This is a genomic window from Desulfurella multipotens (assembly GCF_900101285.1).
GTDB lineage: Bacteria > Campylobacterota_A > Desulfurellia > Desulfurellales > Desulfurellaceae > Desulfurella > Desulfurella acetivorans.
Window position 1 is genome coordinate 115,343 of record NZ_FMYU01000001.1, and the last position, 57,671, is coordinate 173,013.

Sequence of the window (57,671 nt, forward strand, 5' to 3'; positions counted from 1 at the left end):
AATTTTCTTTAATTACTTTTAATCATTTTTAATCTTTTTTAGCATTCTGTTGCACCATATTGAGTTTTATGCTTAATTCCGCCATATCAACATTCTTTAAAAATGTATTACACCAAAGCTTAAAAACTGTTAAAATGGTACAATTAATCAATTGGAGGTATGCTAATGATATAATTTGTTTGATCGTTAAATTTTTAGTTTTTCTTTTTAAAAATTATATAATTATATCAATAATGCTTCTGTATTACGTTGACAGATTACAGTTTTAAATATACAGCTAACAAAGATATGCACACAAAAAAATTTGGCTCCTCCGGAGGGACTCGAACCCCCGACCCGCTGGTTAACAGCCAGCTGCTCTACCGACTGAGCTACAGAGGAGCAACACTTTTGTATAATATTACAATAAATTTTTTTTGTCAAGTATTAAAAAACTTGACATTGAATTCCTAATAATTTATTTTCAAAATAACACGGTGCTTTTCAAATAGGAGGCTATATATGAAATTTGTGTATTTTTTTGGTAATGGGTTTGCAGAAGGAAATGGTTCAATGAAAGACATTTTAGGAGGAAAAGGCGCAGGATTGGCTGAAATGGCTCTTGCTAAAATCCCCGTGCCACCAGGTTTTACAATCAGCGCAGAAGTGTGTGATTATTACTACAAAAACAACAAAACATACCCTCCTAACTTAAAAGAAGAAGTAGAACAAAATCTAAAACGCTTAGAAGAAGCAACGGGTAAAAAATTTGGCGACAAAAACAATCCTCTTCTTGTATCTGTGCGATCTGGCGCAAAAATTTCCATGCCTGGCATGATGGACACAATACTCAATTTGGGTTTAAATGACGAAACTGTTATTGGATTAGCTAAATCTACAAACAATGAGCGTTTTGCGCTTGATTCATACAGAAGATTCATACAAATGTTTGGCGATGTAGCTGTTGGCATAGATAAAGAATTATTTGAAGACAAAATTAAAGAAATAAAGAAAAAAGAAAATGTAAAATTTGACCACGAAATAAGCATTGAAGGCTTAAAATGGCTAATTAAAGAGTACAAAAAAATTTATGATTTAGCCGGCAAATCGTTCCCGCAAGACCCATTCAAACAGCTTTGGATAGCAATAGATGCAGTATTTAACTCATGGATGAACAAAAGAGCCATTGACTACAGGCGCATAAACAAAATTAAAGACAGTGATTTGCTTGGTACCGCAGTAAGCATTGTAAGCATGGTTTTTGGCAATATGGGAGACGACAGCGGCACTGGGGTTGCGTTTACAAGAGACCCATCAACTGGAGAAAAAAAACGATACGGCGAATTTTTGGTAAATGCGCAGGGCGAAGATGTGGTTGCAGGTATTAGAAACCCCTACCCACTTGAACAATTAAAGCAAATCTCGCAAGAAGCCTACGATGAGCTGTTAAAAATATTTGATATACTTGAAGCGCATTACAAAGATATGCAGGATGTAGAATTTACTGTTGAGCGAAAAAAATTATACATGTTGCAAACACGTTCTGCCAAAAGAACAGCAAAAGCAGCTGTTAAGGTTGCAAAAGATATGGTAGAAGAAGGCTTAATTACTAAAGAAGAAGCCATCTCAAGAATCAGCACAGACCAAATAGATCAGCTTTTACATCCTTCATTTGATGAAAAAGCAAAAAAATCAGCCAAACTTATAGCAAAAGGCCTTGGTGCATCACCTGGCGCGGCTTCTGGCAAAGTGGTATTTAGCGCACAAAAAGCTGAAGAAATTGGACAAAGCGAACCGGTAATCCTGGTTAGACACGAAACAAGCGCAGAAGATGTTGCAGGTATGGCTGCTTCAGTTGGTATTTTGACTGCACAGGGGGGCAGGACATCGCATGCAGCGGTTGTCGCACGTGGTATGGGCAAAAGCGCAGTGGTTGGCTGCGAAGAAATTTCTATTGATTACAAAAATTTGCAATTTAGCGCAAATGGCACTGTTGTTAAAGAATTAGACACAATAAGTATTGACGGCTCAACAGGCGAAGTCTTTTTGGGCGAGGTCAAGACCATAAAGCCATCTGGTTTAGATAAAGACCTATCACAAATTTTGCAATGGGCAGATGAGGTAAGCAGGATGTATGTTAGAGCAAATGCAGATACACCTCAAGATGCTAAGGTCGCGCTCGAATTTGGAGCAAAAGGCATTGGACTTTGCAGAACGGAACACATGTTTTTTGCACCCGATAGGATAAACACTGTAAGAGAAATGATAGTTTCAAAAGATACACAAACTAGACAAAAAGCTTTAGATAAATTAATGCCAATGCAAAAAGAAGATTTTAAAGCTCTTTTTCGAACCATGAAAGGACTTGAAGTTACAATAAGACTTATTGACCCGCCCTTGCATGAATTTTTACCACAAACCGATAGCGCCATAGAAGAAGTGGCAAGAAATCTCAATATATCTGTAGATGAATTAAAAGATACTATTAAAAACTTGCACGAATTTAACCCAATGCTTGGTCACCGTGGCTGCAGATTAACCATAACTTATCCAGAAATTGCTATAATGCAAACAAAAGCAATTATCCTAGCGGCGCTTGAGCTAAAGCAAGAAGGCATTGAGTGCATACCAGAAATTATGATACCATTGGTAGGTATAGATGAAGAAATAAAGTACCTTAAAAACATTATAAAGCAAACAGCAGATGAGCTTATACATCAGAAAAATACATCGCTTACTTACCTGGTGGGTACAATGATAGAAATACCAAGAGCCTGTACTGTTGCAGATGAAATTGCAAAAGAAGCTGATTTTTTTTCATTTGGCACAAACGATTTAACACAAATGACATTTGGCTTTAGTCGCGATGATGCAGGCAGGTTTTTGTTTGATTATTTAGCAAAAGGCATACTAAAAGAAGATCCATTTAAAACAATAGATACAAAAGGCGTTGGAACACTAATGAAAATGGCTGTAGAAAAGGGTAAGATTGCAAACAAAAGCTTAAGACTTGGCATTTGCGGAGAACACGGAGGCGACCCAGAATCTATTGAGTTTGTTCATTCAATTGGACTTGATTATGTAAGCTGTTCACCATACAGAGTACCGGTTGCAAGATTAGCCTGTGCACAGGCTACAATAAATAAAAAAGCCGACAAAGACTAAATAAATTTTGAAGATTTTAGTTTTAATACAAGGAGGCTTAAAAATACAAATGCAAAAGGCAACAAAAGGTAAAAAAGCATTTTGATATTTATAAAGTTTAATATATAGCCAAATATAAGCGGTGTAAGCGTACCAATGATATTAACAGTAGAAAAAAAGTAACTATTTGCTATGTTTCTTTGAGAAACATCAAAACCTCTTGATAAACTAATAAGGGATAAAACAAATGTAAAACCGTGTGGAAAACCAAGTATAAACAGCGAAACCGCAAAAATAAAAGGAGAATTTGAAATAATCATCAAAAAAATACCACCAATTGTTAAAATACCCGAAAATATCATATCGTGAAAAATCTTTTCTGGAGGTTTTATAACTAAATATAGCCTGCCTAAAAATGAAGATGTAAAAAATAAACTAAAGTAAAGATTTATAGTTGAGATATCCAAACCAAACTCATCTTTTGCATAAATTCCTCCAAAAGCAATTAATGTTGCAAAAGGTATATTGTAAATCAATATACTAATTATTGCACCCAAAAAGTAAGGGTTTTTTATAACCATTACTTTTTCTGCTTCCGCTTTTGACTCATCAGGAAATTGAATAAAAAAAGACATCAAAAAAGCAATAAAAGGAAAAATTGCAAATATCAAAAATGATTCCCTTAAATTTACAAATTTCAACAAAAAAGACTCTATAATAGGACCTATAATCAAAGAAGTACTAAGTGTTATTGTGTATATAGCTATAATTCGCTCTCTTTTTAACCTATCTTCACAAAGGCCTGCTGCTGTAATAATATTAGGCATTAATGCACCTAGTGAAAAGCCTGCAATGCTAACTAGAAACCATATATTTACGCTATTTGAATAGTAAAACATTATAAAGCTTGCAAAATATAAAAAAGCAGAAAATACAAAAAATTTTTTTCTCGATGAGCTTTTTAGTTTAGCGTTTAAAAAAGCACTAACTAAAAATGGAAATACACCAAAAAGCGAACTCAAAATACCAATTTGCCAGGTAGTGAAATTTAGATAGTATTTTCCAAGTAAAGGTACCATCGTAAAAAGCATATTATTGCTTGCCCTTAGGGCAAATGTCATTGAGATTATTATAAGAACAATAAAAATAAGATTAATCTTTTTTTTCATAAAAATATTTTATATCAAAATTAACTTTTTTCAAACATTTAGTATAAATTTTTTGCAAAACAATACGTTATCGAAAAGTAGAATTAAAAAACTATAAAAAACCTATATTGGTGGACAGTAGGGGATTCGAACCCCCGACCTCATGCGTGCGAAGCATGCGCTCTCCCAACTGAGCTAACCGCCCCTGACATTATCATTATTGTGTTTAATTTGATGAAATTGTCAAGTTTTGTTGTTTTGGCTTTACAAAAAATAAGAGCAAGGCACCGCTTATTGCAATTATTGAATTTATGCCAAATGCTATATTAAAACCAAAATTATCTATTAAAAAACCAATTAAAATTGGCGCAATAGAGGCCCCTACCATAACCATGGTATAGCTTACTGCAATGTTTGCATTCATTGATTTACCACCTACTTCTGCAGCTAATGCATGCCTTACAGGTATAGATACACTCGTTGCAAAACCAAGAAGAAAAAGTAAAATCAGATTTGGAAAAAATAAAAATAAAATCAAAAATACAGCCATAAGCGTATAACTTGCAAAAATTACTTCTTTTCTACCAAATTTATCGGATAATTTGCCACCAATAGGTTGAGCAATAATGCCTGCAAGAAGCATGACACTAGCCATGAGGTTTGCATCTAGAATATTCTGGCCTTTATTGTAAAAGTAAGCAGGCAAAAATGCAGAAATGCCTCTTGAAAAAAATGGCGAAACCATAGCCACAAAACCCACAATTAACAATTCTTTTGAAAAAACATGCTTTAAAACTATATCGAGAGGTTTTTCTTCTTGTTTACAAAGCATTAAGATAATTACCATCAAAAAACCTGGTATGGCAACCAAAAGAAATGCTTTCAAGCCAAATTTTGAAAGCAAATAACCCATGCTTACTGGTGCCAGAAAAAATCCAATAGCTCCACCAATACCATTTACACCAAGCGCCATACCTTTCTGATTTTTAAATACATTTGCAAGCAAACCCATACCTTGCGGATGATATATACTAAGTCCCACCCCAATAAGTAATGCTGCCAAAACCATAAGTAAAAAAGAGTTAGAAAAATAAAAAAGGATAAATGATAAACTTAATATCAAAAAACCCAATTTTAAAGCTAAAACACGTTTAGCTTTTTTTTCTGCTAAATATGCAATATATGTTTGCAAAATTGCACTAACCACATAAGGGGTGCTAACAAGCACACCGCTTTGAATATAGCTTAGATGATAAGCAAATTTTAATATAGGTATAGCTGGAGGAATTAAAAGTGAATACCAATCGTTTACTAAATGCGACAGTGTAATTAAAGTTAGTGTCTTAATAGGTTTTGCCATTTATTTGTTGACTCTTTCTACATATTCTCCAGTACGTGTATCTATTCTTATTATATCACCTTCCTTAATAAAAAAAGGGACCTGTATGGTTGCATTCGTCTCTAAAACAGCAGGCTTTGTGCCAGTTGCTGCAGTATCGCCTTTAAAACCTGGTTCAGTTTCTATAACCTTCAATTCAACAAAATTTGGCAAAGATATACCAATTGGTAAGTTTTTGTAAAGTAATACAAAAACATCTTTGTTTTCCTGCAAAAACTTGGCTTCTTCTTCAATTACATCTTTTGGTATAACATATTCTTCATAGTTTGAATTATCCATAAAATGATAACCGTGTTCATCCTGGTACAAATACTGCATGGGTTTTTCTTCAACATCTGCTTTTGGTATTTTAACACCGGATTTAAAAGTTTTTTCAACAACGTTTAAAGTTTTCAAGTTCTTCAGTTTTACCCTTACAAACGCCTGACCTTTACCTGGCTTAATGTGCTCGTAACTTATAATCTCATATGGCTCATTATCTATCTCAACTTTAGAGCCTTTTTTAAATTCACTAGTGCTTAACATCAACTCCTCCTAATTAAATAATTTCCATAAATGGTGCATAACCTAATATTTCAACATCATTTTCTTTTACCAAGATAGTTTGTTCAATTCTAACTCCGTATTTTCCAGGTATATATATGCCTGGTTCAATGGTAAAAACCATATTTGGCACAATTAGCGTTTCGCTTGTAGAATCAATATAAGGTAACTCGTGTATATCAAGACCTACGCCATGTCCTGTAGAATGTATAAAATATTTATCAAGACCATATTTAGCAAGTTCATCTCTAACTCTTTTATCAATGTCTTTGGCACGTGTCCTGTTTGGTGCAATAAATTCTCTTGCAAAAGTTTGTGCATAAAACACAGCGTTGTAAAAATTCCTTTCTTCGTCTGTACGCTTTCCAACCAAAAAAGTGTATGTACAATCACTATTGTAGCCATCAACACAAGCACCAAAATCTATCATCAAAAAATCCCCATCTTCAATTTTCTTATCCGTTGGTCTGTGGTGGGGAAAGGAAGTATTTACGCCACTTGCAACAATTGTCTCAAAAGCAGTTTTTTGAGCTCCAAATCTAGCCATCTGATAATCAAGCTCGTCTTTAAGTTCTTTCTCACTAACACCTATTTTAATCATTGGGTAAACTTTTGTAAAGGCATTTCGAGCGACTATTGCAGCCCGTTTTATTGCATTTATCTCATTTTGTTCTTTTATCATTCTAATTTGCTTGGAAACATCAGTGGCATCTTTTATTTCAAAGTTTTTGAGTAACGTTTGGTAACTAAAAGCACTTGTGCTTTTTAAATCAAGTGCGATGGAGTGAATCTTGTTTTCAATTAAAAACTCTTCAAGTCTTTTAATACCTTGAGTAATTTGGATAACGTCAGCTTTTGGTTTTTTGTTAACAATGTAATCGTAAGAAAGTTTATTTGCAAATATAAATGCTTTTTTGTCAATAATTAATAAAATACCATCCCCATCAACACCCGTAAAATAAAGTACATCTGATTTATCAAACGAAATGAAACAATCCGCACCAAGCTCGTTTAATTTGTTATTAATTTTCTCAATTCTTGTCATAACATCTCCTTTACTGTGGCATTTCTTGTTTTTTTTGCTTCATAGAGCATCTTGTCTGCACGTTCAATTAATGTTTCAATTGTATCTTCCTGTCTAAATTGGGCAACCCCCAAACTTACTGTTATATAAAACTCTTTATCCTTATACTTAAATTTTAATTTTTCTGTTGCTGTTCTGATTTTTTCAGCAAAAAGATAAGCTTGATCCAGATTAGCTTCTGGCACAATTATCAAGAATTCTTCTCCGCCATATCTTGTTACAATATCAGATCCACGAGATAAAGATTTAATTGTGTTTGCAAAAACTTCTAATACCTTATCCCCTACCTGATGGCCGTATGTGTTGTTAATTTGACTAAATTTATCCAAATCACACATTATAATTGATAAATTTTTCCTGTACCGCCTGGCTTTTTCTATTTCATGCTCAAGAAAATGCCACAAACCTCTTCTGTTATAAACTTTCGTCAACGGATCAATAATTAAATTTTCCTGAGCTTCTTTTAATTTTTCTTGCAATTGTTGAATTGTATTTTTTGATTTTTCAATTATCTCGCTGAGTTGTTTAATTTTATTATTCATGGATATTGTGCTTTCTTTGATTTTTAAGGCTATGCCGATAAGTTTTTTACTCATTTCATCAACATCAATATTTTCAAGCCCAACAAGACTATCTATCTGATCAATATGTGTTTGAAATTCATCGCCATAGTTACTGATATCCTTTGTAAGTGTATTCATAACATACGTTAGTGCTTTTACTGCTTGTTTTAGTTTTTCTTGAAGTTGATTGAAATACTCTTCTTCAAGTTTTTCTTTTTTTTCAATTAATTTTTTTAAATTTTCTCTAACCGAAATTGTACTCAAAAGTGCACTATTAAAATACAATTCTTTCTTTAGTGCCAAAAGTTCCTGTTTATATTCAACAGCTTTATCAGATTCAACTGCAATATCCAGCGTAGAAAATATTATCTCCGCTAATTCTTTGTATACCGAATCTTTTGTATCTTTGGCAGAAAATATAAGATTTTTCAGTATTGTGTTAATATTTTCAAGAACACTCAATGTGATTTCTGTTTTTAATAATTCTTTTATATTCAAAAAACTTTCCTGCCAGTGTTTTGAAGAGTCATAATCTTTAGCAATTTGAGATAAAGCATTAATAATTGATTTAATTAAATAATCATTTTGCTTTTTTTTATTATCAATAAAATCACCATATTTTATAGAAAAATTTACTATATTTTCTCTCATTTTATTCATGCTATTTTCATCTTTTATGCTTTTTATCATATCAATGTATTTTTCGATTGTTTCGTTTATATTTGGATCATCTGTTTTTAATAACCTTAAAGCATGAGTTGCTATATTTTTTAAACTATCTATATAAGATAAATTATTTTCTTTTTTAAAAAACACCTTTTAAACCTTCATTGACACTTCAAATAAATAATGCTATCATTATATTACTTTTTTTAGGCGTTTTTGCAAGAAAAATGAGGATAGAATATATTGACAGAATGATACCGCCGATATATCTAAATTTTATAATATTGTTTATAAGGATAATATCTACAGTTGCTGCTGTGTTTTGGTGTATATATAATTCTAGAACAAACGATACAATCTATTATGTTTTTTTAGGTCTTATTTATATTTATATACTTTTTTATATTATAAGAATAACTATTGATAGCAAGTATTGTCATTTATTTTGTTTTTTAACATTTTTTGTAGACCAATTTGTAATAACATATTTTATGTATAATACAGGTGGTATTCATAGTGTATTTTACAGTGGATATTTTGTTATTATATCTATTGCTTCAATACTTCTTGGGCTTTCGTATGGGCTTTTTCTTGCTCTTGTTGCGGGTATATTTATACTGTATCTAGGTATAACTATGTCATTCAATGCATTGGATTTAATATACAAAATTATACCGCTTTTTATTATATCCTTGCCTTCTGGAATTATTAGCGAATACGTAGCTTATTATTCTATTATTAGAGAAAATTTAAAAAATGAGCTTGAAGAAAAAAATATACAGCTTACAAAATATATAAAGGAAATAGATGTGCTACAAAAACAACTGATAGAACAGGAAAAAAGAAAAATTCTGGAAAGTTTTACTGAAGATATGTCACATGTTTTAAAAAACCCACTTATGTCCATTGGTGGTATAGCTGATATCCTGGATAGAAAAATCAAAGAAGGAAAACTTGAAGATATTGATAAATATATTGAAAAGATTAAAAACGAAAGTAAAAAACTTAATGTTGTATTAAATAATGTTTTGCAAATATCTGATGGTAAAATGGTATTTGAAGATGTTGATATAATAACACTGTTTAATAATATAATATTTGACTTTAAAAAAAGAATAAAAAACCTTGACTTTGTTACAAATATGGACGAGCGTATAAAATTTGTAAAATTAGACAAAAAAAAATTTACTGTTGCAATAAATAACATTATAGATAGCTTAATTGAAATAGAAAAAGATCCAATAAAAATTTATATACAAACATACCAAAAAACAATTTCAAATAAAAAAATATTGATTATTGAAATCTCAAATAGAGAGCATATAATACCAAAAGCTATATTAAACAATATTTTTGAACCATTTGTATCGGGTGGATCAACAAAAAAAGGTTTGGCCTTACCTATTGTTAAAAATATAATCAATTTGCATGGTGGCTCAGTTGAGGTTGAAAGCGATGAAAATGGTACTATATTTAGAATAAGCTTACCGCTTATATAAGGAGTTGGATATGAAAGAAGCCTATCTATATAAACATTTAAATGAAAAAAAAGTCAGATGTGATTTGTGTGCTCACAGATGCATAATAGAAGAAGATAAAAGTGGTATTTGCAAAGTTAGAAAAAATATAAAAGGAAAACTTTATAGTCTAGTTTATGAGAAAGTTATTGCTCAAGCAGTAGATCCTATTGAAAAAAAACCACTTTATCACTTTTTACCCGGATCAAAAAGTTACTCTATTGCTACGGTTGGGTGTAATTTTACATGTTTAAACTGTCAAAATTATGAAATTAGTCAATATATGTATTATCATGATGAGGCAGCTGGAAAGTATTATTCTGTGGATAATGTAGTTTCAGATGCTATATTTTTTGAATGTAATTCAATCGCTTATACGTATACAGAACCTACTATATTTTTTGAGTATGCAATAGACATTGCCAAAATTGCTAAATCAAAAGGGTTAAAAAATGTTTTTGTTACAAACGGTTTTTTTACAAAACAGGTAATAGATAAGATGTCTGGTTTGATAGATGCGGCTAATATCGATTTAAAATCAATGAATGAAAATTTTTACAAGAATATAGCAGGAGGTAGGCTAAAACCTGTTTTATCGAGCATTGAGTATGCAAAACAAAAAGGGATCTGGATTGAACTTACAACCCTTATTATTCCTACATTAAATGACTCTGAAAAAGAAATTGAAGACATAGCTAAATTTATTAAATCGGTTGACGAAAATATACCATGGCATATAAGTGCTTTTTATCCTACATATAAACTTACCAGTATTCCTCCAACAAGCATAAAAACTATTCAAAAAGCTTACGATATTGGAAAATCGGTAGGTCTAAGGTATGTTTATGGAGGAAACATACCAAAAAATAACCTTGAAAATACATATTGCTATAATTGTGGTGAATTATTGATTGAGCGAAGCGGTTTTGCTATAATAAAAAATGTACTTTCTGGCAACAAATGCCCAAAGTGCAATGCACAAATTGCTGGAGTATTATGAACTTGAAAAAAATTATTGATAAAAATGATATAAAAAGTCGCATAATAGAGGTGTCAAATCAAATAAATAGTGTATTTAAAAATCAAGACATAGTGGTATTTTATATTGAAAAAGGTGGAAAACCGTTTTTTGATGAACTATCAAAATATTTTAAATTTAACTATGAATACGAATCCATTGGCGTCAAAAGCTATGAATACGATAAAAGCACTGATTTAAAATGGACTAAAAAACCCACATTAGATGTAAAAGATAAAGTATGTTTGCTAATCGATGATATATTGGATACTGGCCAAACAATATCTAAAGTTAGAAACTACATTTTAAGTTTGGGTGCAAAAGATGTATATATTTGCGTTGCGATTGATAAAAAAGAAAGTAGAATTGCAAATATTGAACCGTCTTTTAAGTTATTTGACATCCAAAAAGGTTTTTTAGTCGGATTTGGTATGGATTATAACGAACAATACAGAGATTTAGAAGACATTTATGAAATTTCGATTTAAAAATAGACAAGAAGCAGGCATCGAACTAGCTAAAAAATTGAAAGACTACATAGATGAAAAAACTATCATATTAGCTCTACCAAGGGGTGGTGTAAGCGTTGCTTCGTCTATTGCAAAAGCTTTAAATATAGATTTTAATATTTACATATCAAAAAAAATACCTCATCCCGACAACGAAGAATTTGCAATCGGTGCTATGGGTGAATTTGGCGAAATAATTATCGATCCTTTTTTTTCAAGTCTAATTACAAACGAAGCGATAAAAGAAACTAAAAACAAAATTGAATCCTACATAAAACAATATAGAAAAAAACCTATTGAAAATCTTGATTCAAAAACTGTTATACTGGTCGATGATGGCATAGCCACAGGTCTTTCTATGGAAGCCGCCATAAAAGACATACAAAAATTACACCCAAAAAAAATTATTGTAGCTGCACCTGTTATAGCAGAGGATACTTTTGAAAAATTAAACAAAATAGTACCTGTGATTGCTCTTATTGTTTCAAGTGATCCTTTTTTCAGTGTCGGTATGTATTACGAAGATTTCCATCAACTAAGTGATCAAGAGGTCGAAGAAATTATATCTGATGAACAATAAAGCTGTTGTTTTATATTCGGGCGGTTTAGATAGTCTCCTTGCTGTACATATAGCAGTAAATCTTGGTCTTGAAATCTCGGCACTTTTTATAAAAACACCATTTTATAAAAAAGATATAAAAACTTTAAAGCAAAATTTAGACAAACTCGGCGTTGAACTTAATATAGCTGAAATTGATAGCGAGTATTTAAATATAATCAAAAAGCCTAAGTATGGCTATGGTAAAAATCTAAATCCATGTTTGGATTGCAGGATTTTGATGTTTGAAAAAGCTAAAGAACTAATGGAAAAAACTGGTGCTTCTTTTATAATAACTGGAGAAGTTTTAAGTCAGAGACCCTTTAGTCAAAGAAACAAAGCAAATATTCTTCTAATAGAAAAAAAATCTCAACTTGAAAACCTTGTTTTAAGACCACTTTCTGCTAAATTACTTCCAATTACACTACCTGAAAAAACTGGTATTGTTGATAGAAACAAACTATATGCTATATCTGGAAGGTCTAGAAAACCTCAACTTGCCCTTGCCAAACTTTTTAATATTGAAAATTTTGAAACTCCAGCTGGAGGATGCTTGCTTACCGAACCTTACTTTGCTAATAGACTCAAAAACTTATTAAAACTTGACCTTTTAGAGTATTATAAATTTGCCCATATTGGTAGACACTTTGTAATCGATGATAATTTACTTGTTGTTGCGCGTCAAAAAAATGAATATGATATAATAGCAAGTTATAAAGATAAATTCGATTTTTTTGAAACACCTGATCAACCTGGAACATGTGCAGTATTTTTAAAGAAATCTACCAAAGAACAAAAAAAACTTGCATCACAAATTGTTTTAAGATATTCTAAAAAAGCTAAAAGTGTTTTATGTGTTTCAGAAGAAGGCCATCAAATATTTGAAAATCTTGAAAATATAGATGAAGAAAAATTAAATAGCTTAAAGGTAGGAGAGTAGATGATTGATAAATTAGAATCATTAGAAAAAAAATATAACGATATTCAAAAACAAATGAGTTCCAATGAAGTTTTAAACGACTATGAAAAATTAAAAACTCTCAATGAAGAATTAAAAAAAATTACACCTATTGTAGAAAAATACAAACTATACAAAAATATACAAGAACAAATAAAACAAAACGAAGAATTATTAAAAGACAACGAATTAAAAGAATTAGCAAAAGAAGAAATCAAAGATTTGCAAACAAAAAGTTCACAATTAATAGACGAGCTAAAGATTATGTTGCTCCCTAAAGATCCACTTGATGAAAAAGATATAATTTTAGAAATTAGAGCTGGAACTGGCGGTGAAGAAGCTGCCCTTTTTGCGCAGGATTTATTCAGAATGTATGTTAAATATGCAGAAAATCATAATTTTAAAGTAGAAATTTTAGAAAAAAGTCTGTCTGATGCTGGGGGTATAAAAGAAATTATAGCCAATGTTAAAGGCAAAGGTGCATATTCTAAATTTAAATTTGAAAGCGGGACGCACAGAGTCCAAAGGATACCAATAACAGAATCCCAAGGTAGAATTCATACATCTGCTGCAACAGTTGCAGTACTACCAGAAGCAGATGAAATTGAAGTAAATATAAACCCTGATGATTTAAGAATTGATGTTTATAGGTCTTCTGGATCTGGTGGACAGCATGTAAATACAACTGACTCTGCTGTAAGAATAACTCATATACCAACAGGCATTGTAGTTACCTGCCAGGATGAAAAATCTCAATACAAAAATAAAGAAAAAGCAATGAAAATTCTATACGCTAGATTATCCGATTTTTATAGAAGCCAGCAAGAATCACGAATAGCAAAAACCAGAAAAGCACAAGTTGGTAGTGGTGATAGATCTGAGCGCATTAGAACATATAATTTTCCTCAAGGGCGCGTAACTGATCACAGGATTAATTTAACATTGTACAAACTTGATCAAATACTTGAAGGTGAGCTTGATGAACTTATAGAATCGCTATTAATTGCGGATCAAACCAAAAAATTAACTCAGATGGAAGGTTAATTGAACAAAGAAAATTTTTCTAACAGTTTTGTTAGTTTTTTCTTAGTTGCTTTTGGCGTATTAATAGAAAGTTTCGGTATAAAAAGTTTTTTGCTGCCAAATGAGTTTATAGATGGTGGCGTTACAGGCATATCGATGCTTGTTCACTTTATTTTACATATAGATTTGGGATTAGCTATAGTTGCTCTTAATATCCCATTTTTGATATTTGGTTACTTTAATATTTCAAAATTATTTATGATAAAAAGTATTTTTGCAATCTTTCTTTTGGGTTTTTTTGTTTTTTTTATCAATTTTCCAAGCATAACGCATGATAAATTACTCAGTGCTGTCTTTGGTGGATTTTTTCTGGGCGCAGGTGTTGGTCTGGTTGTAAAAAATGGAGGTATATCAGACGGCACAGAATTAATGGCAGTTGTTATTGGTAAACAGTTGTCTATAACAGTTGGAAACGTAATACTTTTTTTAAATATACTTATATTTGTTAGTGCATCGTTTTTTTTAGGTATTGACAAAGCTTTGTATTCTATATTAGCCTACTTTAGCGCTTATAAAACAATGGACTTTATTATATATGGTATAGAAGAATATAATAATGTAATTATTATTTCAAACAAAAGCCAAGAAATTAAAAACATGATTATTCATGAACTTAAAAAAGGCGTTACAGTTTACAAAACTTACGGTGGATACACTGGAGTAGAACAAGAATCTTTATCTTGCGTAGTTACGCGCCTTGAAATGATTAAATTAAAAAAGCTAATTTTTGACATAGATGAAGGGGCTTTCATTATAGCCCACCCCATCTCTGCCGCAACCGGCGGAATTATAAAAAAACACATCCGCTCTTAAATTTTTACAAATTTGAAACTTTAGAACTCATTAGTCTTTTTTGTTCATATTGTCTGATAAGCTCTACAAATAAATACGGTACATACTCCATTTCTTCTTCACTTACCACACAGGCAATTCTTGCCTGTGTATTGGCAAAAACATTTTGATTTTTATAAAAACCCCTAATTGGCGCAACTAAAAGCGTCATTTTCTGGCCTGATACTTCAACAAATCCTTCATTTGCGCAATACATTACAAAATCATCCATATCAAAACCTGGCTTTACAATATTTCTTACATCAACAATAGAGTAAATAGATGCTTGAGGTTGAGTTACAATAATATTTGAATCAAGTTTTTTAAAGTTATTGTATAAATTTTTCAGTATTTTTTTATAGTATTCCCTTAAATTTTTAACCCAGTTTTGAAGATCATTTAATGATTCATGAGCCAAAGCGCCCGCAATATACTGATCTATAGCAGACGGACAAAGATAAGTAGTGTTTGCAGCACGTGCTTGCTCAAAAAACAACTTATTATCTGTAACCAAAGCACCCATTCTCAAACCACAGGCATTAAAAACTTTAGAAAGTGTTTCTATGCTTATTCTAATGCCTGCACTTTCTATACCTTTTACATCGTGTTCTGAAATATTCCAAATTGATGGTGCATAATCAATGCCATCTATATAATAAAGCCCCCGATAAGCTTCATCGCTAATCAAAAACATATTGTGTTTCATACAAATTTTTGCATACTCATTTATTTGTTTTTGGGTGGTAAGAATTCCTGAGGGGTTGTCGTATGGAATAATAAGTAAACCGCCTGGCTTATGAGTTTTTATAAGATTTTCTAAATAATCCAAATCAATTTCACTAAAAACACCATCTGGCGTTAAATCCCTTGCTATTGAAATAACGCTTCTACCTATCTCTTCGCCTATTGATACATAATTTGTGTAAACTGGATCTACCACTAAAAGTGGTTTTTCACCGCTTAATGGTTTACCACAAACACCCAACATAACAAGTCTCATAATATGAGAGCCACCTGTATCAACCAGGCTATAAAGATTTGGTTTACATTCTGGTTTTAAAAATGATCTTATGATGTTTTTGAAAGCATCGTTTACCTCATCAATACCTTCCGTTTGTGTATAGCGCCATATACCTTTTGTTAATTGATCGTCTTTTGGGTTTAAGAATCTTTTAAGCATAGCAGGATGTGTTGGTAAAGATACATTACCTATCGCTACATTTATTGCTTTTACTTGCTCATTTGCATTTTTAGATTGTCTTTGACTAAACATTATGCCAGCTTTTCTAATACATGAAGGCTCAATACAATCAAAAAATTCAGATATTTTTGGATCCATTTTCCCCCCTTTTTTTAGTTATTTAGGTAGTCTATATCACTTTTTATTATTTTGTCAAGTATAAAATTAATTATCATTTAATGGGAAAAAATTGTCTGTTGGTGTTTGTACATCTTTTAAAGCAAGCTGAATTTTTCTAGTTCTAACGCCCACTAAATCTTCTAACTCTTTGTCTGCGGCTTTAATTTTGTTTTGGGCTTTTTCTAAAACATCTCCAAATTTTTCAAACTCTTTTTTAACCTGCAAAAGTGTTTCCATTATTTTATGAGCATTTTTTTCTATTGTTAGCGTTCTAAAACCCATCTGGAGACTGTTTAAAAAAGCAGCAAGCGTAGTAGGACCGGTTATAACTACTTTATATTCTTTCATAATTGATTCAAATAAACCATTAATGCGCAACACTTCAGAGTATAAACCTTCATACGGCAAAAACATTATGCCAAAATCAGTTGTATATGGAACTTCAATGTATTTTGTTTTTATATCTTTTGCAGATTGTCTGATATTTTGCTCAAGAGCCTTTTGAGCATTGCTTATTTGATCAAGCTGTCCTGTTTCATAATAGTCCAGCAAACGTTGATAATTTTCTATCGGAAATTTTGAATCCAATGGTAAATATACAGTTTCATTTTTGTGGTTTCCTGGTAATTTTATTGCAAATTCAACCACTTCATTGCTATTTGGTTTAACTTTAACATTTTTTTCGTAAAAAGCTGGGCTTAATATGTCATCAAGTATTTTCTCAAGCTGTAATTCTCCAAGGATTCCCCTATTTTTTACATTAGTCAAAACCCTTTTTAAGTCCCCAACGCCATTTGCTAAAGTTTGCATCTCACCTAAGCCTTTATATACCATCTCAAGTCTATCGCTTACCTGTTTAAACGATTCTCCCAATTTTTTTTCAAGCGACTCATGGAGTTTTTCATCAACAGTCTGGCGCATTTGCTCAAGCTTGGCTTCATTATCAACTCTGATTTTTTCAAGTTTTTCTTCTGTAGTTTGCCTTATTGAGTCTAAATGCTTTTCTAATGTTTGAGTTTGAGATTCCAATTTTAATGCAAATTTGTCGAGCTTATCTTCGTTTGATTGTATAAGTTTCTCCTGTTTTATTGACACATCTGATAAAGATTTAGACAACATCGCTTCAATAGCTTCCATTTTTTCTTTTAAATTTCTATCTAGTGCACCAAGGAGCCTATCATTACCATCTAGCATTAATCTAAAGTTAGAATTTATGTCATTTTTGGTGTTTGAAAGTTCTCCTTTTAAATTGTTTTCAATTTGATTTTGAATGTTGATTAATTGATCAATTTTTTCTATATAACCATGCAATCTTGAAATCTTAAACAAAATAAAAAAAGCTACTATAATCAGTATAATAAGTATAGTCAATATTGCGTAGTTAATCATTTTACCACTTTGGTGCGAGCGGGGAGACTCGAACTCCCACACCTTGCGGCACTAGATCCTAAGTCTAGCGCGTCTACCAGTTCCGCCACGCTCGCAAATTGAGCTTTTTTAATATAACAAAACACCTTAATTTTGTCAAACAAATGAGAACTCAATCATCTTCTTGACACTTGCAGTCTGGTGGCCTTTTGCCTGTATCAACAAAATAATAAAAATGATCAAGCCATTTTGGGAAACCATCTTTGCATTTTATAAAATCCATAAATGCTAAAATATGATCTATTGTTTTTTTGCTTAAATAGTGTTCGATTTTACAGGCATCATCTTCTGCAAGTGTTCCATCTAAGTATAATACTTTATGCAAAAAATCTTTTAAAAGAATATGCTTTTTATAAATTTCTTGTGCAAGTGTTTTGCCTTTAGATGTAAGTGTAATAAAACCATACGATTCTTGCTCAACAAGTTCTTCTTTTCTTAATTTTGATATAGCATTAACAACAGAAGGCGCTTTTACTTTAAAGTAATCTGCCAAATCTTTTACCCTGACAACTTTCTTTTCTTTTTGCATAATCAATATTCTTTCTAAATAATCTTCTAAAACAGGCGTGATATTCATTTTTACCTACTGGTTTAGTTTTGGTTAATTATATTAGATAAAGATAAAAAAGTCAAGCCAAAAGAAAAATTTTAAACAAAAAAATAATTAGTAAAATAACCATAAACTGTAATATTATATAAAAAATTGAATTTTATTTTAATATATAATATAATTTATAATAAAAATTAAGCTACGGAGGTTACATATGGAATTTGTAAGTGTTGTTAATTGCATGGATGGAAGGGTTCAGGAACCAGTAATAAACTGGATGAAGAAAAAATATAATGCAGAATATGTTGATATGATAACAGAACCTGGACCAATAAAAATATTGAGCGATAATTCTGACAAATGTCTGGTAGAATCAATAAAATCAAGGCTTGTAGTGTCGGTTGAAAAACATGGCTCAAAAGTAATCGCTGTAGTTGGGCACCATGATTGTGCTGGAAACCCATCGGATAAGCAAACTCAGATTAACCAGATAAAAAATAGCATAAATTTAATAAAAACCTGGTTTAACGATGTAGAAATTATTGGTCTTTGGGTAAACGAAAAATGGCAGGTTGAAAAGGTATTTTAAAAGATTTTGCATAAATTAATAAAAAACTTTTTTAAGTAAACAAAATTAAATTACATATTGGATTCAAAATACTTAAGTTCTAACCGGTGCGGCTCTTCACTTGGAGCTTGGTAGACTTTCTTTAAATCCTAAGCCACTTCTTTTCTATCTTTGTAGGATACAAACCTAAAGGAATTTATAAGTTGGTGAACGATACACTTTTGTATGTCTGTTTTTGGGAACACTGCAGCTATTGCCTAACTAAAAGCCATTTAAGCCGTCTGTTGAGCATATTAGGATATCTTTAACGCCCCTATTTTTCAACTCATTTATAACGCCAAGCCAGTATTTAGGATTTTCAGTTTCGCTTATGGATATGCCCAAACAGTCTTTCTTGCCATATAGGTTTATACCTATTATATTGTAGAGACAGACATCCTTTGATTGATTATCCCTTTTTTCTTTAAAAAACATAGCATCCAAAAAGACTATTGTGTAGATTTCCTGCAATGGCCTTGATTGAAAGGCTCTTGCCTTCTCAAGGACTGAATCTGTAACGATCGCTTATGAATTTTGCAGGATACATAAAAGCTGTAGAGCTCTTTTATTTGGTCTTGTATATTTCTTGTACTAAGCCCCATCGTATACATGGAAATAATTTTTTCTTCTAAACCAGAAATGTTCTTTTGACCTTTTTTACCACTTGGGGTTCAAACTCTGATTTTCTATCCCTTGGCATAGTTATCTCAAATGTGCCAAGCCCAAGAACATAGCTGTTGGAAATAAGCACCATTTTTTGAGTTATCCGTTTGTTTTGCTTTGTAGTCGTATTTGTCATAGCCCAGAGTGTCTTTAAGCTCTTCTTCAAGCAGAATATCTATGGTGTCTTTGAGCAAGTTTTTTGCAAGAGCATTTAAGTCATCAAGGTTTTTCACTTTCTTTTCCCTTACAAGCTTCTTTAAAGCTTCTTTGTCAACTACACTTTGTTCAATTATTTCTTAAAAACCTCCAATAAATAATTTTTTTATTTTACACACCTTGGAGGTTTACACAAAGAATATTATAGTCCCCCAAAAAATAAAAATTACTTGTTTTCTTTTAACGCTTCATTAACAAGCTGAGCAATATGCATAACTTTTACATTACCACCTTTTTTGTCAATTAAACCTTTAATCTGGAGCATACATGCAGGGCAGCCTACATAAACAAGATTAGCAGTAGACTTTATTATGCTTTTGTGTTTTTGATCTCCAAGTTCTTTCGATATTTCTGGAAATTTTAATGAATACGATCCTGCCATACCGCAACATTGATCTGCGTGCTCCATTTCTACAAAGTTTGTGTTAAATGCTTTAGCTATTATGTCTCTTGGCTGGGTGTGTATCCCAAGTACACGCTTTAGATGGCATGAATCATGATAAGTTGCTATGCCATTGTTTTTTAAAGAGTTAAGCTTTATGTTTTGTTTGTTTAATTGTTCATCTACAAAACTTGAGTACTCTCTAATGCGGTTTTTATACTTTTGAGCAAGTTGTAAATATTTTGGATCATCTTTGAAAAACTGTGGGTATTTTTCCCACATTTCCACACCTGTTGGGCAAGCAACGACAATGTAGTCTGGGTCAATGCTTTCTAAGGCTTCCAGGTTTTGCATTGCAACTTTCTTTGCACTTTCTTTGTCTCCTGTTAGATACATTGGAGTACCACAGCAGGTTTGATCCTTTGGAAACTCGACACTAAATCCTAAAGCATTCAGGCTTTTAACTACAGCTTCTCCTGTTTCTGGGTAGACAAAATCTATCAAGCACCCGCTAAAGAAGGCAATTTTCTCCTGGTTTTTGGCAGGTTTTTGCAATATAGTATCAAATATATCTCTAAAAGGTACGTCTGCTATAGCTGGCAGAGACCTATCTTTTGTATACTTTGAAAAGTAAAGGGGGAGATTTCTTATAAATTGTCCGTTTTTGAAAGACTTTTGACCAAGCCTTGCAAGCTTTAGCATATTGTGAAACAAAGACCTGTTTGACATTATGTTTTGAAATACAACTTTTGGTATAGTAGGCAAACCTTCCTTTTCTATATTCTTTTTGCGCATTTCTATAATCAAGTTTGGTATATCTATACTGCCAGAACATACCTGTGTACAGCTTCCGCATGTTATGCATAAGTTTTGTATCTGGTTTGCAGTCTGACTTGAACCAATAAACGCATTTAGCAATGCTCCAATGCCGCCTGTATATATATTACCAAACACATGCCCGCCTACCAGTGCATATACAGGACAAACATTTGTACATGCTGAACATCTTATACACTGGTAGAGTTCTTTAAATATAGGATCCCTGGCCATTTCAATTCGACCATGATCAACCAGTATCACATGCAATTCTTTTTTTTCTATGCTAAAAGTACCATCAGTATGTTCTACAATAGCCTGGCTTGGGCCCAAAATTATATTTACATAGGATGTAAGTGTTTGAGCTGTAGCATTTCTAGGTAAAATCCTCAGAATGGGTATTGCATCTTCAAAGCTTTCAACAAGCTTTTCATATCCTACAAGTACAATGTGCGTTTTTGGCAAAGACGATGTTAGCCTTCCGTTTCCTTCGTTTGTTAATATAAACATTGCTCCGTTTTCAGCTGCAGCAATATTGCACCCAGATATTCCAAGGTCAGCTTTTAAAAATTTTTCTCTGAGCTCTGCGCGCGCTGTATGTACTAAAAACTCAATATCTGGCTTCATATTTTTGCCAAGTTGTTTTTCAAAGTAGTCTGCAACCTGTTGTCTGTTTAAGTGAATAGCAGGCATTACCATATGAGAAGGCTTGTGTTTTGCTATCTGTATAATCCACTCGCCAAGATCTGTTTCTTGAGATTCTATACCAGCTTCTTTAAAATGCTGGGCTAGCTCTACTTCTTCTGAAAGCATAGACTTACTTTTTACCACAAGCTTAACGTCTTTTTCCTTGCAAAGCTTTAATATATAATCAACTACATCCTTATCACTGACTGCCCTGTAGAATACTGCACCGTTTTTCTCTACTGCTTTTTGGAATTTATCTGCGAGTTCTTCCAATTTATCTACCGTGTTTTGTTTTATGTTTTTCACACTATTTCTTAGTTGCTCAAAGTCATAGCCTTCAAATGCCTTCTGTCGGGCCTTTGGGTAGTCTTCATAAAATTTGGTAAGGTTTTTCTTTTGAATCTCATCGTTTAACTTTTCATTTATCTTTTCTTTAAATTCCTTTGTGTTCATTGTTTGTTCTCCTTTATAAAAAACACCACAAGCTTTGAAGGCCCATGAACACCTATAGTCAATACCCTTTCTATATCTGCTGTGATGCTTGGGCCTGTTATAAAGCTAATCTGCGCAACATCTAAAATGTGCTTTTTTAATATCTCAAAAGCTGTTTCGAAATCTTTAGCAATTCTGTCTGCACAAACCAAAGCAATATGCAAAGATGGCATAGCAGACACCAATCTCTTCCATATTGAATCTGATAGCTCAACCAAACTGCCACTTTCAGCTATAGCAAACTCCATTTCGCTTACACCTATATCTGCAGCATTTGCAGTATATTTGTCTCCATCAAAATAAATATTTAAAGATTCATCAAGCAAAGATTCTTCCAAGAAACTCCTTGTTAAATCTGAACTGTCTGCAATGATATTTTTTGCTTGCTGTTTTGATATTATATCCTTAAAAATAGACCTTGCCGTTGAAATATCGGTAAAGTACACCTCTACAGAATCGCCCTTGCCTGCCTTTACTTTCTTTTCAAAAGTATGCAAAGCTTCTAAATCGTTGTTTGAGAATTTATTGTTCCAAAGCTGCATTGTCCCTCCCAAAAAGATAAATCTTAACTTAATTCTTAAAAAATTAAGTTAATTATTTTAAAGCAAAAACTGTTCCTTATTGTTTGTTATTTAATTTATGTTGTTAAAATAATATTTAAATTGTAACTAATAATTTACAAAAATAAAAAGTGATAGCATTTATGAGCATACTTAAATTTATATTCTTTTTAAAATAATATATTTTATGTATTATTTTTTATACCGTTTGTTTTATTTATGAACCGATATATTGTATTGCTTTAATTTTCTGATGACAGTTGCTTTAGAAACCCCTAATTTATTAGCCATATCACGCATACTTTTAGAGCTTGACAAAAGCTTTAATAATACTTCCTTTTCGCAATCTGATATTAACTGTTTTGGATTAATTTCAGATTTTTTTGTTCGCTCTAATTTTAAAAAGTCCTCTTTTGTAATTTCTTTTCGTGGTACCACAACTAGCAACTTTTCAATTACATTTTCCAGTTCTCTTATATTTCCTTTCCATGGTAATAGTTTAAAAAATTCTATTAACTCCCTGGATAATGTTTTTTCAAATCCGTATTTACATCCTTTGAACAATATATGTTGATATAGGTTCTATATCATCAAGTCTTTCTCTTAAAGGTGGAAGATCTATTGGTATTACATTTAGTCTGTAGTATAAATCTTGCCTAAAGAGGTTTTTTTCCATCATTTCTTCTAGTTTTCTGTTTGTTGCAGCAATAATTCTAACATCAACTTCTATTAATTTTGGCGAGCCAACTTTTGTAAATTTTTTATCCTGAAGCACTTGTAATAATTTAGCCTGTGTATTTAGCGGTAATTCGCCTATTTCATCTAAAAACAAAGTAGAATTATTTGCAATTTCAAAAAAACCTTTTTTACCTCTTGAACTGGCACCAGTAAAAGCACCTGGTTCATAACCAAATAACTCTGTTTCTATAAGGTTTTCTGGTATTGCAGCACAGTTTAACTTTATAAATGGTTTATTTTTTCTTTTACTTAGAGAATGAATTAATTTTGCCAGCACTTCTTTTCCTGTACCTGTTTCACCGGTTATTAATACCGTTGAATCAACAAGAGCTATATGTGAAACAAAATCTAAAATCTCCAGCATTTTTTTATTGTAAGCAATGAATTGTTGAAAACCATCTATATTTATTTTACTGTCAAAGTCTAGCTCACCTTTATAATCAAACTCTGTCACATCGTATACGCTATTTACTATTAAAGTAAGCTCTTTATTGTTGCCAAATACAGGTTTAGCTCGTGACAATAATTTCTTGCCAGCTTTGGTTATGTAAGTTACAACAGAGGGTTGTTTTGTGTTGAGCGTAAGTACAGTAGCAGATGCAGTAAAATATTTTTTTTAACTAATTCATTAATATCGTGCCCAAGTAAATCTTCCTTTTTGAGCAACGATATATCTTCAAATGTTTTATTAATATAAATTGCTTTTCCAGAGCCATCTGTAACATAGATACCAATGTATAAATTATCAGTTATTGCCTGCAGAGTTTTAAAAGAGAAATTTTCTTGTTTCATTCAAGTTTTAACCCCACAATTCATCAAGATTGATTACTTTCTTTTTCTTTAGAGACTTTTCAACGCTTTTTTGTAACTTAAACTTTGCTCAAACATTTTTTAAATAAACCTCTAATAAATAATTTTACACACCTTAACCTGTTTTTTCCAATTTTTTTAAAGTTTAACGCTTTGTATTTTAAATTCATATGGCAATTTATAAAAAGTTTTTTTATATTTATAAATCAGTGAAAATTATAAACTATAATTCTGCAATATCTCTTCTATCAGTCTATCAATAGCCTTTTGTACCATTTGAGAGTATCTTTTTAAGTCTTCAGAAAGCGATTTTGCCTTTTCGAAATTATTTGCAAACACAGCATCTTTAATTTGTTTTCCTATGTCGTGGACTTTTGGGTGAATCTCTCCAAGCTCTCTAAATGCTGGATTTGAACCGTAGCGTTTGGTACCTATAGTATCATACCACTTGCCAAGCCTGCATGAGTGATGATCAACATGATCTTTTGAGCATTTATTTTTATCTGCAAGACAATCAAATACATCAAGAACAAATTTTAGATGATCTGCTTTGGTTCTTTCGAGAAAAGTGGTTTCATAGTTAAAAAACTCAAAGCTTTCTATACACTCAAAAACTGTATTAGCAACATTTTCTACCATCTGATTAAGTTTTTTGTTATCCTTATTGATCATTTCAAAAGAATGCGTAAAGCTTTCAAGTGTAAGGGCTATATTGGCAGATGCCTGGGATTGTTCTTGTGATGCAGCTGCAAGGTTGTTTATGTATTCATTGGTTTGCGCCATATCTTCCTGGGACGAAAGCAGTATTTCTTTTAAAACGCTTATCGACTTGTTTATGTCTTCTATGGAGCTTAAGCTTTGATTTACTTCCTTGCTTACCGTGGTTGATTGCTGATTTATACTGCTTGCCTGTTGAGTAATTTGCTTTGCAGTGCCTTGCGTTTTTTCTGTAAGCTTTCTGATTTCATCTGCTACCACTGCAAAGCCTCTGCCATGCTCGCCAGCACGGGCAGCTTCAATAGCAGCATTTAAGGCAAGCAGGTTTGTTTGATCAGATATATCTTCTACTTCATTTGTTAAAGCTGTAATTGATTTTGCGTTTTCTATAAAATTTGTTATGGCTTCTTTCATTGCATTTACCGTTTTTACAACGTAGTCCATTTTGGCACTTACTTCTTTTAGTGTATCTAATCCGGCTTTGGATTTTTCAAAGTTTTTGTTTGAAATAGCAGCAGTTTCTTGAGCATTTTTTGAAATATCTTCTACGGTTTGACTCATTTCTTCCATAGACGAAGCGATCTCTTGAAGAGATTTTGAACTTTTTTCGATTTCTTGCCCAAAATCTGAAGATAAAACCATAAAATCAGATAAAGAATCAGCAGCCAACACTCCCTTTTTTGCTATAGAGCGGATATGTCTTCTAAACTCTACAGCTTTTTGAAGATCCTCACTGCTTATGCTTTTTTCAAATGCATTTTTGTTTTTTTTGTAGGCTTCTTTTACTTTTAGAAAGTCTTACCAGTTTCCAGAGTAAATTTTGTTTACCATTTCTGCTGAGCTTAAAGAGTCTGATCTTTTAAACATTTTTCCTCCTTTAAATCCTCACTATAGTATAAGTATTCTTTCCTTTTTGTTTTGAAGCATAAAGTGCATCATCTGCTGCTTTGAATATTGCTTCTTTTGTTTGAGGGTGCGTTGTATAGGCTATGCCTATGCTGACACCTATGTTTAAATCCATCTTGTTTGTGAAGGTCAGACTGTTTATAGATTTTATTATTCTTTTTGCAATCATTTCTAAGTCTTTTTGGTCTTCAAATGAATCCGTAAGTATAGCAAACTCATCTCCGCCTATACGTGCAAGTGTATCATGGGCTCTTATGTTTGATTTAAAGACTTTGGCTACTGTCTTTAGGGTATTATCACCACTGTCATGGCCAAGCGTATCGTTTATCTTTTTAAAGCCGTCTAAGTCAAGAAGCATGAGACAAACCTTTCTTTGGTTTCTGTTTAAGCCTGCTATCATTTGATTAAACCTGTGTTCAAAGAAGGCTCTGTTTGGTATGTGGGTTAAAATATCGTTGTAGGCTAGATATTCTATGCCTTTTTCATATTTTCTTTTTGTTTCTTCTAAATCAATGGTTTTGTCAAGTATCCAAAGTATTGTAATAAGACTTGCAAATGCACCCAAAAAAGCTATAGCTATAATGGGAGAAATAGATGCTAGAAATCTGTCTAAAAATTCGCTTTTTTTGATTGATACAAAAAATGTTAGATTTGATCCATCAATTCTGCTGAAAGCACCTATCTTATCTGTTTTGTAAGCGCTTGAGTAGCCAATATATGAGCCATATTGCTCTTTGGTATTTTTTAGTATTTTTGAGAGTATTCCTGTTTGAATTTTACTTATGCTTTCTGGCGGGATATTTGCTTGCATTAGACCATCATTTCTTATAATTCCAAGATCAAGGCTTTTGTATGGCAGAAATATCTGGTCTTTAATAGATTGCAAAACAGGAGCAGATGCTTTTATAAGAAAAGTTTTATTACCAAGAGGAAAAGTGACAAAATGTGTCAGGTAGCCTTTGTAGAAATAAGACGGTACAATGCAGTAGGAGTTTGTATGGAGGCATTCTTTGGCTATATCAACTATATGGTTTGGATATATTTTAGAATCTAAAGGCAACTTAAATCCTTCCGGGTATGATGCAATGACTGTGCCGTTTTGTTTGGCTATGGCAAAATACTCTACATCTTTGTTGTAAAAATCTTTGAATACAGATGTAGCTTTACTTAAAGGCTTGTTTTCCAATTCTTTTTTTATTGCAAAAAGGATATATTTGTTGGATTGTATGGATTTTGAAACAAGGCTTGAGCTCTGGCGGGCAGCTGTTAGAAGCTCAAGTTTTGTATGATTTAGTTCATAGCTGTATAGGGCAATTATAGAACCTATAAAGCTAACAAGCATGATAATGTTAAATATGAGCCAGAATATAAAGATGTATCGTGTGGTTTTATAGGCAAAAATTAGTTTAAACTCTCTTTTTGAAATCTTCATGAATCAATTGTGCTCTATTGCCTGTATAAGCTCTTGTTTGTCCATTGGCTTATAAAACAGATAGCCCTGAAAGTAGTCGCAGTTCATTGATTTTAAGGCCTCAAATTGATATTGTGTTTCTACGCCTTCTGCTATGGTTTTTATACCTAGAGAATGGGCTAGATAAATTATAGAGTCTACTATGCTTTTTGTCTTTGGGTTGTCAAGATCTCTTACAAAAGATATGTCTATTTTTAGTATTTCTACATCTAGGCTTGCTAAGTAGGATAAAGAAGAAAAACCTGTACCAAAGTCATCTAAAGAAAATAAGATATTGCTTTCTTTTAGTTCTTTTATGAGTCTTGCAACATAGTCAAAGTTGTTTAAAAGGGTTCGCTCTATAATTTCAAGCTTTATTAGGTTGTTTGGGATATTGTGGTAGTTTATGTTTGAGATTAGATTATCGCTTAGGTGTCTTTGCTTTAGGCTTTGAGTTGAAAGGTTTATTGATATAGGAACGGGCTTTTTTAGTAACTTTAGGTCTTCTAATACCTGGTCTATGATTAACTCTTGTGCATCTATTATAAGGGAAGTTTGCTCAAGGTATTCTATAAACTCAGCAGGTGGAATTATTCTATTATCTTTTTTCCAGCGCATTAGAGCTTCTGCACCTACTATTTTTTGGTTTCTATCCACATAGGGCTGATAGTAGGCTATAAACTCTTTGTTTAGCAATGCAAGCTCTAAGTCAGCTTTAAGCTGCAGAACTCTTGTAGCATCTTTTTCCAATTCTTTTCTAAAAAAGCCTATCTGGTTTTCTCCTTTTTCTTTAGCATCAGATAGGGCAATATGGGCTTTGTCTAAAAGACCATCTGGAGTGGTTGCATCTTTTGGAAAAAGACTTAGGCCAATATTGAACGAGATGGATATACTTTTGTCTTTTGCCTTATAGGGCTTTGTTAACTCTAATAGTAATTTAGATATTATAATTAGTATATCTTCTTCTGCTTTTAAGTCTTTTAAGAGTAGTCCAAACCTATCTGATTCAAGCTTGGAAACTTTATCGTAGGATCTTAGGTTGTCTGTAAGTCTTTTTGCAATTTGCTGTAAAATGCTGTTTCCTGTTTCAAAACCAAAGGCTTCATTTATCTTTTTAAAGTCAATAGGGTTTATTATAGCTACTGCACCTATAGTTTTTTCATAAGTTGCCCTTTCTATAAATTGTTCTAATGCTTTCTTAAAAGAATAAATATTAATTAAACCTGTAGTAGCATCATAGTTTAAAAGCTTTTCTAACTCCTCTAAGAGCTCATCATCTTTTACAATCTCTTTGCCTACCGATATGTAGTGAGTTATTACTTTTTCTTCAAAAAAAGGAGTAATGTTTACATAAAAGTTTTTTATAGAACCGTTTTTTATTTTATACTGCATTATGCCAGAGTAAACCTCGCCGGATCTTAGCGTATTATAAAAATTCTTTACAAATTCCTTTGAGTGAGTTCTAGAAGAAAACACAGAATGGTGTTTACCTAAAAGCTCCTGCCTTGAATATCCTGAGATTTCTGTTGCTTTATCGTTTACATAAACAATATTAAAATTACTGTCTGTAATTATTACAAACTCAAAGCCAGAGTTTAAAGCACTTAGTGTGATTTGAGAAAACCTATCGTCTTGGAGTTTGTCTAATATAAACTCAATCTGGTTTTGTATTACTCTAAATAGAGAGTAGATTTCTCTGTTAAAGAGGTTAGGCTTGCTAGATGTTATAACTAGAGTACCAATAATCTCATTTTTGGAGACTATGCTAATAGCACAGCAAGATTTTATCCCGTAAGAGCTTACTATTTTTTTAAATGGACAAAAGCCATGTGAGTCAATTTCATTTACTAAATAAATGCCTTTTTTCTTAAGACTTTTTAAAATAGGTGTATGATAATTTAAAAGCGGATTTCTTGCAATAGACTTAATAAATATTTTTACCTTATCTAAATAATTGCTGTATTGAAAATCTCTGGCTAAGTGGTGAGCAATCTCGATATTTCCATCATTTTTTAAAGCCACATATGAAATTTCCATATCCAGATTATCTACAATAATCTTTGGCAGGTTTTGCAAAAACTCTTCTTTGCTTTTTGTCCTAAAAGATAGAGAACTTATCTGGTACAGTGTATTGTATATCTTTGACTTTAACTCAAGCTGATCTTGATACCTTACAAGCTTTGTTACATCCCTTGATAGATCCACAAAACGATAGATTTTCCCATTTGAATAATGGGTATTATTATTGACTCCAGATAGAATATTGAACCGTCTCTTGCTTTATTTACGAATCTGCAAGAACAGGTCTCTCCAGATAGTATTTTTTTCCACAGGTTTTCATAAAAAGCTCTATCGTGATAGCCTGACTTAAATACTCTTGGGTTTTTGCCAATTAGTTCATCTTTAGGATAGCCTGAGATTTTACATACAGCATCGTTTGCATCTATTATTGTGCCTTCTTTGTCTGTTATTACTACCCACTCGTGAGATATGTTTATTGCTTTATCTAAAACAAGCATGTTTTTTTGAGAATCTATCTTTTCTAAAGCAAACGATAAATCAAGCGCAAGTTCTTCTAATAAATGTATGTGGTCTTGGTCAAATGAATTTGAAAGCGTATCGTGAATTAGCATGATATATACTATTTTGCCTTTTTTTAGAATTGGTATGGAACAAGCTGAGTGGATGTTGTATTTTTCAAAAAAATCATGCCAATATGAAGTATATGGCAATTTTGATATCTCTGGGATTAGACTTACCTTTTTTGTGTGGTATGCTTTGGATACTGAGCCTTTGCCATAGGGGGTATTTTCATCTACACCTATTGTGAGTTTTTTGAATTCTTCTTCTGCCTCTTTTGTTTTTGCCCTTGTGTAGATTTGATTAAAAAGATTATTTTGATCAATATAGCCTACTGCACAGTATGGATAGCCTACTTCATCAACTATTATATCGCAAGCTTTTTTTAAGAGCTCTTTTTCATCATCTGTTCTTACTATTAATTGATTTATCTGGCTTAGGGTAAAAAATAACTTTTCGTATGATTTTTCTTTGGTTTTGTCTAGAATCAATACCAATCCAGAAGGTTTGTTATTGTATTCTACAGTGTAGGCAAATACAGATACGGGAATTATTGCGTTTGATTTGGATTTAAAATAGTGCTCAGCAAACTCAACTGAAAACCGCTTTCCCTGGGTGCGCATATGTATTATATTTTCAATTTTTTCCATATCAACCATGTCTGGTGGTAAAAATTCCGTTATTCTTTTGCCTAGAAGCTCTTTTTCTTCTTCAAAATCCAGTAATTTGCAAAACCGTTTATTTGCAAAGACTATTTTGCCTTCTTCCTGATATATAAATACACCAAATACAGAAGAGTTTATAATGGCTTGAAAAGTTTGTAATGTATGCAAAAAGCCTCGCTTAATTTTGAGTTATATAAGTATTACAATAAGTTTACTTGTCCCACTGCATAATCTAAAATTACAAAATAACTAAAAAATATTGTATATATTTTTAATTGAAAATCAATAATTGCTTGATAATGAGTTATGCTAGATTAATTAACTACATCGCATAAGCTTGAGTCTTTCGAGTGCAATTGCTCCAAGATGTGCTATTGCATCTATTGCAACTGTCTGGTCAATTGTTACGGGTTTGTTTAGTTGTTTTAAGTTTATAGCGATTACACCAAATACACCGTTTGTTGTAATCATCGGTATATAAAGTGCGGTAGCATTTGAAATTGTATCTGTTCCAAAGCCTGCATTTTTTTTATTTATAAATGACCAGTTAGCTATACCTAAAGTTTCTGAGTTAATTTCAAAATCTTTAGTTTTTGCTCCAACCTTTAATTTATTGTTTTCATCAGCAATAAATATAGCGGCTTCAACATTAAATAACTTTTTTATGTGGTTTATCAAAATAGATAAAACCTGTTCTTTTGTGCTTGCCATAACAAGATTATTGCTTAACTCATATAAACTCAATTCTCTAAGCTGGCTTTCTTTTAACAGATTTACCTTAGTTTTAAGCTTTGTTGCAAGTACAGAAATAAAAACAATAACGACAACATAAACCAAAAAAGAAATTAAATAGTTAAAATTTGAAATATAAAATGTGTATTGGGGTGGTATAAAGAAAAAATCAAATACTAAAACACTAATAACTATTGAAACAATCACTGCAGGTATTTCAAAAATTAAAGCATTTAATACTAAAGCAGCTAAAAATATAGACATCAAACTTGAGTGATTTAAGTGATTTTTTAAAATCAAACTTAGCAGTGTAACAGCACCAATGTTTATAGTAGAATATAAATAGTCTTTTATATTTTTAATGCCATACTTTTTCTTTTTTAAAAATTCTTGAGATTTTTTATCTTTTGGGGCAATCAAATACACATCAATAAATTCAGTTTGCGTAATTAATTTTTCTGGTATAGTTGGCGAAAACATACTAAATTTGCGTGGTTTTCCTATAACAATTTTTGTAACATTTTGAGATTTAGCATAATTGACTATTTCTGTAGTTATATCATCTCCTTTAATCCAAACAATCTGACCACCCAAACTTCTTACTAAATCAAAAGCCTTATTTAACCATGCCTTTTCTTGATCTGTAAAGTATTGATTTTTTTGCGTTTCAACGTGAACTGCTATCCATTGAGCATCTATTTCTGTTGCAAATCTATATGTAGCTCTAACAAGCTGCTCTGCATAAGGACTAGCAAATATCCCAACAAGTACTTTTTCTTTGACTGCCCAAGGTCCTGCTATAGCGTGTTGTTTCATATATGAGCGCATTTTTCCATCAACGCTATCTGCTACAATCCTTAAAGCAATCTGTCTTAATGCAAGCAAGTTACCTGATCTAAAGTACTTTCCAATGGCCGCTTGAGCCATATCCCTTACATAAACTTTGCCTTCGTGAAGTCTTTTTAATAGTTCTTCTGGTGTTAAATCCACAAGCTTTATCTCGCTTGCTTGCTCTATAAATTTATCTGGCACTGTTTCTTTGATGGCTATATTTGTTATTTGATAGACCAAATCATTTAGACTCTCTATATGCTGAACATTTAGAGCAGTATATACATCTATACCGGCATTTAAAATTTCTTCTACATCTTGATAGCGCTTTACATTTTTAAAATTAGGTGGATTTGTATGGGCAAGCTCATCAATTATTACTAATTGGGGCTTGCGCTGTATAATTTTTTCAAAATTAACTTCTTTTAGTTTAAGGCCTTTGTAATCAACAATTAAAGGCTCTATAACTTCAAGTCCTTCAAGAAGCTTTTCAGTTTCAACCCTTCCATGCGTTTCTGCATATCCTACTACAACATCTATACCTTCTTTTTTTCTTAAATGAGCATCTGAAAGCATTGTGTATGTTTTACCAACGCCTGGCGCATACCCTAAATATATGGTAAGTTTTCCTTTTTTTTGCTCAGATGCTTCCTGTTGCTTTGCAATTTCTAATAATTCTTCTGGAGACGGTCTTTTTATATCATTTTCCTGCATAGTCTTTTTCCATTTTTATTAATGCTAAATTCAGTTCTAAAACATTAACCCTATCATGACCCAAAAAACCCAATTGCCTTTTTTTGATATGTTTTGAAACTAATGATTTTAAAACATTCTGCGGTATGTGAGTATACATAGATATTCTAGGAATTTGAGAATAAGCAGCCTGAGGTGTAATATCAGGGTCCAACCCACTCCCAGAATCCAGCACCAGAGATGATGGTATTTGCCCTTTGAAGTCATTTTTTCTTAAATAAGCTATTCTTTCTTCAACACGTTTAACAAGTATCTGGTTTGTTGGACCAAGATTTGATCCACCACTACTCAAAGCATTGTATGGAAAATCATCAGTTGAAGATGGTCTTGACCAGAAAAGACCTGGGTTTTGAAATGGTTGACCTATAAGTTTTGATCCTACAGGTTTATTTTCAATATATATAAGGCTTCCATTGACCTGGCTTTTAAATACAAGCTGACCAATGCCTGTAACGATTAAAGGATATACAACACCGGTTATTATAAATAAAAATGCAAAGACTATAAGGCCACTTTTTAAATTTTTCATATCATACACCTCAATGTATTATGCTTAGAATTACATAAATCAATTTTATAGCTAAAAACGGTAATACTAAGCCACCACCACCATATATAAGCAGATTATATATCAGTAATTTTTCTGCTGGCATAGGTTTATACCATACACCTTTTAATGCAAGTGGTGTAAGTAAAGGAATTATAATGGCATTAAATATAACAGCAGACAAAATTGCAAGATATGGATTAGCCAAATGCAAAATATTCAATACATTAAGCTGTGGGTATATTGCAACTACAGCAGCTGGTATAATTACAAAATACTTAGCTATATCATTTGAAATACTGAATGTAGTTAAAGCTCCTCTTGTCATCAAGATGTGTTTTCCTATATCAACTATGTCTAATAGTTTTGTAGGGTTCGAATCTAAATCAATAACATTTGCAGCTTCACGTGCAGCTTGCGTACCTGTATTCATTGCAACAGCAACATCAGCCTGGGCCAAAGCAGGAGCATCGTTTGTACCATCGCCAGTCATTGCAACCATCAAACCCTGAGATTGATACTCTCTAACAAGTCTTAATTTATCTTCTGGCTTTGCTTCAGCTAAAAAATCATCAACACCAGCTTCTGCTGCAATTGTAGCTGCTGTAAGTGGATTATCACCAGTTATCATAACAGTTTTTATACCCATTTTTCTAAGCTGGGCAAATCGCTCTTTAATACCTTTTTTTAGAATATCTTTTAAATTTACAACGCCTACTATATCATTATCTAAAGTAACAACAAGAGGTGTCGCACCCTGCTTTGATACTTTTTCAACAATAGATTCCAGATTGTCAGGAATTGTACCGCCATTTTCCAGTATATAAGCTTTTATTGATTCATAAGCACCTTTTCTATACTTGTGATTTTCAATATCTACACCACTCATTTTTGTACTTGCACTGAATGGTATGATTTTTGTTTGTTGTGAAAGCGACTGGGCTCTTAAGTTATATTTTCTTTTTGCCAATACAACTATGCTTCTGCCTTCCGGTGTTTCATCACCGATAGAAGCATAAAGCGATATTTTGGCGCATTCTTCTTCTGTGTGGTTGTCAACAGGTATAAATTCTGCTGCTTGTCTGTTGCCAAGTGTAATTGTTCCAGTTTTGTCTAACAAAAGCACATTTACATCTCCAGCAGCTTCAACAGCTTTGCCGGATAATGCCACTACATTTTTTCTAAATAACCTATCCATACCAGCAATACCGATTGCAGGCAAAAGAGCTGCAATTGTTGTTGGGGCAAGGCAAACAAATAATGCAATCAAAACCACGAATGACACAGGCTCTCCATGCCCTGAAGAGTTAACAGCATAGACTGACAAAGCTCTGAGGTTAATAACAACAAGTAAAAATACAACGGTCAATGATACAAGTAATACTTCAAGCGCAATTTCATTTGGCGTTTTTCTGCGTTTTGCCCCTTCTACCATTGTAATCATTCTATCCAAAAATGTCTCGCCGGGGTTGGTGGTTATCTTTACTATAATGGAATTTGCCACTACTTTTGTACCGCCTGTTACTGCACTTCTATCTCCACCTGCTTCCCTTATAACCGGTGCAGATTCACCGGTTACAGCAGACTCATTAACAAGTGCTGCACCAGCTACTATTTCACCATCGCTTGGTATTAACTCATTTTCTTTTACCAATACTAAATCATCTTTTTTTAGCTGGGTAGAAGGTATATCTGTGTATTCACTATCAAATTTTGCCTCTTTAAGTTTATGAGCTGTAATCTGAGTTTTAGTTTTTTTCAAAGACTCTGCACGCGCTTTACCTCTGCTTTCTGATAAGCTTTCTGCAAAATTTGAAAAAATAACCGTAAACCACAACCACAAAGAGACCCAACCTGTAAACCAGTAGGGTCCACTTTTTAAACCTGAAATTTCTAGTATAAATTCTATTGTTGTTAAAATACTGCCAATTTCTACAGCCAGCATTACAAGGTTGGATTTTAACTCCATAGGGTTTAATTTTTTTAAAGCATTTATTAGTGCAGTTTTTATTAATTCTGGGTTGTATATTGATGTAGTTTTCTTTTGTTCCATATTATGCACCTCTTAACATTAAAATATTTTCCAAAAATGGACCTAATGCTAAAGCTGAAAAAAATGTTAAAGCACCCACAATCAATATTACAAGAATAAGCCATACCATAAAAGGCACTTTATCTGTAGGAAGCGTACCAACGCTTGGCGGAGTATATTTCTTTTGGGCTAAAGCACCACTCATATATATAATTGCCACTGCCGGGATGTATCTGCCAATAAGCATAGCAATCGCTGTTGTGATATTATAAAAAACTGTATCTGCATTTAATCCTGCAAAAGCACTTCCATTGTTGTTTGCAGTAGATGCAAAAGCGTATAGTATCTCACTTAAACCATGTGGACCAGGGTTTAGGATTGAGCTTACACCGGCTTTTGTAATAAAAGCAATAGTTGTAAAAATAAGTACTAATATACCAGATGTTAGAGCAACAATTATTGCCATCCACATTTCTTTTACTTCTATCTTTTTACCTAGAAACTCTGGAGTACGCCCAATCATCAAACCAGCCACAAAAACTGCTATAATGATAAAAGCTATCATAGTGTAAAGACCGGAGCCAACACCGCCAAAAACAACTTCGCTTAACAGCATAAGTACAGTCGGTACCATTCCAGATATAGGTAAAAGTGAATCGTGCATTGCATCAACAGCACCACACGCTACAGCTGTTGTAGTAGTTGCAAACAAAGATGTGCCACCTATGCCAAACCTTACTTCTTGACCTTCAATATAGTGGCCTGTAACACCAAGACGTGATATTAGGGGATCATTTCCTAAAGAAGAAGTGTATTCTATACCCAAAAAAACAACAAACATTGTTAACATAACAAGGTAAATTGCCCAACCTTGCTTTTTATTTTTTATCATAGACCCAAAAGTGTATGTTAAAGCTGCAGGTATTAAAATAATTAAAAAAGCTTCAAAAAAATTTGTGAAACCGTTTGGGTTTTCAAAAGGATGCGCAGAATTTGCACCAAAAAAACCGCCTCCATTTGTTCCAAGTAGCTTAATAGCTTCTTGCGATACAACTGGACCCATTGGCAATACCTGGTTACTTATGACTTTGCCTGCATTAATATAGGGTTCTAACAAATGGACTGTTTTATAGCTACTAAAGTTTTGTATAACACCCTGACTCATTAAGATAACAGCAGCTACTACTGATAAAGGCAGTAAAATATAAAGAGTTGTCCTTACTGAGTCTACCCAGAAATTGCCAAGATTTGTCGTTTGTTTTCTTGTAAAACCTCTTATCAAAGCCAGCAAAACAACTATGCCTGTAACAGCTGAAAGAAAATTTTGCACTGCAAGACCAAGCATTTGAGTGAAGTAGCTTGCTGTATTTTCTCCAGAATAGGCCTGCCAGTTTGTATTTGTTATAAAACTCACAGCTGTATTAAAGGCTAAATCTAGATTAAATCCTTTAAAATGTTGGGGATTTAAAGGTAAAAATTGTTGTAAAACTAAAATTAAAAATAAAACCACAAAACCTATGGCGTTAAAAATCAACATAGAAATTGCAAATTCTTTCCAATTCATCTCGTAGGTTTCGTCAATATTGGCAATTTTATAAATGAAAATCTCAATTGGCCTAAAAACTAATGATAATACAGTTTTTTCTCCATTGAATACATTTGCCATGTAAGAGCCTAATGGCTTTACCAGAAGGCTTACAAGCACAATAAAAACTAAAAATTGTATAATGTCGCTAATAGGCATAAACTCCTCCTTTTTGCTAAATCTTAAAGATATAATAATATCACACAATGGCAAATTTAAAAGACGTGTTCGCGTAACCTTCTTTTCGAAGGTTTTTAAATATAAACATAACACACCCCATAAAAGTCTACGAGGTTAGCTGACGGGCTCGAGCTTATGAGTGCTCTATCCTTACAAATAAGGAATTCGCCCCATTACAATTGGGTCCCCCGCGCTTTGCAAATAGCAAAGCTTCGACTATTAATATTCCTTCTAACATTTATTTTTTAAAAAGTCAAGCATAAAATTTTCTATATATAAGAAGCTTTGTAAAACTATAATTGACTTTTAAATAAAAAATATTAATATAAACATAATGAAAAAATTATTTATTTAAGGTTCAATACAATGAATTTTCACAAAGAGGCAAATTATTGTCTAAAGATAAGTCTCATAGTCTTTTTCCTCTTGTAATTTCAAGCGGTGCATTTTTCCTAAGCTATTATACAAGATTAATGTGGAGTATACTATCTGTATATATGCCATTAAAACCTACAATAACCCAGGATGGCCATATTTTCGCACTGTATTTTTTTGGATATATAGCTGTCCAAATACCTGCTGGTTTTGTATCAGACAGATTTGATTGTGGCAAAATTATTTCTTTATCTTTAATTTTATTGTCAATAATAACTTTTTTTTCTGGTATAGTAACAAATATTTATCAAGAGTATGTACTTAGCCTGCTGATGGGCTTTTGTGCAGGTTGGATTTATCCAGCATCACTATGCGCTATAGTTGGTATTTTATCTTTCGGTCTTAAAAGCTATAAAACTTCAAGTAAAATGAATTTGAAAATAATAAAAAACAAAAATGTTTTACTAATTTCTTTTGGCGGGTTGTTATTTTTTGCTTCATACTGGAGCATTACTCTTTATGCTTATAAATATTTTTTAGGTATAGGCATTGATAAAGTAATGTCTGGCATTATGTTTTCAAGTATGGCTGCAGCAGGTTTTTCAAATATGTTTTGGCAAACAAGTGGTATATTGAGTCCTTTGTTTTCATCTTTTATCATAAGCAAATTTGGTTTTTCTATCCTATGGGTTACATTGTGTGCAATTATTCTTATTGCAAGTACCTTTTATTTAAAAATAAAAACATAAAACCGACATTACTTTAAAAGTAATGCCGGTTTATTTTTACAGGGGATTGCTACCTTTAACAATTGGAATTTCTGGGTTCCTTGAAGCACTTACCATAGAGCCATTATAAACCCAAACAAGTTTATCATTAAAAAGGGCATTTGCTACAAACCACAAACCACTACCCAATCTAGCTGTATTACAATAAGATATAATGGGTTTGTTTAAATTTATACCATCTTTTTTGAACACCTCTTCAATTTGTTTTTTTGGTTTTAAAATATAATAATTATCGACTTTTTCCATAAAGTTACTTGCTGGCAAATCAATAGCGCCTTTGATATGACCATGTTTTGCAAGCCTTTTATCGCTAATTAGTGCTCCAGTATATTGATCAAGTGGTCTTGCATCTACAATCTGAATTTTATTCAAGTTATTTACACCCCATATTACAAAATTGCTAAAGCAATATGCATTTGTATTATTGTGCTTAATTACAAAATGTGTCGGAGGTAGCTTAGTTACTGTTTTTTGAATTGGTCTTTTTTCATCAACCCACTTTTGATAACCACCATTCATATAATGCACATTTTTTATGCCTGCCCAATAAAGCGCAAGCATAACTCTTGTTGCATTAGTTAAGAAAAATGCTGCCTTTTTGCCACCTGCATAAACTATGACTGTATCATCTGGTTTAATTCCCAATTTTGATAACGCTATCTCGATTTGAGTATTTGAAGCTATACTTCTAGCTTTAACACCTGGAAATCTCATTGCAAATAAATCACCTGTGGAAGGTAAGCTTATTGCACCTTTTACATGTGATTCGAGATAGGATTTATAATCTCTTGCATCTACAATAACAACATTTTTCTTACCAATCATGGATGCTACCTCAGATGTAGAAAGAATACCAACTTTTGCCAGTGCCAAATTAAATCCTGTCAGCGTTAAAATGCTGACAATAAGTAAGATACGTTTTAACATACAAAACCTTCTTGCATTTATTAGTAATATAATTAAGTCATTATATTATTGAATTACTATTATTTTTTTATTACAAATAAAATTTAATAATATTTCTGGATTTTTTGATAATAATATTTTATAGAAGAACAGTTAATTAGAATAAATTAATTGTAAATGCAATTTTCCTTCTCTTTTACATAAGCATAATTATAAATAGTCTACAACAAAAAAAACAAAAAATTATTTTTACATACAACCAAATATTTAAAGTAGTATAAATACTTACAAATCAATACAAAATAAATAGCTTGACATTGTGCTTTAAATTCAATAAAACATCACTATGAAAAAAGTAATTATCGCGCTTGTACTATTGAGTTTGGTTGTTGCAAGCTGTGGTAGAAAAACGGACATAGTGCCGCCAAGCTCTATTGCAAAAATAGGAGTTATAAAGTGAGAGATTGCATTGTTATAGGTAGTGGTGTAGCAGGACTTAGAGCTGCAATTGAGCTGAAAAGACTTGGCGTTGATGTGGCAATATTTACAAAAGATAAAGCCAGTGAATCAAACACAAACTATGCTCAAGGTGGCATAGCAGTTTGCTTATCGAAAAACGATAATTTTGATTTACACATTAAAGATACACTTATTGCTGGAGCTGGTTTATGCAATAAAAAAAGCGTTGAAATTCTGGTTAAAGAAGGACCAGATAAAGTAAAAGAGCTAATAGATTGGGGTTGTCAATTTGATAAAAACGAAAACGGCGAGTTAAATTTTACAAAAGAAGCTGCCCATAGTGTAAACAGGATACTGCACGCAAATGGTGATGCAACAGGTGCAGAAATAGAAAGAACGCTTCTTAATAAAGCCCAAAAAGAAAGCATTGAAATTAATGAGCATTATCGTTTGATAGATTTACTTGTTGAAAACAAAAGAGTTATTGGTGCAAAGTTTCACAACCTAAAAGAAAACACACTTAACTACATATATGCAAAATCCGTAGTTTTAGCAACAGGTGGTTACGCTGCAATTTACAATCATACCACAAATCCTTCATTAACGACAGGTGATGGTATAGCAAGCGCATTTTTAGTCGGGTGCACTGTGGAAGATATGGAGTTTGTACAGTTTCATCCAACAGCGCTAAACTACAAAAAAGCTCCGTCTTTTTTATTATCCGAATCGATGCGTGGCGAAGGTGCAATATTAATAAATGATAAAGGTGAGCGTTTCATGGAAAAATACAGCAAACAGCTAGAGTTAGCCCCAAGAGATATTGTAGCAAGAAGCATCTTTTCTGAGATGCAAAATAACCTAAAAGATCATGTATATCTAGATATATCACACCTTGATAGCGAGTTTGTAAAAAAACGATTTCCCACAATTTATCACGAATGTCTAAAATATGGTCTTGATATAACAAAAGAACCCATTCCTGTATCACCTGCTGCTCATTATACAATGGGGGGAGTGAAAACAGATGTCGATTGTAAAACAAATATAAGTGGCCTTTTTGCATGTGGTGAGTGTGCCTGCAATGGTGTACATGGAGCAAATCGCCTGGCAAGCAACTCCATGCTTGAAGGTTTGGTTTATGGCGCAAGGGCAGCCATATCAGTTAAGGCTTATTTAGAAAATAAAAACTTTTCTTCAAAAACAGATGAATCCACAAAATTAACAGGTACAACAAAAAATTTTCAAACTAAAATAAAAAATTTAAAGGATAGAATTTTTAAAGATCTTGGAATAGTAAGAAAACTATCAAGTGTAACAGATTTATTTGAATGCAGCCTATCAAGTTTTCAAACAATCAAAGATAACAATAGTATAGATATAGACTATAGAAATCTGCTTATTATAGCAATATTAATATCACGCTCTGCGCTTGAGAGAAAAAACTCAGTTGGAGCTCACTACTGCATTGATACACCATGGCCTCCAACAGATAAATCTCATGTAAGTTTAAATATAAAAGATTTAGAAAAATGGACTTAGAGGAAATTATTGGGTATAAATTTAAAAACAAAGCATTGCTAGATAAAGCCTTAACGCATAGGTCTTACACAAAAAACCCTTTTTACTCAAATGAACTATTGGAATTCTTGGGTGATGCTGTGCTTGAACTAATTGTAAGCGAATATTTAATTAATAACTTTCAAAATTTAAGAGAAGGAGAGTTATCAAAACTGAGAGCTGCTACAGTAAACTCGGATGTTTTATCCGAGATTGCAAAAAATTTAAAGTTGTACGAATTCTGCAAGTTAGGCAAAAGCGAAAGACAAAAACAAGTAGCACTTAATAAAAAAATATTGGAAGATTTATTTGAAGCCTTAATTGGGGCTATTTATTTAGACTCTGGTCTGGAAAGTGCTAAAAATTTTGTTTTACCCCTTCTTAAGCCCAAAATTGAAAAATTTAGTGAATATAAGCTATTTGACCCAAAAACTGTTTTACAAGAATTAACACAAAAAAGATTTGCATTATTGCCAGAATATGTCCTAATTAAAGAAGAAGGTGAGCAACATAATAAAACTTTTTACAGCCAGGTTATAATTGGCAATAAAAGCTTCGGTGTAGGCATAGGAAAAAGTAAAAAAGAAGCAGAAAAAAACGCTGCACTAGAAACAATGGAGATGTTAGAAAATGTTTAAATCTGGATATGTTGCTTTAATAGGAAAGCCAAATGTTGGCAAATCAACTTTTTTAAATTTAATGATTGGTGAAAAATTATCAATTGTAACAAACAAACCTCAAACAACAAGAACACCTATAAAAGGCATTTTAACTACGGATAGCTATCAGATAATTTTTATTGACACACCAGGCATACACGAAAGCCAAAAAAAACTTAATCAAGTAATGCTATCAAGCATAAAATCAACCATTGAAGATGCCGATGTTTGCCTTATTATTGCGGATAGTCCTGGAAATGATTATATAAAAAATTACGAAGACTTACTTTTGAAAAAAAATGTCATATTGCTTATAAACAAAGCCGACAAACTTACAAAAGAGCAGATAGATTCAATAAAAGCCGAATTTCTTATCATTAATCCAAAAAAAATAATTGTAACAAGTTTACTAAGAGATAACCCAAAAGATGAAATATTAAATGCCATATTAGAAGAACTAAAAGAAGGCCCACAATACTATGCTGAAGATGAAATTTCTACACACAATGTTAGATTTATTGTATCTGAGCTGATTAGGGAAACCCTAATAGAAAACTTATCAGAAGAATTACCCTATTATGTAGCAGTAGTAATAGATGAATTTAAAGAACGCAGCGAAAACCTTACATATATAAAAGCAATAATATATACAGAAAAAGACTCACAAAAAGCTATAGTTATAGGTCAAAATGGTTCAATGCTGAAAAAAATTGGCTCAAGCGCAAGAAAAAAGATAGAAGATTTTCTTGGTACAAAAGTATATTTGGATTTATGGGTAAAGGTCAAAAAAGGTTGGACTAAAAATGAAAAACTCATAAAAGAATTTTTAAGCGAATGAGGAGTAATCATGAAAATTTTTGGCACAGACGGCATAAGAGGTAAAGCAAATATTTTCCCACTTGTTGGTGATTTAGCTTATAGACTTGGAAAGGCTTTAGTCTACGCACTTGATTCTCAAAAAAATAAAAAAAAGAAAATTATAATAGGAAAAGATACAAGAATTTCTGGTTATATGCTTGAATCTGCTATTACTTCAGGTATAGTATCTATGGGGGCAGATGCGTATTTAGTGGGACCTATGCCTACGCCTGCCATTGCTTTTTTAGTTAAAAGCATGAGAGCAGATGCAGGAGTAGTTATTTCTGCTTCTCATAATCCCTTCGATGATAACGGTATCAAAATTTTTTCGCATGAAGGTATAAAAATATCTGTTGAATTGGAAGAACTAATTGAATCATATACATTATCTAATGCTTTAGACAATATTAAGTTTTTGGGTGCAAATATTGGAAAAGTATTCAGGATAAGAGACACTCTTGGCAGATACATTGTTTTTGCAAAAAATGTATTTCCATATAATCTTGAGCTGGATGGGTTAAGACTTGTTATTGATTGTGCAAATGGGGCAACATACAAAGTAGCACCCATGATATTTGAAGAACTTGGCGCAGAAGTCATTGTAATAAATAACGAACCAAATGGCATCAATATTAATGAGAAATGTGGTTCAACCTACCCTAACAATATAATAGAAAAAACCACACTCTTTAGGGCAGATGTTGGAATTGCTTTTGATGGTGACGGAGATAGAGTTGTAATGGTTGATGAAACTGGCAAACTTATTGATGGAGACGCAATCCTGTCAATTTTGGCAATTGATTTAAAAAACAAAGGGAAATTAAAAAATAATACCGTGGTTGGCACAATTATGAGTAACTTTGGGCTTGAACATACGTTAAAACAAAATGGTATCAATTTAGAAAGAGTCGATGTTGGCGATAAGTATATAATACAAAGAATGCTTGAAAAAAATTACAATTTAGGAGGAGAACCTTCAGGTCATATTGTATTATCTGACTTTAATACAACAGGTGATGGTATAATTACCGCATTGGCCGTTTTATCAATTATAGTAGAAAAGAACGTTAAGCTTTCTTCCCTGTTAACAAATTTTACAAAAGTCCCAGAAAAAACAAAAAATGTCCATGTGAGTAAAAAGGTAAATTTAGAAGAAATTGACGATATTCAAAAAGCAATAGAACATGTAAAAAATAGTTTAAACGGTGAAGGCAGACTTATTGTGCGCTACTCCGGGACAGAACCGGTAGTTAGGGTCACAATTGAATCAAAAGACATAAACATAATAAACGAAGGTATTGAATTAATTTCAAAAACAATTGAGAAGCATCTATCATGAAAACAATAATTTTGCATGATTTTGACCAAGAAGAACTTATAAAGTTTGTAAGACTATATAAACAGCTTGAAAAGGACTCACTTTTACCAGAAGCTATAATTGCTTCAACAACTGAAAGCTCGCTAAACCAGGTGTTAAAAAAATTACTTTTAGATCTTGAAAAAGAACATCTAGAATTTACTTAAAATATGAGTATTATAGGCTCTTTTGTAAGTGGTTTTATACTAGGCGCTGGTGCAAGTGTTCCAATTGGACCAATAAATATACTTATTATTAATGAAGCACTTGTATCTTATAGAAACGCATTTTTGTTAGGACTTGGTGCAATGTGTGCAGATATCACATACTTAACGCTCATTTTCTTCGGTATTTTTGTTAATATAAAAGAGCAATCTGTTATTTTTCGTATTATTAGTTTATTAGGCGGTGTATTTTTAATATATTTAGCCTATAGAATTTTTAAATCGCGCATAATAGATAGTGCTAAACTCAAAACACAAATTTATTTTGCAAGTCCTTTTAAATCGTACTCAAAAGGCTATATTTTAACAATTCTAAATCCCTATACAATATTATTTTGGACAAGTATGTTAGCTTATATTGGTCAAAATCATCTGCAATTTAGCTTTACACTCATAGGTTTAATTTGTGCTATAATGATATGGATAAGCTTGATGCCGTTTTTTGTGTACAAAACCAAGTCTTTTTTTAGCCAAAAAGTTAGCGTTTATGTAAATATTCTATCTGCACTTATAATATTTGGCTTTGGTATATCTATATTGCTAAAATTAATTTTACATTACTGATTTAAAAAGTTGAAATGAGCGAATTAAAAAATATATAGAAAAGCCAGCTAATACGAAACCTAAAATAATATTTATCTTGTCAACCAGGCTTTCATTAAAAGATTTTCTTACATGATTTAAAATTTTAGCAATTAAAAGAAGATAACTCAACAAACCTACACCACTAAATAATACAAAAGCAAAAAGATATATAGTGTTATAATAAGGTATTATACCTATATCGTAGGCAAACTGCACATAAACAATCCAGAAAACTATCATTAGTGGGTTTGTAAATGACATTGTAAACCCTGTTATAATAGACATATGATGGGTTTTATGTTCAAGTTTGGGTAATGAAATATTTTTTTTTATTACATCTCTAAAAGCCATAATGGACAAGACAGCAAGCAAAACACCACTGCCAAATAACAAAGCAGCTTTAACTTTTTCATCATCTAAAAAACTTGTAATACTAAAACTTGCCAAAAGCCCATATATTACATCAGAACACACAGAACCCAAAGCCACCATATATGCAGATTTTAAATTGCCATTTATTGCTCTTTTGGCTACTTCAATTTGTACAGCACCAATTGGCATTGCAATTAAAAAACCTACCAAAAAAGCAAAAACAATTATAATTATAAGGTGTTCATAAAACAAAATCATTCAATATACAACTTGCTAATTTTAAATCTTGTCTTGTCGTTATTTTTATATTATACCGATAACCTTCTACAATCGCTACACTTGATATGTAATGTTCCCATAAGCTTGCTTCATCACTAAATACCAATTTGTCTTTTAAAGCCATTTTATAAGCTTTTTTAAGCATTTTAACGTCAAAACCCTGTGGTGTTTGAGCACAATATATAAAATCGCGCTTTACAGTAAATTTTATAAAATCATTTTCCACAAACTTTAAAGTATCTGTACACTTTATAGCAAGAATAGCTGCTTTTTTAGCATAAACAATATCGAGCAATTTGTAAACTTTTTCTTTATCAAGTATAGGCCGTGCAGCATCATGGATCAATACTATACCTTCATTAATTAATTGTAAACCATTATAAACAGAATAGAAACGCTCACTTGAGCCTTGCACAATGTTTGCAAATTTATAGCGTTTTTTTACAAACTCAATATCTTCTTGTGGAACTGTAACGATAATATTAAAACCAAGTTCTTTAAAAAATTCCACACTATAGTCTAAGACAATTTTATTGTTTAGTTTTTCAAATTGCTTTTTTGATCCAAAACGACTACCGCTACCTGCGGCCGTTATTATTGCAGTTTTCATAAAAATAATCGTTTAAAATTTTTATCCCTTTGATAATACTCAAGCTTGGCCTTTCTATCAAAGAATTGTCTATAAACAAAACTCTATTTTTCTTATAAAAATATTCAAAAAGTTTATTTTCTTTAAAAATATCGTTTTTAAAGCGAGAATTAACTATTAAAAACTGAGGATTTTTTTCTATTAAATACTCACTTGTAACAACTGGCCAACCATCTTTTGGTATTATATTTCTACCTCCAGCTACATTTATAGCATTAGAAATAAATGTATCTTTTCCTGCCACAATAATAGGTGAAAACCATATTACAAAAGCTACAGTAGGTTTTTTATCAATTTTATACAATGTTGAAACTTGTTTTACAAATGTATTTATTTTATTTTTTGCTTGATTTATTTTTCCTGTAATCAAACCAAATTTTTCGACATCACTTACAATATCTTTAATATTTTTTGGATCGAAAACAAACGCTTTTATGCCTAAAACCTCGAGCGGCCCTGCAGTATAGCGTTCGTAAATAAATCTTGGCATAATAACTAAATCTGGCTTTAATGATATAATTTTTTCTACATTAAATGTACCAAATGCTCCTACATTTACTGCTTTTGGATTAGGCTTTTTAGCATAGTCCGTATATCCAACAATTAAATTTGATGCATCGATTTCTTCTAATATATCACAAGCAGCTGGGCTTAACACTACAATAGATTTTGCTTTTGATATATTTATTGTCCTTGAAATGTCATCTTTTACAGTAACCGCTAAAGCATTAATGGCAAATACTAAACAAATTACCAAAGCAATTATTGACCTTTTCATAATTTTATTATAATCTTTAATACTAAAACACGCAAGGAGGTTTTTATGTTAGATGAACTAATTATGAAAAACAGAAGTTATAGAAAATTTGCTCAAGTAAAAATTGACTGCAATACTATAAATAATATTTTAAGAATATTGCGCTTTATACCTTCAGCCAAAAATGCTCAGCCATTAAAGTATATAGCTTCTTGCAATGAAGAAAAAAATGAACAAATCTTTAGTACTCTAAAATGGGCAGGTTATTTAACAGATTGGGATGGGCCAGACAAAAGCCAAAGGCCATCTGCGTATATTGTAATTTTGCAAGACAAAAATATTTCCAACGATAACTTTGTTTTAACTGACGCTGGAATTGCACTTCAAACAATTCTATTAAAAAGCGTTGAGATGGGTCTTGGCGGATGTACAATAGCTGCTATAGATAAACCCAGGCTTTCTTCCATATTAAAGTTAAAAGATAACCTAGAAATATTATATGTTGTAGCAATTGGAAAACCTGCAGAAACAATAAAGATTGTTGATGCTAAAAACGATATAAAATATTACAGGATCAATAATATACATTATGTGCCAAAAAGAAGCCTTTCTGAGCTAATTTATGCAATTATAGAATAGATTTTGCTATTTAAGTTAAAGGGGTTAAATATGCTTAATGAAAAAACAATACTAATAACAGGCGGAACAGGATCTTTTGGAAAAGCCTTTACAAAAGAAATTTTAAAATTATACAAGCCAAAAAAGTTAATCATATACTCAAGAGATGAGTATAAGCAATTTCTTATGCAAAAAGAATTTAGCAAATATGATTCTATTTTGCGTTTTTTTATTGGTGATGTGAGAGACAAAGAAAGATTGTATAGGGCATTAGATGGTGTGGATGTTGTAATACACGCAGCAGCACTAAAACAAGTGCCTACAGCAGAATATAACCCATTAGAAGCCATAAAAACAAACATATATGGTGCAGAAAATGTAATTGATGCAAGTATTGACTTAGGCGTTGAAAAGGTAGTTGCCTTATCTTCAGATAAAGCCGTAAATCCTGTTAACCTATATGGTGCAACTAAACTAGTTTCAGACAAGCTATTTGTAGCAGGCAATGCTTATGTAGGCAAAAAGAAAACAAAATTTTGTGTAGTCAGATACGGTAATGTTGCAGCAAGCAGGGGTAGCGTAATACCTTTCTTTAAAAGCCTTATAGATCGAGGCAAAAAAGAATTACCTATAACTGATTTTGAGATGACCAGGTTTTGGATTAGTTTAGAAGAAGGAGTTGAGTTGGTGTTTAAGGCCATTAAAGAAGCTAATGGAGGTGAAATTTATGTATCAAAAATTCCTTCTTTTAAAATAGTAGATTTAGCAAAAGCCATGTGTGAAGATTGCATATTAAAAGAAGTTGGCATAAGAGAAGGCGAAAAATTACACGAAGTTATGATAACACCAGAAGACGCAAGAAACACTTATGAATACGACGATCATTTTATAATATACCCCCAATTTAACTGGTGGGGAAAAAGTAGTGTTAAGCCTGGTGGTAAATTGGTAAAAAAAGGCTTTAGATACTCTTCTGATGCAAATGATAAGTGGCTTAGCGTAGATGATATTAAATCAAAACTAAGATCCCTTACAATTGAATACTAAAAAGGTTAAATTATGCTATGGTTTATTATTATTGTGCTAATTATAATCATTGCAATAATAGTTGTTTTAATAAATAAAAAAATAACAAAAAAACCAAAATTATCTGATAAAGATGCTTATGGAGCAAGTTTTGGCGATTGTAGCTTAGATTTGGAAGAATTACGCAAAAAATCAGAAGAAAAAAAGAATAAGACTCAATAAAAACCTTTTGTTTGACATTTAATTAAAACTCTGTATAAATAAAACTTAAGGAGAGGTGTCCGAGTGGCCGAAGGAGCACGATTGGAAATCGTGTGTAGGGTAACCTACCGCGGGTTCGAATCCCGCCCTCTCCGCCAATCTCGTCCAACTGTTTGATTTTTTACCAGATAGGTATATTTTTCTCAAAAGGAGGTACACAATGTTTAGTATTACTGTAAATGCAATTGGAAACATTTTAGCAAAACAAGGTATTATTGCTTTTAATGTAGCCAATCTTAACACAAAAGGCTACAAAGAAATTGATTTAAATAACAAAAAACATAAAATTGCAATGACTTCAGATAATAACCAAAACAATGTTAATTTAACAAAACAAATAGTGTACTCAAACATGAATTTAATAGATTTAAAAGCTAATGTGGCTGTATTAAAATCGCAAAACAAAATGCTTGGAAGCCTTATTAATTTGAAAATATAAAATAATGGTATATTTATATTTTGCTTTTTTAGTAATTATCTGGTCTTATTCTTGGGTTGTAGCAAAGTTAGCACTTGAATTTACAAATCCAATAGAGTTTTCTCTTTTAAGAACAGTTATTGGTACAATAGTTATTTTCTTATTCATTGTATCTGTAAAAAAACTCCAAAAATTAAAAGAACCTTTTTTAGTTGCATTGCTTGGTTTAACTCAAACTACAGGTTTTTTTATTTTTGCAAATTTATCTTTAGTCTGGGGCGGTGCCGGTAAGGTTTCTATGTTAATTTACACAATGCCATTTTGGTCGATAATATTAGCAGGAATTATCTTAAAAGAAACAATAAGTCAAGCACAAAAAATTGCAATTGCTGGTTCATTTATTGGTTTGACATTTATTATTGAACCATGGAAGTTGCAAAGTAACTTTTTAAGTGATTTTTTTGCCATATTGAGTGCAATTTCATGGGCTGCAAGCATTACAATCGCAAAAATAATACTTAACAAACAAAAAATGAATATACTCAGTCTTAACGCTTACCAAATGCTTTTTGGCTTTATTGGTATTTTATTATGCTGGTTTTTAATACCACAACAAAAAGAAACAGTCTTTTCTTCATATTTAATATTTGCAGTACTATATGCCGGGATTGTTGCTACAGCACTTGGGTGGTTTTTGTGGCTATATATTTTGCAAAAAATGAGAGTAAACACTGCTAGTCTGAGTTCACTTGCTGTTCCAATATTAACTATTCTGGAATCATGGATTCAGCTTGGTGAAAAACCAAATATATTCGAACTAATTGGTGTATTATTGATTTCCTTGTCTTTGTTTATAATTTATTTGGACACTACTTCAAAAATTAAGAAAGTGACTGCTTAAAAAAGCAGTCACAAAAATACACCTTAATGGGAAGATTCTTCAGTTTCCACTTCTTGAGCAAATTTCTTATTTAGTATCCTGTCGCCTATTAAATATAACAAACCAGCTACACCAAGTGCACTTATAAATAGACTTATTTCTGATAGTGATGGTGTGTAATTTACATAAAATACTTTATCATAATACACACTATTTACAGGTACGAGTTGACCAGCGATAACTGTATTATACCTTTCAAAAAACACGCCTATAATAACCAAAATAGCAGCAATTAAAGCATTTGTGCTTGATGGTTTTTTGATTAGCATAAAAAATGGTACTATTAAACCTAAAAATATCTGAAAAAACCAGAAATAAAATGATAACTTACCCCATAATAAAGCTATTGCTGCACCAGAAACTTCTGGTTGATAGGTATAAAGTGCAGTTCCAAATCTCCAACCTGTAAAAAACATCATTGCTAGAACAACAAAAAATAATGTCCTTTCCAACACATGGGATACAGTGGTTAGTTTTTCTTCTAGTGAAGGTATCAATCTTTTTGTAAAATAGCACAAAATAAGGCCAAAGCCAGCACCCAAACCTAAAGCAGAAAGTATAAAAAAGATAGGAATATATGCACCAAACCAGAAAGGTCTGGATATATTAGCAGCAAAAACAAAACCCATATTACTGTATGCACTCACTCCTACCAAAAAACTAATTATTGCAATTGGAAGCAACCATTTATGATTTTTTGTAAAAATAAGGTAAATCTCTATGATTATTATTGGAAGTTCTAAAGCGTAAAGTGTAGACATCCACCAGATAGCACTTTCTATATGTGGTGGAAAATAGTTAAAAACAAACCTTAATATTTGTAATTTAAACGGACCACCCAAATCCCAAAAAATTACATAAAAGCCACCCAAAAGAGCTGTAAGGGCAAGTAAAATTAACTTTCGCTCCATTAACTGTACATGTTTTAAACCAAATAAATGACACATAATAACAAGCAACGATAAACCAGTTGTAATACCAACCAAAAACGAATAGCCAATAATTAACAAACCCCACGAAACATACCTTGTTACACCATAACTAGGCTCCTGGCCATAAAAAAACACATGAGCCATACCGTATAAACCTATAGCAGCCATTATAAAAAATAAAATAGTCCAACCATCTACTAATGGCTTGCTAGCTACATTTGAGCTAACCTTCATAAAACCTCCTTTTCAACCCTAAGTACCACTGGTTTTATTCACAACTAATAAATCACTAACTATTGTAATAGTTAAAATATTTTTGTCAATCAAATTTTAAAAAAACTTTTTTATACTTGCCGACTTCCTCTTTAAAAATTTATTTCGTTAGTGCCCCTGCTGCAGCACCAAGACCTGCACCCACTGCAGCCCCAACTGCAGCACCTGCTGCAGGACTACCTGCCGTCAATCCACCTACGACTGCACCACCTACTGCGCCAATACCTGCACCACTTAATACACGCTGTTGTGTTGGTGTCATGGTAGAACAACTACTTAATGTTGCAACACAAAAGAAACCTAAAATAATTTTAATTGCAGGTTTTTTTAAATTATTTTCTAATACTTTTACCATCTCTAACCTCCTCTATTATTTTCTGTTTTCAATTTTACACTTTTAGAAATTATTATCAAGTTTGATTATTGCAAATCTTTAAAAGCCCTTTCTCTTTCAAGATTTAGTTCTTTTTCTTTTAATGATTGCCTTTTATCGTATAGTTTTTTACCTTTTGCTAATGCTAATTCTACTTTAATAAGACCTTTTTTTGTGTAAACTCTAAGGGGCACAAGCGTAAAACCTTTCTCTTTAATTTTTCCAATAAGTTTTGCAATTTCTTTTTTGTGCAGTAGCAATTTCTTTGGCCTAAGAGGCTGATGATTGAATTTTTCACTTGCGAATTTATAAGGACTAATATGAAAATTATACAACCATACTTCGCCATTTTCTATATCAGCATAAGAATCTTTGAGATTTGCGTTTCCTGTTTTTATAGACTTTACTTCGCTACCTAAAAGTACAATGCCCGCCTCAAAACTTTCAATAATTTCATAATCATGACGGGCTTTACGATTTATTATTTGAGTCATAAAATTTTTGGTGTTATAAATATGTAAAGTTCGCTTTCTGGTTTTGTTATAGTCTGTGATTTAAATAGCCAGCCCAATAATGGTATGCTTTTCAAAAATGGTATACCATTTTCACTTTTAGACGTAGTAGTTTCATAAACACCACCAATTGCTATAGTTTGACCATTTTTGACAATTACTGTAGAAGTTATATTATTTTTGTTAATGGTCAATTCGCCATTTGGCGCAGGAGCGCCAGGAGAATCTTTCTTTATATCAAGCTTCATTATAATATCTCCATTATTTGTAATATGTGGCGTTACCTTTAAAGAAAGCACCGCATCTTTAAAACTTGTGCTTTGTGTGCCAGTTGTAGTAATTGTGGTATATGGTATTTCTTGACCACTTTCTACCGTGGCTTCTTGGTTATCGAGTGTGATTACTTTTGGCGACGACAAAGTTTTTGAATAATTGTTTATCTCTGCTAGAGAAAGCTTTAAATCCAAGTTATAATTTGCCATAACATTGCCTATCATTAAAGATAGATTTCCAAATTGATGTGCAGCTGGCGTATTTACAATGTAATTACTATTTGCAAAAGCATTATTAACAGAAAATCCGCCTGTGTTTATTCCAGCAGCCGAAGTTGATCCTGACCCACTTACTGACAAAGGAAGTGAGCTCCCACCAATTGCTAAGTAAGAATTTTGACCAAAAACTTTTTGAGCATAATTTCCACCCCATTGAATACCTAAGTCTCTTTCGTATCCTTTACTAACAATAACAATTTTTGCACTAATTTCTATCTCTCGTTTTTTAACATCTATAGCTTTTACAATATTTTCAATTTTTTGAATGTTCTGTTTTGTATCATAGCATATTATTGAGTTATTAACTTTGTCTGCAACAACAAAGCCTATACTTTCTTTTTGTTTATTATAGACTAAAGAATCAATAATGTTTTTTGCATAATCTGGGTCTATATAATTAAGCTTAATTATTTTAGCTACCGCATCGTTTTTTCTCTCTAAATTCTGCTGCATAGTAATAGCTTCTAACTGTTCTTTTGTAAGCTTAGCTGCTTCAGCAGCAGAATTTATCAGTAGGACATTGCCTTGTTTTTGTACTACAAGCCCTTGTTGTTTAGCTATTAAATCCAATGCCTCATCCCAAGGTATATTCATCAATCTCATAGTAATTTTTCCTTTTACAGAGTCACCAATCATGACGTTTAAATTTGCAGCTGCCGCAATTACCCTCAAAACATCCTGCAAATCTGCATCTCTTACATCAAAAGAAATTTTTTTACCAACAAACTCTTTTTGATGCTCTTTTGAAACTATATTAAGATCTTCTACGCTTTGCTGTGGCGACAAAACAACAAATATTGACTTATCTGAGCTTGCTATTTCATCAATTTTAGCATTGCTTGTAAGAACTTTTATAATATAATCATTCTTTTCTATATTTGTAACAATATTTTCTATAAGTTTAGAAGAATTGGAAATAAGAGGCTTTGATGGCCCAACATCCTTAATAGTAATTAAAATATTGCCATTTTCGTGTTTTACTTCATAAACAGGTTTTTTAGATGTAGATATTTTAATTTGAGTTTTATTTCGTATTGTGGTTGATGTTATTGATTCTATTTCATTTTGTTTTGAATTAGCGCTGCTATTTGCAATAGCTTCAACTGGAGATTCTACAGGTTGTTTTGGTAATTCATTTGATACAGTTTGGGGTTCAATTTTCTTTACATTTTGAGGTAAGCTATTTTCATTAAAAACCACAGTAATTGTATCATTATTCCTATCAATTTGATATTGGGCATTATCTTTTAGATAAAAAACTACCCTTAAACCAATATTTTTATCATTATGTAATGCAAGTTTAATTAAGCTCACAGCATTAGAATCATTTGCTAATATTAGCGAAGGAATAGCGGGGTTATAAGACTTTATGCCAAGAATATCTATAGCCAAAATTTTTGTATTGTCTTTTTCTAAAGCAAATGTTTTATAAAACATATAACCATTGCCTTTAATTACGCATTTATTTTTATCAAAACTCAATGAATTAACACTTGTAGCTTTTTGAAAAGCGAAAGAATAATTTATGGCAATTAAAAACAATACAATGCTCAAAAGGTATTTTTTATTCATGGCTTCACCTCATTTGAAAGAGTTTTATTGGATATATCCTGTATGGATTTATTTTGATTATTTGGTTGAGATACTATATTGTTAGGATTTTTCAGATAAAGTTCTTTAATCCCGGATGGTGTTTTTAAAATAACTTTGTTTGGCAATATTTTAATGACCTGGATCTGACCTATTTTTGTACCTTGTTTTACAACATATACCATACCTGCAGAATCTTGAAGTAAAGCACCTTTTAGACTACCCCACATAACCATTTTAAGTGTAAACTCTGGTGTAATCGTTGCTGGAGTATTTGGCAAACTAGAATATGTTTTTTGCGATTTAACTAAAGGCATAAAAGGATCTCTTGAAACACTAAATGCAAATGTTGTTGAAACTATAGCGAATATAAAGATAATTCCTAAAAATAAATTTTTCATTTTGATTCCCTGGTATTTTTATTTTGTTCGGAATTTTTTAATGAATATGTTTCTGCTTTAAAATCTACATTAAGAATATTTGGGTTACTGGATGGGCTAATAGAAAAATCTACTATTTTAACCAATCTTGGCATGTTACTTAATGCTTCAAATGCCGTGCCTATTTGATTATAAGAACCGCTTATGCTAATTTGTATTGGAACGGTTGAATATGTGGCATTCTGGCTTTGTGTGTTTACTGTTTGTGGTGAAAATCTGTTCATCGATACGCCAACTTTTTTAATCGTAGAATTTATATCAACAAGCAGTTTTGGGATCTCTTCTTTCTCAGGCAACATTTCTTTATACTTTCTTAATTTTTTACTTATAATAGCATACTTTTTCATTTCTAAAGGAAGTTTTTTTTCAAAATCACTAAGCTGAGTAATTTCTGAATTAAGTTTTTGCGCTTTTGAATACAGGTTTTGAAAATAACTAAAATACCAAATTAGTGCTAAACCAATTATTATAATTACACCTATAAGAATCTTTTGAGATTGTGGTATATCACTAAATTGACTTGAAAGTGAATTTTTATTAATAAATTTGTTTTGAGCCATAATCACCTCAATTCACAAATAAGCGTAAATTGATAAATATTTTGTTTTTGATCGTTTGTTTTTGTTACGCCTTGATTGAATCTTACATCTTTAATAATTTTTTGGCTTAGCAAATTATTCATAAAAATAGATATAGAATCTATATCCAAACTTGACGCAGAAATATTCAAAGTATTGGCTTGCTTTTCAACTCTTGTTAACCATACATTATTGGGCAAAGCATCTGATAATGCATATAAAATTTCAATCGGTAAATTTTTCCCATGCTCAAGCTTAGATATTGTATTGATAAGCTGGTTAGCCTTTTGCTGATCATTTTGAATAGCTTTAATTTTAGTTGAGAGATTACTAAGATAATTTCTTTTTTCTTCCAAGTGCTTTATTTTTGATTTCTCAAAAGCACTAACACCAAACATAACTGCAACCTCGAACAAAACTACAAGCAATAAAATTATCCAAAAATTATCTTTCAAACCTTTTTGTTTTGGTTTTTCTCCTATGCTTGTAAGTAAATTAATCTCTATCATGCTTTCCTCAACGCTAAACCCAAAGCTACATCAAATAAATATTTATTGTCGATATTAAAGTTAGGATCCTGTATGGTTAGTGTCTCAAATGGATTGAGTTTTATAACACCAATATTAAAAACCGTGGCCAAATAAGTCGCTATCTCATCGATAGAACATGCACCACCTGCTAAAACAAAGTTATCAATGTGTCTGTCTGCTATAAGAGAAAAATTAAAATTCAACACATTTGATAATTCATTTTGCAAATTAATTAAATTGCTTTCAATAATACTTATTAAATGAGGATCTTTATCTTTTGACAATAACATATTTAAACTTTCTGATTCTGAAATAGAAAGTTTGCTAGCAATATCTAGAACAATTGAATCCAAACTAAAATCAATATAACTAAAATAAATAGGTTCAGTAGAGTCAAGTAATGCTAATTTTGTAGATTTTGCTCCAACATTAAGTATAAATACTAGCTTATTTTTTTCTGGTGCATTTTCTAAATATGTATTAATCGTAGAAAATATATCAACATCAACACACTCAAGTTTTAATTTTGCTTTACTAAACACCTCTTTTAAAAACTCTATCTTTTCTTTTTTTGCAGCAACAATTAATACTTTAATATTTTTGTTTTTTTGATCTATATTTAGAATTTGATAATTAACATTTACTTTATCTAGTTTAAAAGGTATATATTGTTCCGCTTCCCACATTATAGCTTGCTCAATTTCTGATTCATCTACCATAGGTATAGTTAGATATCTTGCTATACATTCTGAAATATTCAATGCATAGGCAATTGGCTTATTTTTTAAATTATTACTTGTTGCAAGCAAAGAAAGAAAATCTTTCATAGCAACTGAATCTTCCATGTTTAAATCTTGCGGTGTACTAATAAGCTGAGCATTAATCAAAAATTTCACACCACTTTTTTCTTTTAGTTGAACTATCTTTGTAAATTTCGAGCCAATATCCAAACCTACAAGATTTTTGCTAGCCATTTTCCTACCTTCTTAAAAAAGTGTTGTTTAATTCTAACATTGCTCAGTAACCGTTGTCAATAAAAAAATAAATAAAATTTCCATTTATAGCTTTTAGCAAATTCTGTTCTAGAACTAAAATTTGATTTTTACTCTTTAAATGTATATATTAAAAAGTATGAAAGAGAAACGTTTTAATATTGATATTGTGTTAAGAAAAACAAAAAGATGGGATTTCAAAGAATTACTTATACAAAAAAATATAATTTATTTTGAGTGGTTTGTAGAATTAAATGAAGATGTGTCAATCATTTCAGTTGATGTCAATATTGATGAATTAGAAGAATTATACAACTTTATATTTGAAAAACTTTCCGAATCAAGAATAGTATTGCCAAATGGTACAAGACTTCAAGCAAAGCTACCATTTGACTTTATTAAAACAAAGCTAACTAAATAGGAGTTTGTATGGGATTTAGAATTATTGAACCTAAAGAAATAGAATTCAGAATAGATATACCAAA

The 57,671-nt window shown here is 31.8% G+C and carries 57 protein-coding genes, 4 tRNA genes, 3 pseudogenes and 1 riboswitch (1 of these 65 cut by a window edge); of the genes and pseudogenes, 25 read left to right on the top strand and 39 right to left on the bottom strand.

Annotated features, from left to right (window positions below):
• Nucleotides 1-305 precede the first annotated feature (305 nt).
• Nucleotides 306-381: transfer RNA gene (locus BLQ93_RS00605), tRNA-Asn, on the bottom strand.
• Nucleotides 382-501: 120 nt separating this feature from the next.
• Between BLQ93_RS00605 and ppdK the strand changes: the two genes are divergently transcribed.
• Entirely contained in the window at nt 502-3,144 is a 2,643-nt protein-coding gene (ppdK, locus tag BLQ93_RS00610) for a pyruvate, phosphate dikinase (protein ID WP_092127427.1), read from the top strand.
• Here ppdK and BLQ93_RS00615 read toward each other — a convergent pair.
• From BLQ93_RS00615 to BLQ93_RS00640, 6 genes are all read right to left on the bottom strand, one after another.
• On the bottom strand, nt 3,141-4,292 hold the full coding sequence (locus tag BLQ93_RS00615) for an MFS transporter (RefSeq protein WP_092127429.1): 1,152 nt from the start codon (nt 4,290-4,292) through the stop codon (nt 3,141-3,143). The two genes, ppdK and BLQ93_RS00615, sit on opposite strands and share 4 nt — an antisense overlap.
• A 108-nt stretch (nt 4,293-4,400) precedes the next feature.
• Nucleotides 4,401-4,476, bottom strand: a tRNA-Ala gene (locus BLQ93_RS00620).
• 21 nt (nt 4,477-4,497) lie between these two features.
• On the bottom strand, nt 4,498-5,631 hold the full coding sequence (locus BLQ93_RS00625; RefSeq protein WP_092127431.1) for an MFS transporter: 1,134 nt from the start codon (nt 5,629-5,631) through the stop codon (nt 4,498-4,500).
• Nucleotides 5,632-6,195, bottom strand: coding sequence for an elongation factor P (gene efp, locus BLQ93_RS00630; protein WP_025392499.1), 564 nt, complete (start codon nt 6,193-6,195; stop codon nt 5,632-5,634).
• A 13-nt stretch (nt 6,196-6,208) separates the two neighbouring features.
• Nucleotides 6,209-7,258, bottom strand: a complete 1,050-nt coding sequence (locus BLQ93_RS00635) for a M24 family metallopeptidase (RefSeq protein WP_092127433.1) — start codon at nt 7,256-7,258, stop codon at nt 6,209-6,211.
• Nucleotides 7,255-8,676: a GGDEF domain-containing protein gene (locus tag BLQ93_RS00640; RefSeq protein ID WP_092127435.1), complete on the bottom strand. Its 1,422-nt coding sequence runs from the start codon at nt 8,674-8,676 to the stop codon at nt 7,255-7,257. The genes BLQ93_RS00635 and BLQ93_RS00640 overlap by 4 nt, the downstream gene beginning before the upstream one ends.
• 77 nt (nt 8,677-8,753) lie before the next feature.
• Between BLQ93_RS00640 and BLQ93_RS00645 the strand changes: the two genes are divergently transcribed.
• The 7 genes from BLQ93_RS00645 to BLQ93_RS00675 are packed head-to-tail and all read left to right on the top strand — an operon-like array spanning nt 8,754 to nt 15,022.
• Nucleotides 8,754-10,025, top strand: a complete 1,272-nt coding sequence (locus BLQ93_RS00645) for a sensor histidine kinase (RefSeq protein WP_092127437.1) — start codon at nt 8,754-8,756, stop codon at nt 10,023-10,025.
• A 10-nt stretch (nt 10,026-10,035) separates the two neighbouring features.
• On the top strand, nt 10,036-11,043 hold the full coding sequence (gene amrS / locus BLQ93_RS00650; RefSeq protein ID WP_092127439.1) for an AmmeMemoRadiSam system radical SAM enzyme: 1,008 nt from the start codon (nt 10,036-10,038) through the stop codon (nt 11,041-11,043).
• A complete protein-coding gene (locus BLQ93_RS00655) occupies nt 11,040-11,549 on the top strand; it encodes a phosphoribosyltransferase (protein ID WP_159427457.1) in 510 nt (169 codons plus the stop codon). Before amrS ends, BLQ93_RS00655 begins: the two co-directional genes overlap by 4 nt.
• Nucleotides 11,533-12,150: a phosphoribosyltransferase gene (locus BLQ93_RS00660; protein ID WP_092127443.1), complete on the top strand. Its 618-nt coding sequence runs from the start codon at nt 11,533-11,535 to the stop codon at nt 12,148-12,150. Before BLQ93_RS00655 ends, BLQ93_RS00660 begins: the two co-directional genes overlap by 17 nt.
• Nucleotides 12,140-13,108: a hypothetical protein gene (locus BLQ93_RS00665; protein WP_092127445.1), complete on the top strand. Its 969-nt coding sequence runs from the start codon at nt 12,140-12,142 to the stop codon at nt 13,106-13,108. Before BLQ93_RS00660 ends, BLQ93_RS00665 begins: the two co-directional genes overlap by 11 nt.
• Entirely contained in the window at nt 13,109-14,170 is a 1,062-nt protein-coding gene (gene prfA, locus BLQ93_RS00670; protein WP_092127447.1) for a peptide chain release factor 1, read from the top strand. It begins immediately after the preceding gene.
• Nucleotides 14,171-15,022 carry a YitT family protein gene (locus BLQ93_RS00675; RefSeq protein WP_092127449.1) on the top strand — a complete coding sequence of 284 codons (852 nt, stop codon included), beginning with the start codon at nt 14,171-14,173 and terminating at the stop codon, nt 15,020-15,022.
• A gap of 4 nt (nt 15,023-15,026) precedes the next feature.
• Here BLQ93_RS00675 and BLQ93_RS00680 read toward each other — a convergent pair whose 3' ends face one another.
• The 4 genes from BLQ93_RS00680 to BLQ93_RS00695 form a co-directional block, all read right to left on the bottom strand.
• Entirely contained in the window at nt 15,027-16,379 is a 1,353-nt protein-coding gene (locus tag BLQ93_RS00680) for an aminotransferase class I/II-fold pyridoxal phosphate-dependent enzyme (protein WP_092127451.1), read from the bottom strand.
• A 66-nt stretch (nt 16,380-16,445) separates the two neighbouring features.
• Nucleotides 16,446-17,789, bottom strand: a complete 1,344-nt coding sequence (locus BLQ93_RS00685) for a DNA recombination protein RmuC (protein WP_092127453.1) — start codon at nt 17,787-17,789, stop codon at nt 16,446-16,448.
• A 10-nt stretch (nt 17,790-17,799) separates the two neighbouring features.
• Nucleotides 17,800-17,884, bottom strand: a tRNA-Leu gene (locus BLQ93_RS00690).
• Nucleotides 17,885-17,940: 56 nt separating this feature from the next.
• Entirely contained in the window at nt 17,941-18,405 is a 465-nt protein-coding gene (locus BLQ93_RS00695; RefSeq protein WP_092127455.1) for a metal-dependent transcriptional regulator, read from the bottom strand.
• Nucleotides 18,406-18,592: 187 nt separating this feature from the next.
• Here BLQ93_RS00695 and BLQ93_RS00700 point away from each other — a divergent pair, with 187 nt between their 5' ends.
• Complete coding sequence (locus BLQ93_RS00700) at nt 18,593-18,967, top strand: carbonic anhydrase (protein ID WP_025392512.1); 375 nt, start codon at nt 18,593-18,595, stop codon at nt 18,965-18,967.
• A gap of 131 nt (nt 18,968-19,098) precedes the next feature.
• Here BLQ93_RS00700 and BLQ93_RS09715 read toward each other — a convergent pair.
• The 16 genes and pseudogenes from BLQ93_RS09715 to kdpA all read right to left on the bottom strand — a co-directional run.
• A pseudogene (locus BLQ93_RS09715) lies at nt 19,099-19,456 on the bottom strand (transposase); the annotation flags it as partial.
• Nucleotides 19,435-19,941, bottom strand: a pseudogene (locus tag BLQ93_RS09720) (transposase). The pseudogenes BLQ93_RS09720 and BLQ93_RS09715, both read right to left, overlap by 22 nt.
• 89 nt (nt 19,942-20,030) lie before the next feature.
• A complete protein-coding gene (ldhH, locus tag BLQ93_RS00715) occupies nt 20,031-22,202 on the bottom strand; it encodes an L-lactate dehydrogenase (quinone) large subunit LdhH (RefSeq protein ID WP_092127461.1) in 2,172 nt (723 codons plus the stop codon).
• Nucleotides 22,199-22,783, bottom strand: a complete 585-nt coding sequence (locus BLQ93_RS00720; protein WP_092127463.1) for a LutC/YkgG family protein — start codon at nt 22,781-22,783, stop codon at nt 22,199-22,201. The genes ldhH and BLQ93_RS00720 overlap by 4 nt, the downstream gene beginning before the upstream one ends.
• A gap of 231 nt (nt 22,784-23,014) precedes the next feature.
• The gene (locus BLQ93_RS00725) at nt 23,015-23,365 is read right to left on the bottom strand and encodes an AAA-type ATPase lid domain-containing protein (RefSeq protein ID WP_159427460.1); all 351 of its coding nucleotides are present in this window, start codon (nt 23,363-23,365) and stop codon (nt 23,015-23,017) included.
• The gene (locus tag BLQ93_RS00730) at nt 23,349-24,062 is read right to left on the bottom strand and encodes a sigma 54-interacting transcriptional regulator (RefSeq protein ID WP_092127467.1); all 714 of its coding nucleotides are present in this window, start codon (nt 24,060-24,062) and stop codon (nt 23,349-23,351) included. The genes BLQ93_RS00725 and BLQ93_RS00730 overlap by 17 nt, the downstream gene beginning before the upstream one ends.
• Nucleotides 24,063-24,091: 29 nt before the next feature.
• Nucleotides 24,092-24,331: a PAS domain S-box protein gene (locus BLQ93_RS00735; RefSeq protein WP_092127469.1), complete on the bottom strand. Its 240-nt coding sequence runs from the start codon at nt 24,329-24,331 to the stop codon at nt 24,092-24,094.
• Between the two features lie 234 nt (nt 24,332-24,565).
• The gene (locus BLQ93_RS09835; protein WP_425389225.1) at nt 24,566-25,021 is read right to left on the bottom strand and encodes a CZB domain-containing protein; all 456 of its coding nucleotides are present in this window, start codon (nt 25,019-25,021) and stop codon (nt 24,566-24,568) included.
• A 78-nt stretch (nt 25,022-25,099) separates the two neighbouring features.
• Nucleotides 25,100-25,708, bottom strand: a pseudogene (locus BLQ93_RS09840) (methyl-accepting chemotaxis protein); the annotation flags it as partial.
• Between the two features lie 235 nt (nt 25,709-25,943).
• Nucleotides 25,944-27,404: a GGDEF domain-containing protein gene (locus BLQ93_RS00745; protein ID WP_092127473.1), complete on the bottom strand. Its 1,461-nt coding sequence runs from the start codon at nt 27,402-27,404 to the stop codon at nt 25,944-25,946.
• Between the two features lie 3 nt (nt 27,405-27,407).
• Complete coding sequence (locus BLQ93_RS00750; protein WP_092127475.1) at nt 27,408-29,627, bottom strand: bifunctional diguanylate cyclase/phosphodiesterase; 2,220 nt, start codon at nt 29,625-29,627, stop codon at nt 27,408-27,410.
• On the bottom strand, nt 29,606-30,835 hold the full coding sequence (locus BLQ93_RS00755) for a PAS domain-containing protein (protein WP_092127477.1): 1,230 nt from the start codon (nt 30,833-30,835) through the stop codon (nt 29,606-29,608). The genes BLQ93_RS00750 and BLQ93_RS00755 overlap by 22 nt, the downstream gene beginning before the upstream one ends.
• A 150-nt stretch (nt 30,836-30,985) precedes the next feature.
• Nucleotides 30,986-32,944, bottom strand: coding sequence for a DUF4118 domain-containing protein (locus BLQ93_RS00760; RefSeq protein WP_092127479.1), 1,959 nt, complete (start codon nt 32,942-32,944; stop codon nt 30,986-30,988).
• Nucleotides 32,931-33,512, bottom strand: a complete 582-nt coding sequence (gene kdpC / locus BLQ93_RS00765; RefSeq protein ID WP_092127481.1) for a potassium-transporting ATPase subunit KdpC — start codon at nt 33,510-33,512, stop codon at nt 32,931-32,933. Before kdpC ends, BLQ93_RS00760 begins: the two co-directional genes overlap by 14 nt.
• A gap of 10 nt (nt 33,513-33,522) precedes the next feature.
• Nucleotides 33,523-35,583, bottom strand: a complete 2,061-nt coding sequence (gene kdpB, locus BLQ93_RS00770; RefSeq protein ID WP_092127483.1) for a potassium-transporting ATPase subunit KdpB — start codon at nt 35,581-35,583, stop codon at nt 33,523-33,525.
• Nucleotide 35,584: 1 nt separating this feature from the next.
• Entirely contained in the window at nt 35,585-37,306 is a 1,722-nt protein-coding gene (gene kdpA, locus BLQ93_RS00775; protein WP_092127485.1) for a potassium-transporting ATPase subunit KdpA, read from the bottom strand.
• A gap of 109 nt (nt 37,307-37,415) precedes the next feature.
• Nucleotides 37,416-37,555: riboswitch (cyclic di-AMP (ydaO/yuaA leader) on the bottom strand.
• A gap of 164 nt (nt 37,556-37,719) precedes the next feature.
• Between kdpA and BLQ93_RS00780 the strand changes: the two genes are divergently transcribed.
• A complete protein-coding gene (locus BLQ93_RS00780; protein WP_216818713.1) occupies nt 37,720-38,451 on the top strand; it encodes an MFS transporter in 732 nt (243 codons plus the stop codon).
• 36 nt (nt 38,452-38,487) lie between these two features.
• On the opposite strand, the gene BLQ93_RS00785 is transcribed toward BLQ93_RS00780, so the two are convergent.
• Nucleotides 38,488-39,417 carry a sulfurtransferase gene (locus BLQ93_RS00785; RefSeq protein ID WP_092127487.1) on the bottom strand — a complete coding sequence of 310 codons (930 nt, stop codon included), beginning with the start codon at nt 39,415-39,417 and terminating at the stop codon, nt 38,488-38,490.
• Between the two features lie 325 nt (nt 39,418-39,742).
• Here BLQ93_RS00785 and lptM point away from each other — a divergent pair, with 325 nt between their 5' ends.
• From lptM to BLQ93_RS00815, 7 genes are read left to right on the top strand one after another with little or no spacing between them, the layout of a single operon-like run.
• Nucleotides 39,743-39,856, top strand: coding sequence for an LPS translocon maturation chaperone LptM (gene lptM / locus BLQ93_RS09845; RefSeq protein ID WP_414647638.1), 114 nt, complete (start codon nt 39,743-39,745; stop codon nt 39,854-39,856).
• Entirely contained in the window at nt 39,853-41,394 is a 1,542-nt protein-coding gene (gene nadB, locus BLQ93_RS00790; protein WP_092127489.1) for an L-aspartate oxidase, read from the top strand. Before lptM ends, nadB begins: the two co-directional genes overlap by 4 nt.
• Nucleotides 41,385-42,050, top strand: coding sequence for a ribonuclease III (rnc, locus tag BLQ93_RS00795; RefSeq protein ID WP_025392527.1), 666 nt, complete (start codon nt 41,385-41,387; stop codon nt 42,048-42,050). The genes nadB and rnc overlap by 10 nt, the downstream gene beginning before the upstream one ends.
• Nucleotides 42,043-42,909, top strand: a complete 867-nt coding sequence (gene era / locus BLQ93_RS00800) for a GTPase Era (protein WP_092127491.1) — start codon at nt 42,043-42,045, stop codon at nt 42,907-42,909. Before rnc ends, era begins: the two co-directional genes overlap by 8 nt.
• Nucleotides 42,910-42,918: 9 nt before the next feature.
• Nucleotides 42,919-44,268 (top strand): phosphoglucosamine mutase, encoded by a 1,350-nt coding sequence (glmM, locus tag BLQ93_RS00805; protein WP_092127493.1) that lies wholly within the window; start codon nt 42,919-42,921, stop codon nt 44,266-44,268.
• On the top strand, nt 44,265-44,453 hold the full coding sequence (locus tag BLQ93_RS00810) for a DUF3783 domain-containing protein (protein ID WP_025392530.1): 189 nt from the start codon (nt 44,265-44,267) through the stop codon (nt 44,451-44,453). The genes glmM and BLQ93_RS00810 overlap by 4 nt, the downstream gene beginning before the upstream one ends.
• Nucleotides 44,454-44,456: 3 nt before the next feature.
• A complete protein-coding gene (locus tag BLQ93_RS00815) occupies nt 44,457-45,074 on the top strand; it encodes a LysE family translocator (protein ID WP_216818714.1) in 618 nt (205 codons plus the stop codon).
• On the opposite strand, the gene BLQ93_RS00820 is transcribed toward BLQ93_RS00815, so the two are convergent.
• The 3 genes from BLQ93_RS00820 to BLQ93_RS00830 are packed head-to-tail and all read right to left on the bottom strand — an operon-like array spanning nt 45,063 to nt 47,173.
• Entirely contained in the window at nt 45,063-45,725 is a 663-nt protein-coding gene (locus tag BLQ93_RS00820; protein ID WP_092127495.1) for a LysE family translocator, read from the bottom strand. The genes BLQ93_RS00815 and BLQ93_RS00820 overlap by 12 nt on opposite strands.
• Entirely contained in the window at nt 45,709-46,356 is a 648-nt protein-coding gene (gene ispD / locus BLQ93_RS00825) for a 2-C-methyl-D-erythritol 4-phosphate cytidylyltransferase (protein ID WP_025392533.1), read from the bottom strand. Before ispD ends, BLQ93_RS00820 begins: the two co-directional genes overlap by 17 nt.
• Nucleotides 46,325-47,173 carry an ABC transporter substrate-binding protein gene (locus tag BLQ93_RS00830; protein ID WP_025392534.1) on the bottom strand — a complete coding sequence of 283 codons (849 nt, stop codon included), beginning with the start codon at nt 47,171-47,173 and terminating at the stop codon, nt 46,325-46,327. The genes ispD and BLQ93_RS00830 overlap by 32 nt, the downstream gene beginning before the upstream one ends.
• Before the next feature lie 45 nt (nt 47,174-47,218).
• On the opposite strand from BLQ93_RS00830, the gene BLQ93_RS00835 reads away from it, so the two are divergent.
• The 6 genes from BLQ93_RS00835 to BLQ93_RS00860 all read left to right on the top strand — a co-directional run bounded on the left by BLQ93_RS00835 (nt 47,219) and on the right by BLQ93_RS00860 (nt 50,376).
• Nucleotides 47,219-47,791 (top strand): nitroreductase family protein, encoded by a 573-nt coding sequence (locus BLQ93_RS00835; RefSeq protein ID WP_025392535.1) that lies wholly within the window; start codon nt 47,219-47,221, stop codon nt 47,789-47,791.
• A 30-nt stretch (nt 47,792-47,821) separates the two neighbouring features.
• Nucleotides 47,822-48,817 (top strand): UDP-N-acetylglucosamine 4,6-dehydratase (inverting), encoded by a 996-nt coding sequence (pseB, locus tag BLQ93_RS00840; RefSeq protein WP_025392536.1) that lies wholly within the window; start codon nt 47,822-47,824, stop codon nt 48,815-48,817.
• Between the two features lie 12 nt (nt 48,818-48,829).
• Entirely contained in the window at nt 48,830-49,018 is a 189-nt protein-coding gene (locus BLQ93_RS00845) for a hypothetical protein (RefSeq protein WP_025392537.1), read from the top strand.
• Nucleotides 49,019-49,067: 49 nt separating this feature from the next.
• A tRNA-Ser gene (locus tag BLQ93_RS00850) sits at nt 49,068-49,155 on the top strand.
• A gap of 62 nt (nt 49,156-49,217) precedes the next feature.
• On the top strand, nt 49,218-49,496 hold the full coding sequence (locus tag BLQ93_RS00855; RefSeq protein WP_025392538.1) for a hypothetical protein: 279 nt from the start codon (nt 49,218-49,220) through the stop codon (nt 49,494-49,496).
• 4 nt (nt 49,497-49,500) lie between these two features.
• Nucleotides 49,501-50,376: a DMT family transporter gene (locus BLQ93_RS00860; RefSeq protein WP_092127497.1), complete on the top strand. Its 876-nt coding sequence runs from the start codon at nt 49,501-49,503 to the stop codon at nt 50,374-50,376.
• Between the two features lie 23 nt (nt 50,377-50,399).
• On the opposite strand, the gene nrfD is transcribed toward BLQ93_RS00860, so the two are convergent.
• From nrfD to pilM, 8 genes are all read right to left on the bottom strand, one after another.
• Nucleotides 50,400-51,581 (bottom strand): NrfD/PsrC family molybdoenzyme membrane anchor subunit, encoded by a 1,182-nt coding sequence (nrfD, locus tag BLQ93_RS00865; RefSeq protein WP_092127499.1) that lies wholly within the window; start codon nt 51,579-51,581, stop codon nt 50,400-50,402.
• 139 nt (nt 51,582-51,720) lie between these two features.
• On the bottom strand, nt 51,721-51,975 hold the full coding sequence (locus BLQ93_RS00870; RefSeq protein ID WP_025392541.1) for a hypothetical protein: 255 nt from the start codon (nt 51,973-51,975) through the stop codon (nt 51,721-51,723).
• A 65-nt stretch (nt 51,976-52,040) separates the two neighbouring features.
• Entirely contained in the window at nt 52,041-52,487 is a 447-nt protein-coding gene (gene smpB / locus BLQ93_RS00875) for an SsrA-binding protein SmpB (RefSeq protein WP_025392542.1), read from the bottom strand.
• On the bottom strand, nt 52,484-54,628 hold the full coding sequence (locus BLQ93_RS00880; RefSeq protein ID WP_092127501.1) for a type IV pilus secretin PilQ: 2,145 nt from the start codon (nt 54,626-54,628) through the stop codon (nt 52,484-52,486). The genes smpB and BLQ93_RS00880 overlap by 4 nt, the downstream gene beginning before the upstream one ends.
• Complete coding sequence (locus BLQ93_RS00885) at nt 54,625-55,047, bottom strand: hypothetical protein (protein ID WP_092127503.1); 423 nt, start codon at nt 55,045-55,047, stop codon at nt 54,625-54,627. The genes BLQ93_RS00880 and BLQ93_RS00885 overlap by 4 nt, the downstream gene beginning before the upstream one ends.
• Nucleotides 55,044-55,646: a type IV pilus inner membrane component PilO gene (locus tag BLQ93_RS00890; RefSeq protein WP_025392545.1), complete on the bottom strand. Its 603-nt coding sequence runs from the start codon at nt 55,644-55,646 to the stop codon at nt 55,044-55,046. The genes BLQ93_RS00885 and BLQ93_RS00890 overlap by 4 nt, the downstream gene beginning before the upstream one ends.
• Before the next feature lie 2 nt (nt 55,647-55,648).
• The gene (locus tag BLQ93_RS00895) at nt 55,649-56,173 is read right to left on the bottom strand and encodes a PilN domain-containing protein (protein ID WP_092127505.1); all 525 of its coding nucleotides are present in this window, start codon (nt 56,171-56,173) and stop codon (nt 55,649-55,651) included.
• Complete coding sequence (gene pilM, locus BLQ93_RS00900) at nt 56,170-57,168, bottom strand: type IV pilus biogenesis protein PilM (protein WP_092127507.1); 999 nt, start codon at nt 57,166-57,168, stop codon at nt 56,170-56,172. The genes BLQ93_RS00895 and pilM overlap by 4 nt, the downstream gene beginning before the upstream one ends.
• A 157-nt stretch (nt 57,169-57,325) precedes the next feature.
• Here pilM and BLQ93_RS00905 point away from each other — a divergent pair, with 157 nt between their 5' ends.
• A complete protein-coding gene (locus BLQ93_RS00905; protein ID WP_025392548.1) occupies nt 57,326-57,607 on the top strand; it encodes a hypothetical protein in 282 nt (93 codons plus the stop codon).
• Nucleotides 57,608-57,615: 8 nt separating this feature from the next.
• Nucleotides 57,616-57,671: the start of a Lon protease family protein gene (locus BLQ93_RS00910; protein ID WP_092127509.1), read on the top strand. Its footprint extends 2,287 nt past the window's final position; 56 of the gene's 2,343 nt are visible here — the first part of the coding sequence; its start codon is at nt 57,616-57,618; the stop codon falls past the right edge of the window.

Excerpts from the sequence above, each read along its gene's own strand:
- ppdK (WP_092127427.1), top strand. The coding sequence starts at position 502 with ATGAAATTTGTGTATTTTTTTGGTAATGGGTTTGCAGAAGGAAATGGT.
- BLQ93_RS00615 (WP_092127429.1), bottom strand. The coding sequence starts at position 4,292 with ATGAAAAAAAAGATTAATCTTATTTTTATTGTTCTTATAATAATCTCA.
- BLQ93_RS00625 (WP_092127431.1), bottom strand. The coding sequence starts at position 5,631 with ATGGCAAAACCTATTAAGACACTAACTTTAATTACACTGTCGCATTTA.
- efp (WP_025392499.1), bottom strand. The coding sequence starts at position 6,195 with ATGTTAAGCACTAGTGAATTTAAAAAAGGCTCTAAAGTTGAGATAGAT.
- BLQ93_RS00635 (WP_092127433.1), bottom strand. The coding sequence starts at position 7,258 with ATGACAAGAATTGAGAAAATTAATAACAAATTAAACGAGCTTGGTGCG.
- BLQ93_RS00645 (WP_092127437.1), top strand. The coding sequence starts at position 8,754 with ATGAGGATAGAATATATTGACAGAATGATACCGCCGATATATCTAAAT.
- amrS (WP_092127439.1), top strand. The coding sequence starts at position 10,036 with ATGAAAGAAGCCTATCTATATAAACATTTAAATGAAAAAAAAGTCAGA.
- BLQ93_RS00655 (WP_159427457.1), top strand. The coding sequence starts at position 11,040 with ATGAACTTGAAAAAAATTATTGATAAAAATGATATAAAAAGTCGCATA.
- BLQ93_RS00660 (WP_092127443.1), top strand. The coding sequence starts at position 11,533 with ATGAAATTTCGATTTAAAAATAGACAAGAAGCAGGCATCGAACTAGCT.
- BLQ93_RS00665 (WP_092127445.1), top strand. The coding sequence starts at position 12,140 with ATGAACAATAAAGCTGTTGTTTTATATTCGGGCGGTTTAGATAGTCTC.
- prfA (WP_092127447.1), top strand. The coding sequence starts at position 13,109 with ATGATTGATAAATTAGAATCATTAGAAAAAAAATATAACGATATTCAA.
- BLQ93_RS00680 (WP_092127451.1), bottom strand. The coding sequence starts at position 16,379 with ATGGATCCAAAAATATCTGAATTTTTTGATTGTATTGAGCCTTCATGT.
- BLQ93_RS00685 (WP_092127453.1), bottom strand. The coding sequence starts at position 17,789 with ATGATTAACTACGCAATATTGACTATACTTATTATACTGATTATAGTA.
- BLQ93_RS00695 (WP_092127455.1), bottom strand. The coding sequence starts at position 18,405 with ATGAATATCACGCCTGTTTTAGAAGATTATTTAGAAAGAATATTGATT.
- BLQ93_RS00700 (WP_025392512.1), top strand. The coding sequence starts at position 18,593 with ATGGAATTTGTAAGTGTTGTTAATTGCATGGATGGAAGGGTTCAGGAA.
- ldhH (WP_092127461.1), bottom strand. The coding sequence starts at position 22,202 with ATGAACACAAAGGAATTTAAAGAAAAGATAAATGAAAAGTTAAACGAT.
- BLQ93_RS00720 (WP_092127463.1), bottom strand. The coding sequence starts at position 22,783 with ATGCAGCTTTGGAACAATAAATTCTCAAACAACGATTTAGAAGCTTTG.
- BLQ93_RS00735 (WP_092127469.1), bottom strand. The coding sequence starts at position 24,331 with ATGAAACAAGAAAATTTCTCTTTTAAAACTCTGCAGGCAATAACTGAT.
- BLQ93_RS09835 (WP_425389225.1), bottom strand. The coding sequence starts at position 25,021 with ATGATCAATAAGGATAACAAAAAACTTAATCAGATGGTAGAAAATGTT.
- BLQ93_RS00745 (WP_092127473.1), bottom strand. The coding sequence starts at position 27,404 with ATGAAGATTTCAAAAAGAGAGTTTAAACTAATTTTTGCCTATAAAACC.
- BLQ93_RS00760 (WP_092127479.1), bottom strand. The coding sequence starts at position 32,944 with ATGCAGGAAAATGATATAAAAAGACCGTCTCCAGAAGAATTATTAGAA.
- kdpC (WP_092127481.1), bottom strand. The coding sequence starts at position 33,512 with ATGAAAAATTTAAAAAGTGGCCTTATAGTCTTTGCATTTTTATTTATA.
- kdpB (WP_092127483.1), bottom strand. The coding sequence starts at position 35,583 with ATGGAACAAAAGAAAACTACATCAATATACAACCCAGAATTAATAAAA.
- kdpA (WP_092127485.1), bottom strand. The coding sequence starts at position 37,306 with ATGCCTATTAGCGACATTATACAATTTTTAGTTTTTATTGTGCTTGTA.
- BLQ93_RS00785 (WP_092127487.1), bottom strand. The coding sequence starts at position 39,417 with ATGTTAAAACGTATCTTACTTATTGTCAGCATTTTAACGCTGACAGGA.
- lptM (WP_414647638.1), top strand. The coding sequence starts at position 39,743 with ATGAAAAAAGTAATTATCGCGCTTGTACTATTGAGTTTGGTTGTTGCA.
- rnc (WP_025392527.1), top strand. The coding sequence starts at position 41,385 with ATGGACTTAGAGGAAATTATTGGGTATAAATTTAAAAACAAAGCATTG.
- era (WP_092127491.1), top strand. The coding sequence starts at position 42,043 with ATGTTTAAATCTGGATATGTTGCTTTAATAGGAAAGCCAAATGTTGGC.
- glmM (WP_092127493.1), top strand. The coding sequence starts at position 42,919 with ATGAAAATTTTTGGCACAGACGGCATAAGAGGTAAAGCAAATATTTTC.
- BLQ93_RS00810 (WP_025392530.1), top strand. The coding sequence starts at position 44,265 with ATGAAAACAATAATTTTGCATGATTTTGACCAAGAAGAACTTATAAAG.
- BLQ93_RS00815 (WP_216818714.1), top strand. The coding sequence starts at position 44,457 with ATGAGTATTATAGGCTCTTTTGTAAGTGGTTTTATACTAGGCGCTGGT.
- BLQ93_RS00820 (WP_092127495.1), bottom strand. The coding sequence starts at position 45,725 with ATGATTTTGTTTTATGAACACCTTATAATTATAATTGTTTTTGCTTTT.
- ispD (WP_025392533.1), bottom strand. The coding sequence starts at position 46,356 with ATGAAAACTGCAATAATAACGGCCGCAGGTAGCGGTAGTCGTTTTGGA.
- BLQ93_RS00830 (WP_025392534.1), bottom strand. The coding sequence starts at position 47,173 with ATGAAAAGGTCAATAATTGCTTTGGTAATTTGTTTAGTATTTGCCATT.
- BLQ93_RS00835 (WP_025392535.1), top strand. The coding sequence starts at position 47,219 with ATGTTAGATGAACTAATTATGAAAAACAGAAGTTATAGAAAATTTGCT.
- pseB (WP_025392536.1), top strand. The coding sequence starts at position 47,822 with ATGCTTAATGAAAAAACAATACTAATAACAGGCGGAACAGGATCTTTT.
- BLQ93_RS00845 (WP_025392537.1), top strand. The coding sequence starts at position 48,830 with ATGCTATGGTTTATTATTATTGTGCTAATTATAATCATTGCAATAATA.
- BLQ93_RS00855 (WP_025392538.1), top strand. The coding sequence starts at position 49,218 with ATGTTTAGTATTACTGTAAATGCAATTGGAAACATTTTAGCAAAACAA.
- BLQ93_RS00860 (WP_092127497.1), top strand. The coding sequence starts at position 49,501 with ATGGTATATTTATATTTTGCTTTTTTAGTAATTATCTGGTCTTATTCT.
- nrfD (WP_092127499.1), bottom strand. The coding sequence starts at position 51,581 with ATGAAGGTTAGCTCAAATGTAGCTAGCAAGCCATTAGTAGATGGTTGG.
- BLQ93_RS00870 (WP_025392541.1), bottom strand. The coding sequence starts at position 51,975 with ATGGTAAAAGTATTAGAAAATAATTTAAAAAAACCTGCAATTAAAATT.
- smpB (WP_025392542.1), bottom strand. The coding sequence starts at position 52,487 with ATGACTCAAATAATAAATCGTAAAGCCCGTCATGATTATGAAATTATT.
- BLQ93_RS00880 (WP_092127501.1), bottom strand. The coding sequence starts at position 54,628 with ATGAATAAAAAATACCTTTTGAGCATTGTATTGTTTTTAATTGCCATA.
- BLQ93_RS00885 (WP_092127503.1), bottom strand. The coding sequence starts at position 55,047 with ATGAAAAATTTATTTTTAGGAATTATCTTTATATTCGCTATAGTTTCA.
- BLQ93_RS00890 (WP_025392545.1), bottom strand. The coding sequence starts at position 55,646 with ATGGCTCAAAACAAATTTATTAATAAAAATTCACTTTCAAGTCAATTT.
- BLQ93_RS00895 (WP_092127505.1), bottom strand. The coding sequence starts at position 56,173 with ATGATAGAGATTAATTTACTTACAAGCATAGGAGAAAAACCAAAACAA.
- pilM (WP_092127507.1), bottom strand. The coding sequence starts at position 57,168 with ATGGCTAGCAAAAATCTTGTAGGTTTGGATATTGGCTCGAAATTTACA.
- BLQ93_RS00905 (WP_025392548.1), top strand. The coding sequence starts at position 57,326 with ATGAAAGAGAAACGTTTTAATATTGATATTGTGTTAAGAAAAACAAAA.